Here is a 45,275-nt window from a genome sequence, read left to right as displayed (position 1 = left end):
GTGTTAGACATGTATCCAAGCCTATCTCTTAAGTTAAGAGACTTCTACTGTCTGGTTTCGCAGGGGGCCTACTCATCGAATACAAACGCGCATTACGCGAAATGAAAACGAAGTCATACATGGATTATTTGAAAGGCGTTTGCGAGCAAGCCCAAGCGCTAAATATACCAGACAAAAAAATAGCAGATGAGAGGCGCTCGGAGGCATTTATCAAAGTTGCTGATGCAAAAGCCCGGATCTGCCTCTACGGTTCTAAGCGAGTGATTGAAGCCTTTGCAGAATTTGAAAAACTGGGGGCTTCAATGGCCACTAAACCTCAAAGAGATGCATTCATATCAATGACCTTGGAGATGAGAAAAGATGCAGGGTTAACATCAATACCAAGCAATGAAGATCTGTCTTTACTTTTACTCGGAAAAAAAAGAGTAACTGCTTGATTAAAAAGAACACGAGTTCCCTATAGATATTATATTTTTTTAACATTAGATTAAATGCATAAATTAATCTGCATCTTTTATTCTAATGTTAATAATAAAAAATCATATCCATTCTAAAATAGCTTTTCTTAAAAAACGTATATGGTATTCTCTCAACGACATTTATCACATACGGTAAACCGGTCCGGATAAATGGAGCTTTACCGCGTATAGCGCAAAACGTCAGGACGGGGACTCTGCAAAAACGTTGATTGTGGTAGGTAGGGCGCGCAAGCGTTTGATGCAGCCAGGCAGAGGGTGAAAGTAGTTATCGGCGGATTCTTGAGTAACTACTTTTGCGCATAATGCATCTTTCAAGAAAGGTTGTCACACCAAGAGAAAGATTAGTTCTCTTAATATGGGGAAACCGAGCAAACCTACAGGCCATCTTCTTAGATGGCCTTGGGGTTGGTATGTCCGGCTTCCCCCAGAGAAAGGGTTAACATCTTAAAGAACTAAAAAAACTAAAGAACAATTTGTGTTTTAACATTTTTTTACAATCATACTTTTCTCTTGTTTGTTGCTTCAAACCTTCCGTAAAAAACCTTCTGTGTTCTCACCTACGCAACACACAATCTTGAACAGATGATGTTTAACCAGTAACGGGTTCACGGTTTAAATGCAGCCGGGTAAGCTGGGCGCGAAAAAGTGGATCTCCTAGGTTTAGAAGCGCCCCTCTATGGCATTGCGTTCAAAAACTTCGGCGGTGGCAGGCCTATCCTTATAGAGGCAAACAGCCTCCAAAGTTATGCGGCGCAGTAAAGCTTAAAGCTCGCCCAAATTTCTCATTGATTGCTCGAACTCCGCTACGCTTGTTTCTACTGGGTTTCGTCAGCCACTCTATGAGAGCGCCGCAAATCCTGCACCATGATTTCGACTACCTTCTTTAAAAAACTCGCCAGAGAGCTTCCCAGCGCGTCTGAGGGGGCTTGCTGCTCCGACTTACGGATGACTGACTGATTAGTAGTAGCTTCATGGCCCAGTCCGGTTTACTTTATTGCTATCAACTAAGAGCCTCCCAAGGGCGACACGGAGATAACGTTTGAGAACCGTCGAAATACTGCAATACACCTTACGAAAAGGCAGCGGTGCCGCTTTTCACGCCATCATGCAGGAAATCAGTGTTCCCCCCCTACACCAAGGACACGGGATCGATGTTGTTTCGTTTGGTAACTCGTTACATGACTCGGATTGCTACTATCTGATTCGCGCCTTTGATAGTGCTGAAAGCATGGCTACGGTTCTTGATGCTTTTTACGCAAGCGATGACTGGCGCAGCGGCCCACGCGAAGACATTATTCGCAGCATCGAAACCAGCATAAAAACAGTGATAAGTCTGCCGCAGGAAAGCGTGAACGGGCTGCGTATTTAAGCCATAGCTCGGTCAGTAGCGACATATGATCAGATCTGAAAAGTATCAAACTCATCTGAACCCACGACACAGAGTATGAGGTTAAGAATGCACACAGGAAAGCGGATTGCGGTTGTAACAGGCGGTTCCAGCGGAATTGGTTTCGGCATTGCCAATGCACTAATCAAAAGTAGTTATGAAGTTGTGATTATCGGTCGAGATGAAAAACGTCTTATCGACGCAACATTAAAACTTGGGTCTTCGTCTCGTTGGAGAACAGCTGATGTAAGCCATTGGGATGAAGTATCAGAAGCAGTTAGTGTTCTTGATCGTGTTGATGTTCTTGTTAATGCTGCTGGATTCATTAAACCAGTGTCACTGGCAACGCCGATTCAGGAAGCCGAAGCTGATTGGGACGCAGTTATTAATGCTAACCTTAAAGGCAGCTTTCTCATGGCAAAGGCAGTTGCGCCTTTGTTGAGTAGTCCTGGAGGGCGCATTATCAATATCAGTTCTATTGGTGCCCAAACAGGTGGAAGTAAACCGGGAGGTTTAGCTTATGCTTCGGCTAAAGCTGGGCTGCACGGCCTGACATTTGCCCTTGCCCGCGAATTGTCGCCAAAAGGTATAACCGCGAACGCTATCGCACCCGGTTTTATCGCTGATACGGGATTCACCGGCTCGTGGCCTACTGAAAGAATCGCTGGAATTGTTGCGGAAACCCCGGCAGGAAGAGCTGGCACCCCTGATGATATCGCAGGTGCTATTCTCTGGTTAGCTTCCGAAGCTGGAGCATTTGTTACTGGCACCATCATCCCGATCAATGGTGGATGGCGAATGGGATAATCAACGAGCGCAAGAAATAAAGATCGGATTGGCTTCACCAGACGAACCATAAGCACGCCGCAAATTTAGCGCCATGATTTTCCACACTCCTTAATAAAAAACGCGCCACAGAGCTTCCTGGCGCGTTTGGCACATCCTATGATTTATGTCTGCGCCGTGCGTAGATGACCGCTTTGATACCCGCTTGCGAGTCGAACTGCGCAATATCAGGCAAATTGTAGCGAAGCTGCGAAATCACGCTCAACTGCTCTTCCACATCAGCATCCTTACGATAGGTTGTCATCGCGGTGGTGCTGCCGCGAACATGGCCGACAAGCTGCGCAATCGTGCGCTCGTTGCTTTCAAAAGCATCTACTGCGTTAATGAACGTATGACGCAGGGAGTGGAATGTTTTTTTATTGTCACGGGGAAAACCGAGGACTCTGCCAAAGTAGTTTTCGTTAAACCATTTTGAGGCGCCGGCACGATATCCTTTGATTTTGTTGTGCTTCAACTCAGGGAAAAGACGATCATATCCGGCAGCTTTCAATGCATCTACATACTTCAGCAGCCCTAGTTTGATAAGTCGCGGATGAATTGGAACCTGACGGATCGCATTCACCGTCTTTAACGATTTATCGCCACCAGCCTGCGCTTCTTTATCCATCACCTTATCCGGCGCATCAAGGTTAAAATCAATATAGGCAATCCCGTTTTTATCTTCTCGAATATCCGTCAGATAAAGCTGGCAAAGCTCATTGATGCGCCCGCCCACATATAATGCCAGCAGAGGCAACCAGTAGTGAAACGGGCGGAAGCTGGTATAAATGCCGTTTTGATTGGGCGTTCCCGAGCCTTTCTTAAACCAGTCAGCCGAGAAAATTTGCTCTAGCTCCCCGTCGGTGAAGAGGTCGCGTCGATCCTGCTCACGCACCATCACGCGGCGCTGAGCCAGCACATTCTCAGCAGGGTTATCAAAAAGGTAACGTTCGCTTTTAGCCCATTTGAGCATAGAACCCAATGACTCGATATGCCTGCCAATGGCATCTCGACTCATAACTGGCTGGCCATCAGCTAACGCTATTTCAATAAGCTTTTGCGTATCTGAAATCTTGTATTTTCGCCGCATCAAATACAGATTACTGGGCATATTCTGCATTTTGGTGACGTAATTTTTCACTATGTCACGATTCAGTTCACCTAGAGTTAAATCGCCCATTATCTCCACGAAATGTTCAATTCTGGAACGAATTTTCTCCTCGCTGGCTAGCTTAATATCACCCGTATTTTTATAGACCAAAAACGCTTTCAGCAATGCTGAAACCGTCATGCTCGCATATGTCGGGTTGCAATACGGATTGATGGTAGCGGCCATAGGAATCGCTGGTGTTACTCCTACCGGAGCACATGGTGTTGGCTCCAATTTCGTAAGCGCTTTATCCCATATGCTACGCAAATTCTCAGCCTGAACGTTGGTGATATACAGAGAACTGGCATCCAACCTTACGCCCGGAAAATTCATCAACCAGATAGAAAACTGGTTGTTGCCATTCATTCTAAATACTGCTGCTTCGGTATATCCTTGCTCCAAAAGATCCTTAAGCGCATAGCCAGGCTTGAACAATAGAACATAGCCACGCATAACATTTTCTATACCTTTCTGTTCAAGGTCATTAAGCACAAACTCGCCAGTATCCTCCCGTTCAACTTCAGAATAGTCTTCAATTTGAAAAGCAATCAGCCCTTCCGCAAAACAATAGACCGGAACGTTGTTCTCCAAAAGATAATTAACAACCGTCTCAAGCTCTACTCCAAATGACTTGCAAAACAACGCCAGGCTGATTTTTCCAGCGCCAGTCAACAATGGGGCATTGCCCCTGATCTTCTCTTTATCCACTTGCCTGAACTCTTCCAGAGACGCATACCACTTCCCCAGCAAACGCGCGGCAATAGCTCTGGCATTTGCAAGGTGGGTAGTGCGGGTAGATGCATGAATTTCGCGCTGCCCTATCAGGGCACGATAACGAACCGGAACGGTGATCCGCAGAACGTAGATCCCACTGGAACGTCTATAAAGATTATCACGCTGAGCCATCGGCTGTATCACTCCGTTGTAGGAGGATCACGAGCGCCGTCACGTATGATTTATAAAAACGTAGAGGAATTAATACATTAGGGTATTTCTGGAGCGGGCGAAGGGAATCGAACCCTCGTATAGAGCTTGGGAAGCTCTCGTTCTACCATTGAACTACGCCCGCAAAAATCATGCCCGCAAAAATCATGCCCGCAAAAATCATGCCCGCAAAATCATGCTTGCAAAATCATGCCCGCGAAAATTGCGCCCACGTGGAAGCGGGTTTGCGCTTTACCCCTCCGCGAAAACGAGCAATGTATTCGCAGGAAGCCGCCGCGCACAGCATTATAACCTTATGTCGTCGGCTGGCAAGCCATGGGCTGTTTAACTGCGTGAGTTTTAAGCGATTATCCTCATACTGTCGGGGTGGGATAACCGGCCGCGCCCATGCCGACGCGGCGAGGCCGATAGGCGGAGGATTATTTCTGCGGCCGCATGGCCGGGAACAAAATGACGTCGCGAATGGTATGGCTGTTGGTAAACAACATAATCATCCGGTCAATGCCAATCCCCAGGCCGGCGGTAGGCGGCAAACCGTGCTCCAGCGCCGTGACATAGTCTTCGTCGTAGAACATGGCCTCGTCGTCGCCGGCATCCTTGGCACGGACCTGCTCGGCAAAACGCTCTGCCTGATCCTCGGCGTCATTCAGCTCCGAGAAACCGTTGCCTATCTCGCGGCCGCCGATAAAGAATTCGAAGCGGTCGGTGAAGAACGGATTTTCATCGTTACGGCGCGCCAGAGGCGACACCTCGGCCGGGTATTGCGTGATAAAAGTTGGCTGGATAAGCTGGCTTTCGGCGGTTTCCTCGAAGATTTCCGTTTGCAGACGGCCCAATCCCCATCCTTTTTCCACTTGTATACCCAGCGATTCAGCCAGAGCGACGGCTTTGTCCCTATCGTCCAGGCTGGCCGGGCTGATTTCCGGGCGATAATGGCAAATGGCTTCCCGCATGGTCATCTTAACGAAGGGCTGGCCAAAATCGAACGTCTGGTCGCCATATTCCACCTTTGTGTCGCCCAATACCCGTTCAGCCAGGGTACGGAACAAATCCTCGGTAAGCGCGATCAGGTCCCGGTAGTCCGCATAGGCCATATAGAGTTCCATCATGGTGAACTCCGGATTATGGCGCGGCGAAATGCCCTCATTGCGGAAGTTGCGGTTGATTTCAAACACCCGCTCAAAACCGCCCACCACCAGCCGTTTCAAGTAAAGTTCCGGGGCAATACGCAGATACATATCGATATCCAGCGCATTGTGATGGGTGATGAAAGGACGAGCGGAAGCGCCGCCGGGGATGCTTTGCATCATCGGGGTTTCCACTTCCATAAAACCTTTCTCCACCATGAACCGGCGGACTTCCACCATGATCTTCGAGCGGATCTTGAAGGTACGGCGCGAATCGCTATTGGCGATCAGATCCAGATAGCGCTGGCGATAACGGGTTTCCTGATCGGCCAGACCGTGAAATTTGTCCGGCAACGGCCGTAACGCCTTGGTCAGCAGGCGGATCTCAGAGCAATGGATGGACAGCTCGCCGGTGCGGGTCTTGAATACCCGGCCGCGGGCGCCGATGATGTCGCCCAAATCCCATTTTTTGAATTGTTCGTTGTATACGCCTTCGGGCAACTCATCGCGAGCCACGTACAATTGAATCGTACCGCCGACATCCTGCAAGGTCGCGAAGGACGCCTTGCCCATGATTCGCCGGGTCATCATACGGCCGGCCACACTGACTTCCCGTCCCAGGCTTTCCAGTTCTTCCGGCGCCGTACCGTCATAAGCGGCATGAAGCAGATCGGAGGTGGCATCCCGACGAAAATCGTTTGGGAAAGCAATCCCCTGCTCGCGCAATTGCACCAGCTTTTCACGGCGGGCGGCCAGTTCGTTATTCAAATCCGGCGCCTGGGGGGCACCGTCCTGTGCTTGTGATTCAGACATCTTGGTTCCTCATAACCCGGCTTTTAGACTTGCTTCAATAAATTTATCCAGATCGCCATCCAGCACCGACTGCGTATTGCGCGTTTCCACGCCGGTCCGCAAGTCTTTGATACGGGAATCGTCCAGCACGTAAGAACGGATCTGGCTGCCCCAGCCGATGTCTGACTTGGTGTCCTCCAGCGCCTGTTTTTCCGCGTTTTTCTTTTGCAACTCGTATTCGTACAGTTTGGCCTTAAGTTGCCTCATGGCCTGGTCTTTGTTTTTATGCTGCGAACGATCATTTTGGCACTGGGTCACAATTCCGGTGGGCAAGTGAGTGATTCGCACCGCCGACTCGGTCCGGTTGACGTGCTGGCCCCCGGCCCCCGATGCGCGATAGACGTCAATGCGCAAATCCACCGGGTTGATCTCGATATCGATATCGTCATTCACTTCCGGGTAGACGAACGCGGAGCTGAAAGACGTGTGACGGCGGCCGCCGGAATCGAACGGGCTTTTGCGCACCAGGCGATGCACGCCGGTTTCGGTGCGCAGCCAGCCGTAAGCGTAATCGCCCATGACTTTAATGGTCGCGGACTTGATGCCGGCCACTTCGCCGGCCGATTCTTCGATGATTTCGGTTTTGAAGCCGCGGGCTTCCGCCCAACGCAGGTACATGCGCAGCAGCATGCTGGCCCAATCCTGCGCTTCGGTGCCGCCGGATCCGGACTGAATATCCAGATAGCAATCGGCGGCGTCGTATTCGCCGGAAAACATGCGGCGGAACTCTAGCTGCCCCAGCTTGTCTTCCAGTTGATCCAGCTCAGCCTGGGTTTCATTGAACGTGTCTTCGTCGTCCTCTTCCACCGCCAGTTCCAGCAACCCGGCGACGTCGTCCAGTCCCCGGGTCATTTGATCGATGGTGTCGACGATGGCTTCCAGTGAAGAGCGTTCCTTGCCTAGCGCCTGGGCGCGTTCGGGGTCGTTCCAGACATCGGGTTGTTCCAGCTCGGCGGTGACTTCCTCAAGACGTTCTTTCTTGAGATCGTAGTCAAAGATACCCCCTGAGCACTTCCGTGCGTTCCGAGAGGTCCTGGATGCGGTTTTTTACCGGATTGATTTCAAACATGGGTCTTAATGGCTCGTCATGAGATGATATAAACAATAACCGGCAATTGTAGCGGATCCGCGGCGATGTTTGTAGCATCTTACGCTAAAGCGGCCATAGATGCTGAATGAGCAGTTGTACATTGCGCTGACCGCGATAGTCATTGACATCCAGCCGATAAGCCAGCTCGACCGCCCGCACGCTATTGTCGGGCCAGCGGCGATTGTCGATGTTAAAGGCGATACCATCCAGTAACGGCCCGCCGGACAGCGGCTCCACCATCATTTTCAGGTGCCGTTCGCCCACCAGCCGCTGTTGCAGCACACGAAACCGGCCGTCGAATTGCGGTTCCGGGAAGGCTTGCCCCCAGGGGCCGCCATCGCGCAGCAATTCAGCGGTGGCCAAGGTCAGTTCGGCCCCCGACAGCTCGCCGTCCGACCAAATCGCGCCATCCAGCAGCGCCGGATCGAGCCATTCGTCCACCAGGGCGGCGAAACGCCGCTGGAACGCGTCGAATTGCGCCAGCTCCAGGGAGAGTCCCGCCGCCATGGCATGGCCGCCGAATTTCAGCATCATGCCGGGATAAAGCGTATCCAGCCGCTCCAGCAGATCACGCAGGTGCAATCCGGCCACTGAACGGCCGGACCCCTTAAGCAAACCCTCCCCGGCAGGCGCGAAGGCGATGACCGGACGATGGAAACGCTCTTTGATGCGCGACGCCAGAATGCCCACCACTCCCTGATGCCATTCGGCGTGGTAAATGGCCAGCCCGTTGGGTAAGGCATTGCGGTTGCGCTCCATTTGGTCGCACAGCGCCAGCGCCTCCACTTCCATACCCTGTTCGATTTCCCGCCGGGTTTGGTTCAGAGCGTCCAGTTCGGCGGCCAGCATCCGGGCCTGGGCCATATCATCGGTCAGCAGCAGACCGACCCCCACCGACATATCATCCAGCCGTCCGGCGGCATTCAGGCGCGGGCCCAGGGCGAAACCGAGATCGGCGGCGCCCAGCCGGGCCGGTTCGCGGCCGGATACCTCGGCCAAAGCGCGTATCCCCGGACGGCAACGCCCGGCCCGAATCCGGTTGATGCCCTGATACACCAGGATACGGTTATTGGTATCCAGCGGCACCACATCGGCCACCGTGCCCAGCGCCACCAGATCCAGCAGTTCCGCCAGCTTGGGCGCGGGCAGACCGTTTTGCGCAAACCAACCGTCGCGGTTCAGTTTGGCGCGCAGCGCCAGCATCAGGTAAAAGGCCACGCCGACCCCGGCCAGGGATTTGGACGGGAAGGCGCAGCCGGCAAGATTGGGATTGACGATGGCATCGGCCGCGGGCAGCGTTTCGCCCGGCAGGTGATGGTCGGTAACCAACACGGGGATGCCGTAATGATGGGCCAGATCCACGCCCGCATGGGAGGAAATGCCGTTGTCCACCGTGACGATAAGTTCGGCGCCGCGCGCCCTGGCCTGTTCCACCACCTCGGGGCTTAAGCCGTAGCCGTCCTCGAACCGGCTCGGCACCAGGAAATCGACCTGTCGGCCGCCCATCTGCCGCAGCGCCAGCACCATCAGGGCGGTGCTGGTGGCGCCATCGGCATCGAAATCGCCAACCACGGTCAACCGGCGGTTATCCGCCAGCGCGCCCGCCAGCAACGTTACCGCCTCGCCGATACCGTCCAACTGCCGGTAATCCAGCAGTCCCGCGACACTCCTTTCCAGTTCGGCGCTGTGCTTAACGCCCCGCAGCGCATACAAGCGCCTGAGCAGCGGCGGAATATCGGCATTCAGCAAACCCTCGGCATCGTTCGCCGAACGGCGCCGCAATACCTTGTTTATTTCGTCCACGCCGTCAACCGCCCGTCCGGCCGGCGGATGCCTGGCTGTCAAGCATGTCCGCCATTTCCTGCGGCCCCTGGTAGCCTGGCACCACGGTGCCGTTTTCCAGCAGGATCGCCGGCGTGCCCTGAATACCGTATTGGACGCCCAGTTGATAATGCCGGCCGATATCGATGGCGCAATGAGCGGGCGTGACGCCGCCGCCGTTCATGGCGCGATCGAAGGCGGTGTTGGGGTCGGCATTACACCAGACGGACGCCATGTCTTTCTCGGCCTGGGAACTTAGCCCCTGGCGAGGAAAGGCCAGATAACGGACGGTAATGCCCCGCGCGGTGTATTCCTTCATGTTCTCATGCAGCTTATGGCAATAGCCGCAAGTGATGTCGGTAAATACGGTGATGACATGTTTCTGCTGGGGCGCCTGGTAGATAATCATTTCATTTTGCAAGGCGTTCAGCCGCTTGCCCAGCAATTGATTGGTCACATTCACCGGCTGGTTGCCGCCCACATCGAACATCGGCCCCTGTATGACATGCCGGCCATCATCGGATACATACAGGACGCCGCTTTCCGTCAGCACGGTCTTCATGCCCGCCACCGGCGAGGGCTGAATCTCGGCGTTATGCACGCCCAGTCGCTCAAGAGAATGGGTAATGGCGGCATCGTCGGCATACGCCGGGGGCAATACCGCCAGTGCCAGGTAAGAGAGCGTCAGCAGGCTTTTTTTCATTATCGAGTCCTTATCATTCGATCCGCAAAGGTAGTCGCCCGTTCCCCGGCGGCCAGCGGACAATCCATTCGCTGAGCCGACGCCGGCGGGCGGCCCGCGCCTGTTCAGGCGCGGGGATGGTGCTGCCGGTGCAGCGATTTTAAACGTTCGGTGGCCACATGGGTATAAATCTGGGTGGTCGACAAATCGCTATGGCCCAGCAACAGTTGCACGACGCGCAGATCCGCGCCGTGATTCAATAAATGGGTGGCGAACGCGTGCCGCAGCACATGGGGCGAGAGCCGTTCGCCGTCAATTCCCGCCAGGATGGCATAATGCTTGATTCGATGCCAGAATGTCTGCCGGGTCATTTTCCGGCTGCGGTTGCTGGGAAACAGGATATCGGAACTGAGTTCGTTCAGCAGCCACGGCCGGCCATGCTCAAGGTAATATTCCACCCAATACACCGCTTCTTCTCCCAGCGGCACCAGCCGTTCTTTATCGCCTTTGCCCGTGACTCTCACCACCCCCTGCCGCAAGCTGATATCGCTCATGGTCAGCCCCACCAGTTCCGAAACGCGCAACCCGGTGGCGTACAGAACCTCCAGCATGGCCTTGTCGCGAATTTCAATCGGCTGCTCCAGCACCGGTGCGGCAAGTAATGCCTCAACCTGCGCCTCGCTGAGGTCTTTGGGCAGGCGCTGCGGCAGCTTGGGCGCCGCCAGAATGGCGCTGGGATCGTCGGCGCGCAGTTTTTCCCGGTACAAATACTGGAAAAAGCGTCGCAAGGCGCTCAGTAGCCGCGCCGAACTGGTGGCTTTATACCCTTTGGCCAGACGGTCGGCCAGATAGGATTGCATATCTTCCGCACCCACGGTCAGTAAAGAGCTGCGACGTTTATCGAGCCAGTCGGCGAACTGTTGCAGGTCAAGACGATAAGCCGACAGGGTATTTTCCGCCAGATTCCGTTCCAGCCAGAGGGCATCGAGGAATTGTTCAATCCATGGGTTATTCTGCTGTCGCATTTGCGTCCCCGGCGGTTTTCGACTGGCTACATTATGCCTGATGCGGGGACAAATCTGGTACACTTGTTGTCATCCGGTTGTCGGGAAGAGTACTTAGCAAGATGAAAATCGGTTTGTTCTATGGTTCCAGTACCTGTTATACCGAGATGGCCGCCGAAAAAATCCGCGATATACTCGGCGCGGATCAGGTGGACCTGCACAATATTAAAGACGTGCCGCCGCAGCGCATGGAAGATTACCCCGCATTGATCCTGGGCATCCCCACCTGGGATTTTGGCGAGATCCAGGAGGATTGGGACAATATCTGGCCGCAACTGGCTGGATTGAAGCTGGCGGGCAAGCCCGTCGCCCTGTACGGCATGGGCGATCAGTTGGGTTATGGCGAGTGGTTCCTCGATGCGCTGGGCGACCTGCATGACGAGCTGGCGCCCACCGGCGTGCGTTTTATCGGCCGATGGCCCACGGCGGGCTATGACTTCACCAGTCAAAAGGCGGTAACCGCCGACGGAGAGCATTTTGTCGGCCTGGCGCTGGACGAAGTCAATCAATACGATTTGAGCGATAAACGGTTGCGGCGGTGGTGCGAACAGATTCAGGCTGAAATGAATAACCTGCCGCGGGCGCCGGATAGCGAGCAGGACTAGGGGCGATGGGTTGGCCTATGTCAGGCGCGCCGGTCGGGCTGGGATGAGCCGGATTGCAGCAGGGCGTTGCGCAAAGTGCGCCATTCCCGCTGTTCCATGCAGTCCGACGCCAGCCAGAGTTTACGGCGTTTTTTGCCGTTTACCTGGCGCAGAGAGAGCAGGATGCCGCTTTTGAGCATCCAGGGCGTGCCGTTGATAAGCCAGTCCTGCTGGTGCCAGCGGAGATGCTGGCGGCTTTGCAGCACCAGCTCGCCCCGGCAAGCCATGATATTCCGCTGACTGCGGATGCATTCGAATACCACCAGCGTGACCAGCGTGAGCCACACCAGGCCATAATTCTCCGGCCAGGGCGACAGCAGTACCAACAGGGTGAGAATGCCATGAACTGTCAGAGAGAAAATTTGCGTGCGCCATGACACGCGGATATCACAGCGCCAGAGGGCCACGGGCTTTATTTCGAGTCTGGATGAGACGAATCATTTTCTGTAATCCGCTGTCCTGGGGTTCGCCATGATTCATCAGCCAGTTGAACAGATCAGGATCGTCGCATTGCAGCAATCGGACGAACAAGGCTTTGTCCTCGCCGTCCAGGGAATCGAAGTCATGTTCGAAAAAAGGCATCAATGCGATATCCAGTTCACGCATACCGCGGCGACAGGCCCAGTGAACTCGCGCCTTGTTATCGATATCCATTGCCCTTTACCTCCTATCCGTTATACCGAAGCCGAAAGCCTATCCCATCAGGCTATTCCACCTGTCATTCTGAACCTGCCGGATGGGATAGCCTTCTAGTTTAACCTGTTTTGTCTGATTGCATTACATAAACCGATACACTTTGACACGTTTAGCTAATTTTCCTGAACGCTTATCGCACATACGGGTAAAGCTTCATCCAAAGATCCGCTTGCAAAGCCCCCCGTCTATCTTACCATTGAGCCATGATACGCAAGATTATTCAGGAGTGTTCCATGTCGTTTGATGCGCCGTTTCCCCCGAAGCCGCTTTTGCCCTCCGGCCGGTTGCCCCTGACGCTTATCTCACTGGAAGAGTGGGCGCTGGTTGGCGTTACCGGACCGGATACGTTGAAATATTTGCAGGGACAGCTCACCACCGATGTCGCCGCGATGGCCGGCGACGGGCATATTCTCGGCGGCCATTGCGATGCCAAAGGCAAAATGTGGAGCAATTTACGGATTTTCCATCGCGGCGGGGGCATGGCCTACATTGAACGCCGCAGCATCCGCGATGCGCAAATCGGCGAATTGAAAAAATACGCGGTCTTTTCCAAGGTCGTCATTGCCGCCGACGACGATGCCGTGTTGCTGGGCGTGGCCGGTACGCAAGCCCGTGAGGCATTGGGCGGCTTGTTCGCCGCTTTGCCCGATACCCGGCATGGCGTTATCCAGGAGGGGGAAACCACCCTTTTGCATTTCAGTCTGCCAACAGAACGTTTCTTGCTGGTCACCAGCCGGACCGCGGCATCGGCGCTGGCGGAAAAACTGAACGGCCGGGCGCATCTCAACGACAGCCGACAATGGCTGGCGCTGAATATCGAGGCCGGCTTGCCTGTTATCGACAGCGTCAATAGCGGGCAATTTATCCCTCAGGCCGTGAACCTGCAAGCCCTGGGCGGGATCAGTTTCGACAAAGGCTGCTACGCCGGCCAGGAAATGGTGGCGCGCGCCAAGTACCGCGGCGCCAATAAACGCGCGCTCTACTGGCTGGCCGGTAAAGCCGGACAGGTGCCGGCGGCCGGCGGGGATTTGGAATTACGGCTTGGCGATAACTGGCGGCGTACCGGTACGATACTGGCGGCCTGCCGGCTGGATAACGGCGAGCTCTGGGTGCAGGCGGTGCTGAATAACGACCTGCCGCCCGACAGCCTGTTACGGGTGAAGGACGATGCCGACGGCGCGCTGGCGGTCCGGCCGCTGCCTTATCCGGTCACGGATTGACCGGCGAGAAAGCCGGGGCGCAGAACGCGCCCCCAATCTCCCGCCAGGGAATGACGGTCAGATATAGAAATAGATCGCCAGAAAATGGCACAAACTGCCGCCCAGTACAAAACCATGCCAGATGGCATGGTTGAACGGGATGCGTTTGCAGGCGTAAAAAACCACGCCCACGGTATAAATAACGCCGCCAAGCGCCAGCAAGGCCAATCCGCCGGTCGGCAGCCGCTGCGACAATTGATAAATCACCACCAGCGACAACCAACCCATGCCGAGATAAGTCATAAGCGACATGATGGCAAAACGGTGGGCGAACGCCAACTTGAAAATCACCCCCAGCAGCGCCATGCTCCAGATAACGATCATCAAGCCTTTCGCCAGCGGCGATGCCAGCCCCACCAGCAAAAACGGCGTATAGGTGCCGGCTATCAAGAGGTATATAGCGCAATGATCGATTTTCTTAAGCCATTTTTTGGCCGGCGGATGGGGTATGGCGTGATAAAGCGTGGACGCGGTAAACAACAGGATCATACTGCCGCCGTAGAGACTGTAACTGGCGATGGCCGTCGTGCCGGCGCCCACATCCCCCGCCTGAACCAACAACAGCACGAGTCCGATAATGCCGAGAATCAATCCGATGCCATGACTGACGCTGTTGGCGATCTCTTCCGCCAACGTATAACCTTGAGCTAATAATTTATTAGCCATTTACTTCTTTCCTCGAACGACTTCTTAAGATCACGTTTCCGGCTCAAAGGATAATTGAGAATAATTCCAGTGTACACGTGTAAGCTTAACAAAATATGACACCATGATCTTTGTTTGCCGATAACATTGCCGCTGCACCCAATGTCAGATAAACCGACGGTCGTATCCGCCGTTTTTTTGCCTTATCATGGTGCGCTAACGATGTGTTTTTGGGAGTGACAAGATTGAAAGCTGTCCCTGAATTGGCGTTCGGCGAATTAACCGATGTCATCGGCTTCTTGATGGAAATCGACAAACTCAAAGGCGTACAACGCCGTACCAAGGTGCTCGGTACGCAGCGCCAGGAGAATACCGCCGAGCACAGTTGGCATTTCGCCGTGGCGGCCATGGCGCTCGCGCCCTATGCCGGGGATGATGTCGATATTAATCGTGTCATACGCATGGCCTTGGTGCATGACATTGTCGAGATCGATGCCGGCGATGTACTGGTCTACGATTTGGCCGGCCGTCATGCGGTTCATGCCCTGGAGGAAGCGGCAGCCGAACGGCTGTTCGGATTGTTGCCGGAACCCCAGCGCCGGCAATTCCATCAGTTGTGGCGGGAATACGAAGCGGCTGAAACCGCTGATGCGCGCTTCGCGTTGTTACTCGATCGCCTCATGCCGATGCTGATGAATTTGCACAACTTCGGCCAGAGCTGGGTGGAAAATGGTATCCGTTTGGAGCAGGTGCTGGCCCGTAATGCCTTTATCGGCGAAGTTTATCCGGATTTATGGGAACACTTGCAAGGGCATTTATATCAGGCCAGGGAAAATGGCTGGCTCAAGTAATTGCGAAGTCACGGCAAACCCGTCATGGCTTATGCGGACGATTCCCCTTACGCCTTAACGTCGCCGCCACCTGCGGCCGGCCGCCGTTTTCGGTATGCTTGGTGAATGCCGGCCGGGTATTGCGCTGCATGCGCCGCTGCTCGCGTATTTCGCCGATGCCCGGCGCCGGCACCAGGCATTCCCGGCGATTGCCGATAAGGTGTTTTAGGCCCATTTGCTCCAGCGCGGCGCGGATCAAGGGGAAATTGGCCGGATCATGATAACGCAGCAGTGCCTTGTGCAGCCGGCGCTGGCGTTCTCCTTTGGGCACCACGACCTCTTCACTGCGGTAGTCCACTTTGCCCAGCGGGTTTTTGCCGGTGTAGTACATGGTGGTGGAATTGCTGAGCGGCGATGGGTAAAAATTCTGCACCTGATCGAGACGAAAACGGTGCTTTTTCAGCCAAAGCGCCAGGTTGACCATATCCTCGTCACGGGTACCGGGATGGGCCGAGATGAAATACGGGATCAAATACTGCTCCTTGCCGGCCTGCTTGGAATACATATCAAACAGTTCCTTGAAGCGCTGATAACTGCCCATACCGGGTTTCATCATTTTCGACAAGGGTCCCTGTTCGGTATGCTCGGGGGCGATTTTCAAATAGCCCCCGACATGGTGCGTCGCCAGTTCCTTGATATAGGCCGGATCCTCCACCGCCAGATCATAGCGCACCCCGGAAGCGATGAGAATTTTCCGGATGCCGGGTAGCGCGCGGGCGCGGCGATACAAGTCGATGGTCGGCGTATGATCGGTGTCCATATGCCCGCAGATATCCGGGTAAACACAGGACGCCCGGCGACATGTCTGCTCGGCGCGGGGAGACTTGCAGCGCAGCATGTACATATTGGCGGTCGGCCCGCCCAAATCGGAGATGATCCCGGTAAACCCCGGCGCTTTGTCGCGGATATCTTCGATTTCGCGGATAATCGAGGCTTGCGAACGGCTTTGGATGATCCGACCTTCATGCTCGGTGATGGAACAAAACGCGCAACCGCCGAAACAGCCGCGCATGATATTCACCGAGGTGTAAATCATCTGATAGGCGGGAATGGTTTCACCGCCGTAGGACGGATGAGGCACCCGCTGGAAAGGCAGCCCGAACACGCCGTCCATCTCCGGGGTGGTCAGGGGTATGGCCGGCGGATTGATCCAGACATAGCGATCACCGTGCTGCTGCATCAGCGCCCGGGCGCAGCCCGGATTGGTTTCATGATGCATGATGCGCGATGCATGGGCATACATGATTTTGTCGTTTTTAACCTTGTCGAACGACGGCAGCAGCACATAGGTCTTTTCCCAAGGCTTGGGTTTGGCCGCCCGAACCGTTACGGGTTTGGCCGCAACGGCCGGCTGCTTGCCTTCGGCGCAGGGCAAATCGTCGCCATAGGGATTGAGTATCGGCTCGATGCGACCGGGTGTGTCGAGCCGTGTGGAATCCACGCCTTGCCAGCCAGGCAGGGGACCTTTGCGGATGACCGCGGTATTGCGGATATTCTGGATGGCGCCGACAGGTTCCCCCGCCGCCAGCCGGTGCGCCAGTTCCACCAGCGGCCGCTCGCCGTTGCCGTATATCAGCATGTCGGCCTTGGCGTCCACCAGCACGGAACGCCGGACGGTATCAGACCAGTAATCATAATGGGCGATGCGCCGCAGGCTGGCCTCAATGCCGCCGAGTATCACCGGCACATCGCTATAAGCCTCCTTGCAGCGCTGACTGTAGACCAGCGTGGCCCGATCGGGCCGCTTGCCGCCGACATTGCCCGGCGTATAGGCGTCATCATGGCGTAACTTGCGATCGGCGGTATAGCGGTTGATCATGGAATCCATGTTGCCGGCGGTAACGCCAAAGAACAGATTGGGTTTCCCCAGCCGCATGAAGTCCTGTTTATCGGTCCATGTGGGCTGGGCGATGATGCCGACCCGAAATCCCTGGGACTCCAGCATACGACCGACGATAGCCATGCCGAAGCTTGGATGGTCCACATAGGCGTCGCCGGTGACGATGACGACATCGCAGCTATCCCAGCCCAATTGGTCCATTTCCTCGCGCGACATGGGCAAGAACGGCGCGGTGCCATAGCACTCCGCCCAATAGCGGGGATAGGAAAACAGATCGCGTTCGGGTTGGATCAAGCTGACGGAGGCCATAGGGTTACTCATGCGGGTGACAGTTGCGCCGGGTGGGGATTATACGTGGCTGTCCGGAAAAGTCGCGGTTTTTTTACCGTTATCGGCTATTTTTTAATCGGCGCCGCGCCCCGGCGGGCCTGCTCGGTAAAACGGCGGAAGACGGTCAGCGTTTCCTCGCTGACATGGTGTTCCAATCCCTCGGCGTCCCGGCGGGCGGTCTCGGCGCTGATGCCCAGCGCAAGCAGAAAAGATTCCACAATCCGGTGCCGACGGCGGCTGACGGCGGCCAACGCCTGCCCTTCGGCGGTGAGAAAAACGCCCCGGTACGGCAACTGTCGGATTAACCCGGCGGAGGACAGTCTTTTTAGCATTTTGGCCACCGTGGGTTGGGCCACGCCCAGGCGGGCCGCCATTTCCACCTGCCTGGCTTCGCCCCGTTCGGTAATCAGGTCGTCGATCAGTTCCACGTAGTCATCAAACAGCTCGGAACGGTGGGCCTGTCTGACCTGCTGAAAGCCCTCGGCATGTTCCTTCGCGGTGATCCACTGGCCTAAGGCCGTGTCGCTCCCCTTTTTTTGATGGCTGTCCATGATGTCTCCTCAGCAAAACCCCGGACGAAACACATATTTCGGCACGCGCGACATTGAAGCTTAGCATTGTAATGGTCAGCAGAGGTTAGACAACCGGCAAGCAATGGATGACACAAAACAATAAAGTGATTTTTGCCTTTGCTATGTAGTATAGCACATGCTATAAATGGGCATAATTTAGCCATGTGTTAATTATTATGTTTTTATCCATTTACCTAGGCGAGTTCGACACGGTATTACACTCCCCCGCCCGGCGCAGCGGTCGCCTGTGCCGGTTGGGCATCGCTTGCCTGTTGTTGCTGACCGCCGGCATCGCCCAAGCAGACAAAAAACTGCGCGTCGTTACCACGTTTACGGTCATTCAGGATATGGCGCGGAATATCGCCGGCGATGCGGCCGAAGTCCATTCTATCACCAAGCCGGGGGCGGAGATTCATGGTTACCAACCCACTCCGCGCGACATCGCCAGGAGCCGGTCGGCGGATCTGATCCTGTGGAACGGCCTGCATCTGGAAAGGTGGTTTAAGCGTTTCTTCGAACACCTGCCGGGGGTGCCCGCCGCGGTCGTCAGCGAAGGCATCGATCCGCTGCCGATCCGGCAAGGTCCGTATCACGGCAATCCCAATCCCCATGCCTGGATGTCGCCGGGCAACGCGCTTATTTACGTGGAAAATATCCGCAAGGCCCTGGTCGCCCGCGACCCTGCCCATGCCGGGATATATAACCGCAACGCGCGGGAATACGCGGCGAAAATCACCGCCCTCGACACAGCCCTGCGAAGCAGGCTGGACGGGATCCCCGCATCGCAACGTTGGCTGGTGAGCAGTGAAGGCGCTTTCAGTTATCTGGCGAGGGATTACGGATTGAGCGAACTTTATCTGTGGCCCATCAATGCCGAGGAACAAGGCACGCCAAGCCAGATACGTCGGGTGATCGATGAAGTTCGCCGTCGGCGGATCCCGGTCGTGTTTAGCGAAAGCACCGTATCGGACAAACCCGCCCGGCAGGTGGCCAAAGAAACCGGCGCGCATTATGGCGGCGTGCTGTATGTGGATTCCCTTTCCGCAACCGACGGTCCGGTCCCCACCTATCTCGAGTTGCTGGCGCGAACGACCGATACCATCGCGCGAGGATTCGGATTATGACGCCTATGGCTTATCCGCCCGATTTGCGGGTGGAAAACCTGACGGTTATCTACGGTAACGGTCACAAGGCGCTGGATAATGTGGGTTTCCGGCTTCGCGGAGGGACATTATGCGCGCTCATCGGGGTAAACGGCGGCGGCAAATCCACACTGTTCAAAAGCCTCTTGGGCATGATCGCCCCGGCCGCCGGCCGGGTCACCCTCAATGACCTGCCTATCGGCCGAGCATTGCGCCAAAACCGGGTGGCGTATGTACCACAGGCCGAGGAGGTGGATTGGGACTTCCCGGTATTGGCGACCGATGTGGTGATGATGGGCCGTTACGGACGGATGTCGTTTTTACGTATCCCGTCCGCCCATGACAAACAACGGGTCGATCAGGCCCTTGCGCGTGTCGGCATGGGGGAATTGCGTCACCGGCAAATAGGCCAGCTCTCGGGCGGCCAGCGCAAACGGGTATTTCTGGCCCGCGCGCTGGCGCAAGAGGGGTCGGTGATTCTGCTGGATGAGCCTTTCACCGGCGTTGATGCGCAAACCGAAAACGCCCTTATCGCGCTGCTGCGCTCGCTGCGCGACGAGGGGCATCTTATCCTGCTGTCGACTCATGATTTGGCCGGCATACCCGCTTTCTGCGATGAGGTCATCATGATCAACCGGACGCTCACCGCCGCGGGTCCCGTGAGCCGCGTATTCACCGAGTCGAATCTGAACAAGACCTTTGGCGGCGCCATCACCGTCGCGGGGACGGTCTCGCCATGATGGCCGCGCTGCTGGAACCCTGGCAATACGACTATATGGCGAAAGCGATTTGGGTCAGCGCGCTGGCGGGTTGCGTTTGCGCGTTTCTTTCCGCTTACCTGATACTCAAGGGCTGGTCGCTGATAGGCGATGCCTTGTCCCATTCGGTGGTTCCCGGGGTGGCGGGCGCTTACGCGCTGGGACTGCCCCTGGCCTTCGGCGCTTTTTTCACCGGAATGCTGGCGGCATTGCTGATGGTACTGGCCCGCCACTACACCCGGCTGCGCGAAGACGCCATTATCGGTCTGGTATTTTCCGCGTTTTTCGCCGCCGGGCTGTTGATGCTATCCCTGCGTCCGGCCGCCATTAATGTGCAATCGATCATCTTCGGCAATATATTGGGCATCGATGATGCGGATGCCCGGCAGATGTTGTTCGTCCTGGCGATCTCGCTCGCCTTGCTGATGATGTTCCGCAAGGATTTGCTGGCGGTGTTTTTCGACGAAGGCCATGCCCTTACCCTTGGCCTGTCGCCGCTAAGGCTGAAAATCCTGTTCTTCGCCTTGCTGAGCGCCAGCACGGTGGCGGCGTTGCAAACCGTGGGCGCCATTTTGGTTATCGCCATGGTGATCACGCCCGGCGCTACCGCTTATCTCCTGACCGACCGCTTTTCGCGCCTTGCCGGGGTCTCCATGCTGATCGGCGGGCTGACCGCCGGCGGCGGCGCCTGGCTCAGCTACTATCTCGACGGCGCCACCGGCGGAGTCATCGTCTTGCTGCAAACCCTGATCTTTCTGCTGGCGTTTTTCCGGACGCTGTGGCGGGCCAAGTTCGCCGCGCGCCGGCGACCGAATCGGCGGAGCGCGCCATGACCGACTGGCTGAATCTGATAGCGGAGCCTCTGGCCTTACCCTTTATGCGCCAGGCATTGCTGGCATCCGTCGCAACCGGTCTGGCCTGCTCGGCGCTATCTTGTTTTCTGGTGCTTAAAGGCTGGGCGCTGATGGGCGACGCCATATCCCACGCGGTATTGCCCGGCATCGTCCTGGCCTGGCTGGCCGGCCTGCCGTTGGGCGTCGGCGCATTCGGCGCGGGGGTCTTTTGCGCCGCCGCCGCCGGTTTTATCAAAAACCATTGCCGTCTGAAAGAAGATACCGTACTGGGCATTGTCTATTCCGGCATGTTTGCGCTGGGGCTGGTATTGTTTTCCCGTCTGGATACCGACCAGCATCTCGGCCATATTCTGTTTGGCAACCTTCTTGGCATCACCGCCGGCGAACTGCGGCAAACACTGACGCTGGCCGGCGCGGTGCTGACTATCGTGCTGGTTAAACGCCGCGATCTGATGCTGTATTGTTTCGATCCGGCGCAAACCCGCCTACAGGGCCTGTCGGTCGCCTGGCTGCGTTATGGCCTATTGTGCCTGCTGGCGCTGACCGTTGTGACGGCGTTGCAGGCGGTGGGGATCATTTTGGCGATCGCCATGCTGATTACGCCTGGGGTTACCGCGCTGACACTATGCCGGCGTTTCGATTGCCTGCTCTTGACGGCAATGGGCGGCGCGGTTTTCGCCAGTGTCGCCGGCACCCTGGTCAGCTACCATATCGACGGGGCGACCGGACCTTGTATCGTGCTGATGCAGGTGGCGCTGTTCACGCTCGCGCAGATTTACAGCGCCGGTATCGGGAAAAGACGTCGCCGAGCCCGCTGAGCGCGAGTACATGACGCAAAAGCCGCCGCCGCGCCCTGAGCCACATTACCCGGATGCCCCATTTCCGGACACGGGCGGGCGCTGGGCGCGCAGCGGCAGCAGGCAGGCGGCCAGGCAAGTCAGCGCATGCAATCCCAGGAGCAGCGTGAAGATCGGCAGGAATGGCGACGGCCCGATGTCGGCGGCGCCATGCATCGTCAAACGGATAGCCAGGGCCAGCAGCGTGGTCGCCACCGGGCCGCCCACCCGCTGCGCGATATTCAAGGCGGTATTGGCCACAGCGAGTCTTGCCATCGGTATCATCGAATAGGCCGCCGTTATGGACGGAATACTGATGGTGCCCTGGCCCGCCCCGGCCAGGAACAGGCTTACCGCCGCCCATCCCGACGAAAACCGATGTTCAATCATCCACAGGAACGCCAGCGTACTGAGCAGCGCCAGTAAGGCGCCGCCCGCCGAGACCAGGCGGCAGCCGTACCGGTCGGTTAACCCGCCCAGCAGGGGAAACGAGCACATCATGCCAAGGCCGACGAAGGCGATAAGCTCGCCCGCGCGGGCGGTGGATAATCCGCAGCCGGCTATCAAATACAAAGGCACCACAAGCTGCCGGCCGAACATGATGCCATTGGCGAAAAATTGCGTGGCGGCGGCCACTGAAAATGTGCGATTGGCGAAAAGCCGTACATCGATGAGCGCCGCATCGTCCCTGCGTAGCGCGTGCCGCAAGAATCCGCCGAGAAACACGGCGCCGGCCGTTAATACCCCCAGCCCCACCGGATGCGGGACATTTTGCAGACCGTAAATAACGGCGACAAGGCCGGGGGAAACCAGCGCGAAACCGACATAATCAAACGGACGTTTTTGCAATGAACCCGTATCCGCCGGCAGCATCCATGCCGCCAACCCAACGCCGAGAACCCCCGTAGGCACATTGAGGTAAAATAGCCAGGGCCAGTGGGCGTGCGCCAGGATAAATCCGGCCAATACCGGGCCAAGTACCGGCGCCAGCAAAATCGGGATGGTAACGTACCCCATGATGCGCGACATGTTCTTTCCCGCCACGCGGGCAATCATCATTTGCGCCATGGGCGCCAGCACGCCTCCCGCCAGCCCTTGGAACAGCCGGGCGCCAATCAGCGCGTCCATCGTCCGGGAAGCGCCGCAGAGCGCCGAGGCCAACGTAAAGGCCGTGAAACAACCAAGATAAAGCCGCTTGGCGCCGACGCGATCCACCAGCCAGCCGTTGAGCGGCAACATCAACGCCATCGCCAGCAGATAGCCGCTGACGATCCATTGCGCCGAGGCGATGGGCGAGCCGAGATCGCGACTGACCGCCGATAGCGATACGTTAACCACGGTGGCGTCAAGCTGTGTCATAAAGGATCCGATCAGCACGACGGCGGCCACCCTCCAGACCACCGGATCCACGCTGTCTGTCGTCTTTGCGCCTGATCTCATTCTGTGGTCTGCTCCGCCAGACGCTGAATGATCCCGGCGGATGTGAATAACGTGTCGCGTTCCTGCGGCGAAAGCCCGGCGATAGCCCGGGACAACCAAAGCTGTTTTGCCTCGCGGTTTCGCTGGCGCAATGCCGTGCCTTCCGTCGTCAATGCCACAAGTCTCAGCCGGCCGTCGGTGGCATGAGGGGTACGTTGGACGTAGCCCGATTTTTCAAGAGAAGCAATGATCGCGCCCATTGATTGCGGTTTTATCCCCTCGGCGCGCGCCAGCGCCGCGGTCGTGGCCGGTCCGTCATTGGCCAGCCGCGACATCACCATGGATTCCGTCATACTCAGTCCCCCCGCATGGGATTCATTGCGCGCCCGCCGCACCAGTAAGCCAATGGCGTGCATGAGCTCGGTAACATCGTGTTGCAAAGATTTATCCTGCATGATCTGGCCTGTATTCTTGAGATAAACAGAAAGAAAGCATGAAGACGATCAGGAAAACTTGCAAGATAAACTTGCAAGTTTTCCTGAACAGTGACAATCTCGATCCTGTCGCCGGCAGGGTAAACGGCCTGTAATACGACGGTCTCCGAAAGTCGAGCGCGTTTGATATGAGCGGCGTCACCCGCCGCAATGAAAAGGGAGCACCTCAAGATGCCATGGTATCAATTACTTGCTTACTTCCTGGGTGGAATGTGCGTTTCCAACGCCATTCCGCATTGGGTGAGCGGCGTGCTTGGCCGGCCTTTCCAGAGTCCGTTCGCCTCGCCGCCGGGCAAAGGGCTATCGTCGTCCGTTGTGAATGTATTGTGGGGGGCATTTAATTTTGCGGTGGGTTATCTGCTTATCTGCCGGGTCGGCCAGTTCGAGATCCGCGTTACCGCGGATGCCGCAACCGCCGGTCTCGGCGCATTGCTGATGGCCGTTGTGGCGGCCAGATCGTTCGGGCGGTTCCACGGGGGCGTCTTGCCCGCCAAATAACCGGACCCGCGCCCGGCTTTAAGCGAGGACGCGGGCAGGCGGCGCCAGTTGCCGGGAGGTCATCCCGCACATGGCGGCGACGCGGTGAAAATCACGGCGCGACACCGTGGCCGGCCCGGCAAGTCATCCGCCGAACCGACCCCCGGCGCCGGTATTATTGATAATCGCCGATGGGCACGCAGGAACAAAACAGGTTGCGATCGCCATAAACATCGTCCAGCCGTTTCACGCTCGGCCAGTATTTCCGGCCGAAACCCGCCGGGAACGCCGCGACCTCGCGGCTGTAGGCGTGCCGCCATTCGCCCGCCAGTTCGCGCTCGGTGTGGGGCGCGTTGACCAGCGGGTTATCTTCCAGCGGCCATTCGCCCCGGGCGACCCGATCGATTTCCGCGCGAATAGCCAACATGGCATCGATAAAGCGATCCAGTTCCGCCTGGCTTTCCGACTCGGTCGGTTCCACCATGAGCGTGCCGGCCACCGGGAAGGACATGGTCGGCGCGTGGAAACCGTAGTCGATGAGCCGTTTGGCAATGTCCATTTCACTGATGCCGGTAGCGTCTTTCAGCGGGCGGATATCCAGGATGCATTCATGGGCTACCCGGCCGTCGCGGCCGCTATACAGCACGGGAAAAGCCGAGCGCAGCCGGCTGGCGATATAATTGGCGTTCAGAATCGCCATCTGGCTGGCCTGCTTGAGACCCTGGGCGCCCATCATCCGGATATACATCCAGCTTATGGGCAAAATCGACGCGCTGCCGAACGGTGCGGCGGCCACCGCGCCCTGCCGGGTCAGAACGCCGTCGATATGCACCACCGAATGACCGGGCACAAAGGGCGCCAAATGGGCTTTCACGGCGATGGGGCCCATACCCGGCCCGCCGCCGCCATGGGGAATGCAGAAGGTTTTGTGCAAGTTCAGGTGCGACACATCGGCGCCGATATATCCCGGCGAGGTGATGCCCACCTGGGCATTCATATTGGCGCCGTCCAGGTACACCTGACCGCCGTATTGATGGACGATTTGGCAAACTTCGCGGATGGTTTCTTCATAGACGCCGTGCGTGGACGGATAGGTCACCATGATGCACGACAAGGCATTGCCGGCCTGCTGGGCTTTCTGCCGCAGATCGTGCAAATCAATGTTACCCTGCTTATCGCAGGCCACCACCGTGACCGTCATACCCGCCATTTGCGCGGACGCCGGATTGGTGCCGTGGGCGGAGCTGGGGATAAGGCAGATGCGACGCCCGCCGTCATGCCGGCTTTCATGGTAGCGGCGAATGGCCAGCATACCGGCGTATTCTCCCTGGGCGCCGGAATTAGGCTGCATGCATAAGGCGTCGTACCCGGTCAGTTGCACCAGCCAGCGGGACAACTGGCCGATCATTTGCTGATAGCCGATCGCCTGCTCCGGCGGACAAAACGGATGCAATTCGGCGAATTCCGGCCAGGTGATGGGGATCATTTCCGCGGCGGCGTTCAGCTTCATGGTGCATGATCCCAGCGGGATCATGGCTTGATTCAACGCCAGATCCTTGTTTTCCAGCCGATGCATATAGCGCATCATCTCGGTTTCGCTGTGGTACGAATTGAAAACCGGATGGGTCAGGAACGGCCCGCTCCTCAGCAGAACTTCGGGAATCGCCTCGCCAAGTCCGGCGTCCAGGGCATCAATGTCCGGCATCGCGTCGCGGCCGGTCACGATGGCGTACAACGCCGTGATGTCATCCCGGTCAGTGGTCTCATCAAGAGTGATACCCACCGCGCCGTCCACATCGCCGCGCAAATTGATACCCCGGGCCAGAGCGCGTTGCATGACCGCGTCTTTGTCCGCCACATCCAGAGTGAGTGTGTCGAACCAGCGATCGAAACGCGGTTTGATACCGGCCTGGGCCAGGGCGGCCGCCAGAATGCCGGTCAGGCGATGGATTCGGGCGGCGATGCGCCTGAGCCCTTCCGGACCATGATACACCGCGTAAAAACCGGCGATATTGGCCAGCAGCACTTGTGAGGTACAGATATTCGAGTTGGCTTTCTCCCGTCGAATATGTTGCTCGCGGGTTTGCATCGCCATGCGCAAGGCGCTATGGCCGGCCGCGTCGCGGGATACGCCGATGATGCGGCCCGGCATGGCGCGCTTAACCTCATCGCGGGCGGCGAAAAAGGCCGCATGGGGCCCGCCGTAGCCCATGGGCACGCCGAAACGCTGGGAAGAGCCGAATACCACATCGGCGCCCTGGGGGCCTGGCGCCGCCAGCAGCACCAGCGACATCATGTCCGCCGCCACGCAACTGATAACGCCGCGGGTTTTCGCCGCCGACAGCAATTCGCGGTAATCGTGCAGCTCGCCGGTGGTGCCGGTCAGTTGCAACAATATGCCGAAGACGCCGGCGTGTTCCAGCGCGGTATCGGGTTTGCCGACGATGAGCTCGAAACCGAAGGCTCCCGCCCGGGTGCGCACCACATCCAGCGTCTGCGGATGCACGTCGTCGGCCACAAAAAAGCGATTGGCCTGTTTCAGTTTGCTGGCGCGCTTGGCGAGCGCCATGGCCTCGGCGGCGGCGGTGGCTTCATCCAGTAAAGAGGCCGACGCGATGTCCAGGCCGGTCAGATCCAGTGTCAGTTGCTGGAAATTGAGCAGGGCCTCCAACCGGCCTTGGGACACTTCCGGCTGATAAGGAGTATAAGCGGTGTACCAGCCCGGATTTTCCAAAAGATTGCGCAGGATGACCGGCGGCGTCACCACTGCGCTATAGCCCATGCCGATAAAGGTTTTAAAACGCAGGTTACGACCGGCGATAGCCTTGAGCTCCGCCAGGGCCTGGGCTTCGGTCGCCGGTCCCCCCACCGCCGGCGGCGAAGGAAGTTGAATGTCCGCCGGCACGATTTGGCCTATCAGCGCATCAAGGGTAGCGGCGCCGACCGCGCTAAGCATATGCGCCTGTTCGGCGGCGGAGGGACCGATATGACGCGAGATAAACGCGTCATGGTGTTCAAGCTGGCTAAGAGTCTGGGTCATATACAACATTTCCTGCATCGGGCATAGGAAGGGGGAATACACCTGCGGCGAAGGTCCCGGCGCAACGCCGGGACCCCATGATTATTCGTCGTCGTCTTCGTCGTCTTCTTCGAGTGTCGCCTCGTAGGCATTGGCATCAAGCAGACCGGCCAGTTCACTTTCATCGGCGGCCTTGATCTGAAACAGCCAGCCTTCGGCGTAAGGCGCGCTGTTCACCAGTTCGGGCGATGCGTCCAGATCTTCGTTGATGGCCACGATCTCACCGCTGATGGGAGCATAGATATCCGAAGCGGCCTTGACCGATTCGGCGACGGCGCAATCATCGCTGGCGGCGAATTCGGCGCCGATTTCCGGCAGATCGACAAAAACCATGTCGCCCAACAGTTCCTGGGCGTGTTCGGTGATACCGACGGTATAAATGCCGTCGCCCTCGTTACGCACCCATTCATGCGAACTTGTATATTTCAATTCTGTCGGCACAGTGCTCATCGCCTTCCTCATTCTGACAAAGTTAATTATTGGACGACCGATTTACCGGCGCGTACAAAACCCGGTTTGGTCACCTTAACCGGCATTTCGCGGTTACGAATTAATACTATAGCCTGCTGGCCGATACCGGCCGGCACTCGCGCCAGGGCAATGCTGCATCCCAGGGTCGGGGAAAATGAGCCGCTGGTGACAATGCCCTGCCGCCCATTGCCGTCGGCATCGACGAACTGCACAGTCTGGCCGCCGCGCAACACGCCTTTTTCCGTCATCACCAGTCCCACCAGTTGCTCGGTGCCGGCGCGACGCTGCGCTTCCAGAGCGGCGCGGCCGATAAAATCGCGGTCTTCGGGTTGCCAGGCGATGGTCCAGCCCATATTGGCCGCCAACGGTGAAACCCCTTCGTCCATTTCCTGACCGTAGAGATTCATGCCGGCTTCCAAGCGCAAGGTATCCCGGGCGCCAAGCCCGCAAGGTTTGACGCCGGCGGCCAGCAGTTGTTGCCAGAACGCCGCGGCCCGCTCATTGGGCAGCGCGATTTCATAGCCCGCCTCGCCGGTATAACCGGTTGTGGCAATAAACAACTCATCGCATTGCGCGCCGAAAAAGGGCTTCATGCCATCAACCGCCGTCCGCTGTCCGGCGGTGAACACTGTGGCGGCCTTGGCCTGCGCCTGCGGCCCCTGCACGGCAATCAGCGACAAATCATCGCGCACGGTAATAGCGATATTGTAAGGCGCCGCGTGCTCGGTCACCCAGGCGACATCTTTTTCGCGGGTAGCGGAATTCACCACCAGGCGGAAATCGCTTTCGCTTAGGAAATAGACTATCAGATCGTCAATCACCCCGCCGGAGGCGTTCAGCATGCCGGTATACAGGGCCTTGCCGGGCCGGGTCAGCTTGGCGACATCGTTCGCCAGCAGGTAACGCAGGAATTCGCGGGTACGGGGGCCGTGCAAATCAACGATGGTCATATGAGACACATCGAACATGCCGGCATCGCGCCGGACTTGATGGTGCTCTTCAAGCTGCGAACCATAGTGCAGCGGCATCATCCAGCCATGGAAATCCACCATTTTTGCGCCGCATGCGATGTGCTGTTCATACAGCGGTGTCTGCTGGGCCATCTTTTTCCTCTCATTATTCGAATCGGCGGCATCGCCATACCCGCGCCGACGCGCAAACGATACCCTTTGCGAGAAGGTACCACCGAATTCCAGGCGAAACCATAAAATAAATTATGGGGTGATTTGGGCGGCAACGGGAAATCCGGCGGGCAGCATCAGAATAATATGCTAACTCAGAGTTTAAAACGGCGCATAAAATGGAAATGCGGCTGGCTGAACACAAAATTTGATAACAAAAGGCCTCGGCAATTCACCAAGGCAACGGCGGGACCACGGGCTTCGGATTAGAAATAATAATGGAAAAAAACCACGGAATTAGATTTTTTCAGTCGAATCGGTTTCCCGCGCCAGCCACTCAGGCAAATCATTTAATCCCATGGCTTGCCGGATCAGGCGAGGCTTGAGGCCCGGCAGGGCGTCGGCCAACTGCAGACCCGCATCGCGCAGCCATTTCTTCACGGGATTATCGCCGTCGAACAGTTGGCGGAATCCCTGCATACCAGCCAGCATCAGCGCGGCACTGTGCTTGCGACGGCGTTCATAGCGACGCAGATAGGGATAATGGCCGATATCTTTTCCGGCGGCCTGCAAGCGGCGTATCTCCGAAACCAGATCGGCGGCGTCCATGAAGCCCAGATTGACGCCCTGCCCCGCCAAGGGATGAACGGTGTGGGCGGCATCCCCCGCCAGCGCCAGCCGGTGGGCGGCGAAATCACGGGCATAACGCGCGGTGAGAGGAAAGGTCAGCCGCTCGCTTTGCACATCGCAAATGCCCAGGGCCAAGTTGAAATGCCGCGCCAGCCCGGCGTTGAATTGCGCCGCGGGCTGCAAACGCCGGCGCTCGGCTTCCTGCGGCGGCAGCGACCAGACAATGGAACATAAGTCCGGCCGGTACAGCGGCAAAAACGCCAGAATGCCGTCGCCATGAAACGCCTGCCGGGCTATCCCCTCATGGGGTCGTTCGGTGCGCACCACGGCCACCAAAGCGTGATGCCGATAATCCCAGAAAGTGACGGGTATCGCGGCATAGCGGCGCAACCAGGATTCGGCGCCGTCGGCGCCCACCACCAGTCGGGCGGTCAGCATCCTGCCGTCGTCAAGGGTGATGAAAGCCTCGTTTTCGCCCCAGGCGATATCCCTCGGCGAAGCCGGACAATAAAGCGAGGTGTTCGCCAGTCCGTCGGCCCGGCGCCAGAGCGCCTGGTGTATGACCGGATTTTCAACGATGTGCCCCAGCTCGCCGCAACCCAGCATCCGGCCGTCGAAGGCGATTTTGCCGCCGCTATCGTTTTCCCAGACTTCCATACCCCGGTAAGGGGCCGCTCGCAGCCCCGAGATATCGTCCCAGACCCCCAATCGCTCGAACAAGCGCCGGCTGGCGGCGTTGATGGCGGAAACCCGCAACGCCGGTCCGTCCGCGGCGCAAATGGCTTCCGGCGGCCGCGACTCCAGCACGGCGACGCGCAGACCGCTGTCCTGCAATCCGCAGGCCACGGCCAACCCCACCATACCCCCGCCGTTAATCACCACATCGAATGCTTGCATAACCGAAATCCTGTAATCAAGGGGGCAATCTCAGCGCTCAACCCAGCCCAGGGTGCGCCGCGCCAAGACGTTTCGCAGCAGGGGCCAGCGCGCCATGGTTTGCAGCCCCCAATTGCGGGCCAATACCAGCGCGGGATAGTCGTTGGCGAACACATGGATAAGACCGTCGGTCATCTTCACGGCATTAGTCTGATCGGGCCCACGGCGCCGGCTATACTGCCGCAGTGTCGGGTAATCGCCGGGATCGTCGCCGCGGCCATGCGCCTCAGCCAGCGTTTCCGCCAAGGTCATCACATCGCGCAAACCGAGATTAAATCCCTGTCCGGCGATGGGATGCAGAGTTTGCGCCGCGTTACCCACCAGCGCCAGGCGATGGCCGATATGTCCCGCGGCGGTTAAAAGACGCAGCGGATAGATCTGCCGCCGGCCCACTTTCCGAATACGCCCCAGCGACCAGCCGAATACCCGCTGCAGCGCGTCTCGGAAAGCGGCGTCATCCCAGCCCGCCACCTCATCGCGCCGCTCCTCGGGCAAACACCAGACCACGGCGGCGCGACCGGCGGACAACGGCAGCAACGCCAGCGGTCCGTGTTCGGTAAACCGCTCATAAGCCGTTTTATCCAGCGCCCGGGCGGTGGTGATATTGGCTATCACCGCCAGTTGCCGGTAATCCGATTGCCGCCATGTTATGCCGCATTGCTCCGCTGTGGGGGAGCGGGAGCCGTCGGCGGCCACCAGCAGTCGGCCGGTCAGATGCTCGCCATTGTCCAGGGCGACATCCACAGCGTCCGAGCGCCGGGCGACGGACGCCACCGAGGCCGGACAATGCAACCTGACCCCCGGCGCCCGGCGAAGCAATTCATACAACCGTTGACCGGCCTCATGCAGTTCCACCACATAACCCAAGGCGTCCAGGCCGTAATCCCGGGCATCCAGCCAAACTTTGCCGAAATGGCCGCGATCGCTGACCTGCACCCGCGCCATAGGCGAAGCGCCGGGCCGCAGCGCCGGCCAGACGCCGATGGCGGTCAATTGCCGGCATGTGCCGTCGGCCAAAGCCAGCGCCCGTCCGTCGTAACCGGGATGGGGACGGCCATCGGGCGTTCGGGCCTCCACCAAATCGACGGCAAGCCGTCCTGCGGTCATACGGGACAATGCCAGCGCCAGCGTGGCGCCGGCCATGCCGCCGCCCACAATGATGATCGCCATGGTTTAACGCGCCGCCGCCATCAGGGCCTCGATGGCGTCGGGATCTTTGACGACCGAGTCGGTCAGGTTTTCGTTGCCCTGCTCGGTAATCACGATGTTGTCCTCAATCCGGATGCCGATACCCTGATAAGCGGCCGGCACATCGGCGTCCTGGGCAATATACAGGCCCGGCTCGATGGTCAGGACCATGCCCGGCTCCAATACCCTGCCGCGCTCGGGGGAACCGTAATCGCCCACGTCATGAACATCCAGCCCCAGCCAATGGCTCAGACCGTGCATGAAAAACCGGCGATGGGCCTGTTCGGCGATCAGTTTTTCCACATTGCCCTTCACCACGCCAAGCCCGATCAGACCGGAGACCATGATCCGCACCACTTCTTCCGTGACCTCGCGGATACTGGTGCCAGGCCGAAACAGCGCCAGCGAACGGTTTAACGACGCCAGAACGATATCGTAGACCGCGCGCTGCTCGGCCGTGAATGTCCCCCCCACCGGAAAGGTCCGGGTGATATCGCCGGCATAGCCCAGGTATTCGCAGCCGGCATCGATCAGCACCAGATCGCCGTCCCGCATTGCCGCTTCATTTTCGGTATAGTGCAAAATACAGCCGTTGATGCCGCTGCCCACGATGGTGTTATAGGAAGGATAACGAGCGCCATGACGATTGAATTCATGCAGGATTTCCCCTTCCAGCTGATATTCATACATGCCCGGCCGGCAGGCCCGCATCGCGCGGGTATGACCCTGGGCGGTGATTTCGCCGGCTCGGCGCATAACGGCGATTTCCTCCGCCGATTTGAACAGGCGCAGTTCATGCACCCAGGGACGCCAATCCGTAAGCGTGGTCGGCGCGCTCAGCTGCTGGCGAAATCCCCGCCGCAACCTGTCGAGGGCGGCGAAAACCAGTTCGTCGGCAAAGGCATACTCGCCTTGGGCGTGATACACCACATCAAGGCCGTTAAGCAACAGGTGCAATTGATTTTTAATTTCGTCCCAGGGCAGGGCGCGATCCACGCCCAATCGGGTTGGCGCCGCCTCCTGTCCCAGTCGGCGGCCGAACCAGATTTCCGCGGTCTCATCCCTGACCCGGTTGAACAGCACGCTATGGTGGTGAGTCTCGTCGCTTTTTATCATAACCAGCGCGGCTTCGGGTTCGTTGAAGCCGGTGAAATACCAGAAATCGCTGTTTTGACGGTAAGGATATTCACTGTCGGCGTTACGGGTCGCCTCCGGCGCGGCGAAAATCACGGCGGCGCTGGCCGGGGCCATTTTCGCCAGCAAGGCCTGACGACGGCGTAAATATTCTTGTGGTGTCATCACTTTCTCCTGCCTCCTCCTGCCTCGTGAGAGTCATGGCAAACCCCTGCCGTCGCCTACCCCTTGGCATGCGCGGACGGGCTTAACCATTCCGTATTATTGATGTTCGCGGCCCGCCGGCAACGTGCGGTGGCCGCCGCCGGCCAGGTCTTAGTGCAATGTCGGCCCGGACGCTTCCCGCCCGTTCGCCGCCGGACGAGTGAATTCATTATGACAAAGAATCGCCGCCATACGGACGTATTCGACCACTTCCTCCAGCGATTGCGCCAGTGACTGCTGGTCTTCATCCTCATCGTAGCCGAGCTGGGCGATATTGCGCAGATCGTCGACGGCTTCGCGCACATCGCCGCGGATCCCATCAAGCTTGGGTTGAGCCACGCCCAACCCCAACAGGAAATGATTCACCCAACCCGCCAACGCGTCCGCCCGGTCGAATACCGAACCGCGCGCCTCATCGGGCAGAAAAAGCTGGAAGGCGTAATCGTCGCTGTCCAACGCCTGGGCGGTGGCCTCATGCAGTTGGCGCAACGGTTCGGCCAGCGTCCGCGGGAAAGCCGTTCCCTCGTTGGTCAGCTCATGCATCAGGTTTTGCCAGCTCTCGCCGCGGCTGCCGCCGCACAGCATGCCGCTTAGCAAACCATGCATTTCCGCCGACGTCAGCGCCAGTTCCTGCTGGTCGAGCAATCGATTCAGGTTCTCGTAATCGGGAAAGGTAAATTGTCTGGACATGCGCATTCATCGTCGTTGGCAGGATAACTTCGTGTTATGCTACCACCAAGGTCCATGGCTATACCAGAAAGGGCTTGTAACTTCTGTTTTATATCGATTATAGTTGCGTCCGCCTAAGCCCCCGCAACAGCCAAACGATAACGGTCGGGGGTTGACGCGGTCGCACAATGCAGGAAGGTGGTATGTCCGCACAACCGGTAGATATTCAAATTTTTGGCCGTACGTTACGGGTGAACTGCCCGCCGGAACAACAAGAAGCGTTGAACCAGGCGGCGGACGATCTTAATCAGCGGTTGCAAGATCTCAAAGTTAGAACTAGAGTCACCAATACAGAACAACTGGTTTTCATCGCGGCGTTGAACGTGTGTCACGAACTGGCGCAGGAAAGATTGAAAACCCGTGATTATGCGGCCAATATGGAACAACGGATCCGGTTATTGCAGCAAACCATCGAGCAGGCATTAGTGGAGCAAGGCCGGATTACCGAGCGTCCGGGTACGCAGTTCGAATGATCACGACGGCCGCCGGCCGGTTAGGTGCGGCGGGTCGTAAAAATAAAATTTCTCTGAGGTGTTCGTCAGCGGGCCAGTCCCCTGAGCCGATATTTGATACCACAAGAATGTGGCGCTTGTTAATTGGTGAGCATGCTCGGTTTGTCCGAGAAGCCTTAAGATTACGACGCTGCGTTCACCTTGAACCATGGGTTCAAGGGTTACAGCTTGCGACGGCATCTCGGAGATCCCCCTTCTTGGTTGTACGTATTTCCTATCAATGATGATCCCATCGCCGGACATTTCATTGCGGCGCCAGAGTTTGCGCAACCAGATCCGCAAAGCGCGACGCGAGCTGACCGCGCAACAACAGGCCGCCGCCGCACAGGCTGTCGCCGAACGGGCCATGGCGCATCCGCGGGTCGCTGCCGCCGGCGCGCTGGCGCTGTTTTTGTCCTTTGACGGGGAACTGGATACCCAGCCGCTGATTGAGGCCCTATGGCGGCGCGGCCGGCATGTTTTCCTGCCGGTACTGCATCCGTTCAGCCCAGGGCATCTGCTGTTTTTACGCTATGAGCCCGACACCGAACTGGTGGTAAACCGGCTACGCATCAGCGAACCCCGACTGGACGTCACCCGGCTTCTGCCGCCGGACCAACTGGATGTGCTCTTTACGCCTTTGGTGGCTTTCGACGCCACGGGACAGCGTCTTGGCATGGGCGGCGGTTTTTACGACCGCACGCTGCGCGATTGGCGACAAAAAGCGGGGTTTTATCCCATCGGCTTGGCCCACGACTGTCAGCAGGCGGCGGAGATACCCGCCGAGGACTGGGACGTTCCCTTACCGGAAATCATCACGCCCTCACGCCGTTGGCAATGGTCCTAGCCGTCGGCCGTTCCTCCCGGGAGTCGCGGCCGGCGAAGGGCTTTTAGTACAACAGGCGGGCGCGGATGGTGCCGGGGATCGCCTTGAGCAATTGCAAGGCGGTGTTCTCGGCATCGGTTTCCACATCGATCACCACATAACCGATTTCCGGCGTGGTTTGCAGATATTGCGCGGCGATATTGATGCTTTGCTCGGCGAAGATCTGGTTGATACGGGTCAGGATGCCCGGACGGTTTTCGTGGATATGCAGCAGGCGGCTGACATTGACGCCATGCTCGGGCAGCGAAACCTCGGGGAAGTTCACTGCCGACAAGGTCGAGCCGTTATCGGAATATTTCGCCAGTTTGCCGGCCACTTCCACGCCGATATTTTCCTGCGCTTCCTCGGTCGAACCGCCGATATGCGGCGTTAGGATCACGTTGTCGAACTCGCACAGCGGCGAATGGAACGGATCGCTGTTCGTGGCCGGTTCCTCCGGAAACACATCAATGGCGGCGCCGGCCAAATGTTTGGCGGACAATGCGTCGCACAACGCCGGTATGTCCACCACCGTCCCACGCGAGGCATTGATGAACAGCGCGCCGTCCTTCATTTGGGCGAATTCATTTTTGCCCACCATATTACGAGTGGAGGGGGTATCCGGCACGTGCAGGGAAACCACATCGCTCAGCCCCAGCAGCGCAGGCAGGGATTCCACCTGTTGGGCATTGCCGAGCGGCAATTTGCTCTCGATATCATAGAAATACACCTGCATGCCCAGGCCTTCCGCCAGAATGCCCAGTTGGGTGCCGATATGACCGTAACCGATAATGCCGAGCTTTTTGCCGCGGGCTTCAAAACTGCCGCGCGCCTGTTTGTTCCATTGGCCGCGATGGGCCTTGGCATTGGCTTCCGGCACGCCGCGAATCATCAGCAACATTTCGCCGATCACCAATTCCGCCACAGAACGGGTATTGGAAAAAGGCGCATTGAATACCGGAACGCCCCGTTTTTGCGCGGCTTTCAAATTCACCTGGTTGGTACCGATGCAAAAACAGCCCACCGCCACCAATTTTTCCGCGGCGGCGAAGACCTCTTCCGTCAAATGGGTACGGGATCGGATACCGACGAAATGGGCATCGCGGATGGATGCCTTGAGCGCCTCGGTATCCAATGCGCCTTTATGGTATTCGATATTGGTATATCCGGCGTGCCGCAACGTATCCAGCGCGGTTTGGTGCACACCCTCCACCAGCAGAAACTTAATCTTGTCTTTTTCCAACGATACTTTTGCCATTTCCCGACCCTTTATCAACCCTCAGAAGCGACTGTCACGACAGCGCATGGACAACATAACAAATATTGCCGCATCGGCAAGCAACCTGAGCGCCGTATAAATAGCATAAGAAAGAGTCATAAGCGATGGCTATGGAGGGATCCGCTGGCATGGCGGGGAAATATCCCATTTATGTCAGGAATAGGCCGTAATTGTGATATTAATCACTGTATTATTATACACGGATTAAAAAATGCTATGTAAACGGATTTAACAAACGCCGGCGGCGGCACGCGCCAAACCGCCGCAACGGCGCGGCTTATGCAACCGATTAGGCCTCGATGATTTTGACGCCTTGCGGGGTGCCGATCAGCGCCACATCGGCGCCGCGCCGGGCGAACAAGCCCACCGTCACCACACCGGGCAGCGCATTGATCTGGTCCTCAAGCTTCACCGGATCCAGTATGCGCAGATTATGGACATCCAGGATCACGTTGCCATTATCGGTGACCACGCCTTGCCGGTATTCCGGCAGCCCCCCCAGTTTTACCAGTTCGCGGGCCACATACGAGCGGGCCATGGGGATTACTTCCACCGGCAAGGGGAAATCGCCCAGCACGTCCACTTGCTTGGACGCATCGGCGATACAGATAAACCGGCGCGCCACGGCGGCGATAATCTTCTCCCGGGTCAGCGCCGCGCCGCCGCCTTTGATCATCTGCATCCGGCCATTTATTTCGTCGGCGCCGTCCACATAAATATCCAGACTATCGATCGTGTTCAAATCGAACAGCGGCACGCCCAGGCTTTGCAATTTGGCCGATGAGGCTTCGGAGCTGGATACCGCGCCTTCAATTTGATGCTTGACGGTGTCCAGGGCGTCGATGAAATGCGCGGCGGTGGTGCCCGTGCCCACGCCGACGATGGTTCCGGGCCTGACATATTTCAAGGCCGCCCAGCCGACCGCTTTTTTGAGTTCATCCTGCGTCATGATATGTTTCACCTTTGGAAAGCTCACTAACCCGCATTATATACTCAATTGGCGGCAAACGCGGAAGTCTCGAAGACAGAGAGTATCCGGCGGCCGGTAAACGGCGGCGTGGGGGATGGCCGGTAAACATCTTCTCCGCCGGCATTGGCGGAGTGCATATCGGGTCGCGCAAAACCGAAGGGTGCGATTTTAAACCGCTGCGCGGGAAACTATGGCATAGTGAGGGACATAACGCCGTTAGGGGATTAATTGATGAAACGCCCGGACTATCGAACGCTGCAAGCGCTCGACGCCGTGATACGGGAGCGCGGTTTTGAACGCGCCGCGCAAAAGCTGTGTATAACGCAATCGGCGGTATCGCAACGCATCAAGCAATTGGAAAACCTGTTTGGCCAACCGTTGCTGGTGCGTACCGTTCCGCCTCGTCCTACCGAACAGGGTCAGAAGCTGTTGGCGTTATTGCATCAGGTCGAATTGCTGGAAGATGAGTGGCTGGGTACCGACAACGGCAACGACACGCCGCTGCTGCTGTCGCTGGCGGTCAATGCCGACAGTTTGGCGACCTGGCTGTTGCCGGCATTAAAACCGGTATTGGCCAATTCGCCGATACGGCTTAATTTGCAAGTGGAAGATGAAACCCGCACCCAGGAGCGTTTGCGGCGCGGAGAAGTGGTGGGCGCGGTGAGTATTCAGCCGCAGCCGCTGCCCAGTTGCCTGGTGGATCAATTGGGCGCGCTTGATTACCTGTTCGTGTCGTCTCCCGATTTTGCCGCGCGTTATTTCCCGCACGGCGTGACCCGCAGCGCCTTGCTTAAGGCACCGGCCGTGGCCTTCGATCATCTGGACGATATGCATCAGGCTTTTTTGCAGCAAAATTTTGATTTGTCGCCGGGCAGCGTCCCCTGCCATATCGTTAACTCATCGGAAGCCTTTGTGCAATTGGCCCGTCAAGGCACGACCTGCTGCATGATCCCGCACCTGCAGATCGAAAAGGAACTGGCCGGGGGCGAGCTTATTGACCTCACCCCCGGCCTGCTTCAGCGCCGGATGTTATTCTGGCATCGTTTCGCGCCGGAAAGCCGGATGATGCGCAAAGTGACCGACGCGCTGCTGTCTTACGGCCGCGAGGCGCTGCGGCAGGTATAGCGGCGCGCCGGTTCGCACGCTCAGGGCTGCGGCCGCAACTCGAAAACCACATCCACCTGGTCGTCGAAATGGATGGTTTGTTGCGAGTAGGTTTGGGCGGCGTCGGTCTGAGCCACGGTGTCGGCGGTTTTGAACATCCGCGTTACCGGCATCGGTTGATAATTCGCCACGAGATAACGGATACTGTAAATCGGCCCCAATTGCGCGTTAAACCCCTCGGCCAGCGCTTTGGCCTGTGCCGTGGCGTTTTTAATGGCCAGGTTGCGCGCCTGAACGCGATAACTGTCGGGGTTGGCCACGCCCAGATCCACTGACCGAATCTCATTCAGTCCGGCTTTGAGCGCGCCGTCCAGCAATCCATTAAGCTTGTCCAACTGCCGCAAGGTGACCTGCACCTGGCGAACGGCGCGATACCCTTTCAGTACCGCTTCGCCGTTTTTCAGATAATCGTATTCCGGCTGGGTGCGTATATTCGCCGCGGCGATGTCCTTTCTGGCCACGCCATTTTTATCCAGAAAAGCAAAGTACTGCGCCACGCGCGCGTCCGCCTGCTTTTTGGCATCGGCGGCCTCTTTCGAGGAAATGGCGACCTCAATGGACAATGTGGCGATGTCGGGCGCCACGTCCACGCTGGATGTGCCCGATGTGATGACATGCGGCCCGGCGGGAAGCTCCGCCGCGGGGGACTGCGCGACCAAGCTTCCCCACCCCATTATGGCGGCCAATGCCATTGCCCTGACCTTCATGACGCCTCCTTAAGATTGAACAGGTTGAACGGCCGCCTGTGTTCTGCTTTACCAATACCGCCGGCGGCCCCGTGAAGAATTGCAAAGCGCGGCCTGGTAGGAAATGACAGCCTATCATTACCTGTTTTCTCTTGATAACCAAGCCATTTGCCGTTCTTTACGCTTTGGTCGCCATGGACTGGCGGCGTAACGCGGCGCTGATGGGTTAACACACCGGGGCGTCATTTATCAAGGCCGCCGGCTAACGAAACAGCGTGGCGAGACCGAGCATGGGCCAGGCCTGGCATGCCAGTTTCCACGCCACCGACCACATCACCACGCCAACGAACAAGTGAATCAGCCGCTGCGCCGCCGGACGATTAAGTAAAGGCGATAAGCGCGCCGACAATATCGCCAGGCCATAGAACCATACCAACGACGCGCTGATGGCCCCGGCGGCGAAAAACCGCCGCGCCGTGGGTTCGAACTGACCGCCAAGACTACCCAAAATCACCAGGGTATCCAGATACACATGCGGATTAAGCCAGGTCACCGCCAGCATGGTCAAAACGACCCGCGGTAAATCGGTGGCGCGCCCGGCGTTTTGCGTCCTCAACGTCTCGCCCCGCCAAGCCTGCCTGACGGCGTTGAAACCGTAAAAGGCCAGAAACGCCACCCCCGCCAGGGTCACCAACCGCAGCAACGCCGTGGAGCGCATCAACAGCGCGCCGCCGCCAAAGACGCCCGCGGAAATCAGGACCATGTCGCTAAACAGGCATAACGTCGCCACCAGCAACGGATATTGCCGCCGAATGCCCTGATTCATCACCAGGATATTCTGCGGCCCCAGCGGCATAATTGTCGCCATACCCAGGGCGAACCCTTGAAAACCTATCATCCACACGCTGTTTTCCTGTATTTATCCGGGAGAAATCAGCGGCAGTGTAGTGAAAACGCGCCATCAGTTGAAATGGAAAAATTTAATTGCCGATTAGCCGGGCTAATGTTCTCACGCCGACCCTGGTTTTGATTATCAGCTTTGGGGCGTTTCCTGTGCCGGAGTGCTGTCTTGCGGTTGGCGGCCGCCCTCTTTGGGACGCGGCGGACGGATGACATGCACATCCATCTGCGGATAAGGAATGCCGATACCGTGCTCGTCCAACGCCTGTTTAAAGGTTTCCAGAAAATCGAGCTTTGTGGCGAACCAATCACCGCGCGGCACCCAGGCCCGTACCAGAAAATCCAGCGACGATGCCCCCATGGCGTTAAGCCGCACCATGATGCCCATATCTTTCAATACCCGGCTGTCCGCCTCGATAATCCCCGTCAGCAATGATTTAACCGTATTGATATCGGCGTCATAACTGACGCTCACTGTCAGATCAATCAACCGGTTGGGCTCACGGGCATAATTGGTGATATTACCCGCCAGGATCTTGCTGTTAGGCACCACAATCATAATGCCGTCGTAAGTCCGAAGCGTGGTGGAAAAGATTTGCACCACCACCACCGTACCGGCCGTACCGCCGAAATCCACATATTCACCGGCGCGAAACGGTCTGAATGTCACTAATAGCACGCCGGCGGCAAAATTCGCCAGCGAACCTTGCAACGCCAAACCAATGGCCAAACCGGCGGCGCCGATGACCGCGATAACCGACGCGGTCTGTACGCCGATTCGCCCCAAAGCGGCGATCACGGTGAAAATGATGACGCCGTAACGAACAATGGCGGAAAGGAAATCAGCCACGGTGATATCAATATGCCGCGCTCTCATCACTTTGTTCAGCGTGCCGGCTATCACTTTGGCGGCAAACAAGCCGATGATCAGGATGATAATGGCGGCGACGATATTCACCGCATAACTTAGCAAGAGTTGTTCGTTATTAACCAACCAGTTGCCGGCGTGGTTGATGCTATCGACGACGTTCAGATCTTCCATTTGTTTTATCCCGTTCTGGTGTACCGCAATAATTTTGCCGGACCTTCCCCCGGCAACAGCGAAGCCTCTTAAGCGTAACCAAAAAACGTGTCCCGCGCCAACCGGTAACGAGAGAAAAATCAGGAAAATTCCACGAATTCATTATGTTAAAGGCCTCCATTTAGGAGGCCTTTCTCAGTGACAGACTGTCTTGGACGTCTTTACAACACGTCAATGGCATTCAGTTCATGGAACGCCAGTTCCAGACGGGTGACCATCGAAACCTGGCCGGCGCGCAGCCAGGCGCGCGGATCATAGAACTTCTTGTTCGGTTTATCATCGCCTTCGGGATTCCCCAGTTGCGTTTCCAGATAACCGGCGTTTTTATGATAATACTTGAGGATACCTTCCCAGGTTGCCCATTGGGTATCGGTATCAATATTCATCTTCACCACGCCATAGCCGACCGCTTCTTTGATTTCTTCCGGGGAAGAGCCCGAACCGCCATGGAATACCAGGTTCAGCGGACGTTCCGGCAGATGGTATTTCTCGGCGACGTATTTCTGCGAGTTATCAAGAATCTTCGGCGTCAACTTGACGTTACCCGGCTTGTACACGCCATGCACGTTGCCGAACGAAGCGGCGATGGTGAAACGCGGGCTGATGGCGTTCAGTTTTTCATAGGCATAGGCCACATCCTCCGGCTGGGTATACAACGCGGAGTTGTCCATATGGCTGTTGTCCACGCCGTCCTCTTCCCCGCCGGTACAACCCAGTTCGATTTCCAGGGTCATGTTCATCTTCGCCATACGGGCCAGGTACCGGCTGCAGATTTCCACGTTTTCTTCCAGCGACTCTTCGGACAGGTCAATCATATGGGAGGAGAACAGCGGCTTGCCGGTGGCGGCAAAATGCTTTTCGCCCGCATCAAGCAGGCCATCGAGCCAGGGCAGCAGCTTTTTGGCGCAATGGTCGGTGTGCAAAATGACCGGAATGCCGTAATGTTCCGCCATATGATGGACATGCAGCGCGCCGGCGATGGCGCCCAGCACGGAGGGCGTCTGGCCGTCGGCCTTGAAGCCCTTGCCGGCGATAAAGGCGGCGCCGCCGTTGGAGAACTGGACGATAACCGGCGAACGGGCTTTGGCGGCCGCTTCCAGTACCGCGTTGATTGAATCGCTGCCGACACAGTTGACCGCGGGCAGAGCGAAGTGATTTTCCTTCGCTACAGCGAACACTTTCTGTACGTCATCACCGGTGATAACGCCTGGTTTAACAAAATCGAAAATCTTAGACATATTGCTTGTCCTGTTTTGTAGGCCATTGAGAGAGAATTTCGCGCCATCATCCCGGCAGCCCGGACGACAGCGGAAACGGGCGTCGTTACGGGACGCCCGGCTTACGGGTCTTACTGTTTAGCGCGTTCTTCAAGCATCGCCACGGCCGGCAGGACTTTGCCTTCGACAAACTCCAGGAAAGCGCCGCCGCCGGTGGAAATGTAGGAAATCTGATCGGCGATGCCGAACAGATCGATTGCCGCCAGGGTATCGCCGCCGCCAGCGATGGAAAACGCGTCGCTTTCCGCGATGGCCTTGGCCACGACCTCGGTGCCTTTACGGAAATTCGGGAATTCGAACACGCCCACCGGACCGTTCCACAAAATCGTTTTGGCCTTTTTCAGAATGTCGGCCAATTTTTCGGCGGACACATCGCCCAAATCCAGCACCTGTTCGCCGTCCTGGATATCGTTGACCGACTTCAGGGTCGCTTGGGCGGTTTCGGAGAACTCGGTGGCCACACGGACATCGGTCGGTACCGGGATATCGCATTTTTGCAACAACCGTTTGGCTTCCGGGATCAGGTCGGCTTCGTACAGGGATTTGCCCACATTGTGGCCCTGGGCGGCAATGAAGGTATTGGCGATGCCGCCGCCGACAATCAGTTGATCGGCAATTTTGGACAGCGAGTCAAGCACGGTGAGCTTGGTGGATACTTTAGAGCCGCCGACGATCGCCACCATCGGACGAGCCGGGTTGCCCAGCGCTTTGCCCAGGGCTTCAAGCTCGGCGGACAACAGCGGACCGGCGCAAGCGACTGGGGCGAATTTGCCCGCGCCGTGTGTCGACGCCTGGGCGCGATGGGCGGTACCAAAGGCATCCATAACATAAACATCGCACAGGGCGGCGTATTTTTTGGACAGGGCCTCGTCGTCTTTCTTCTCGCCTTTATTGAAGCGGACGTTTTCCAGCACCACCAGTTCGCCGGCGGCGACATCCACGCCGTCCAGGTAGTCCTTCGCCAGACGCACCGGCGAGGACAGCTTGTCTTTCAGATAATTGACCACCGGCAGCAGGGAATACTCTTCGTTATATTCCCCTTCGGTCGGACGCCCCAAATGGGATGTCACCATAACATGCGCGCCTTGTTTTAACGCGGCTTCGATGGTGGGCAGTGAAGCGCGTATGCGCGCATCCGATGTTACTTTGCCGTCCTTAACCGGAACGTTCAGATCCGAACGGATAAGCACGCGTTTACCAGCCAGATCCAGATCAGTCATCTTAATTACAGCCATGGTGAACCCTCTTGTTGATTCTTGTAAAAGTGCCCGACCGGTGGAAAACAGGGTTTCCCCCACCGGACTAAAATCCGTTACGCCGCCGTCGCGCCCTGGGGCCGCGCGGCCTGCCGTATTAACATACCCACCGCCGTGGAATCGTTGCCGGGAATGCTTCGCCCGCCCCATCGCCCCGCCCGACGGCCTGGCGATGGTGGAAACCATTCGAATCCCTTAACGCTTTATACAGTCAACTATACCTTAAATAACCTGAGTTGCATCGCGGTGGCATGGCATCCCGCGATGCGACCGGGGAGAACGGATGCAACCGGCCAACGGGCGGCTCGGAGTATGACGAGTATATACCACGAATGTTGTCCGTCGCCGTTTTTTGCACTGACGCCGGGCCGCGGCGCCGGGTCATTCAACCCCATGGGCGTGTCGGCGGCGCCCTTGAATGACGCCATTCTTTCAAGCGCGCCAACACCGGTATTTATCGGGCATCACCGGAAAAGAAAGGAACGGGCAAAGACCCTTGAGGCATGGGCTTACGCTGACTGAAACGCTTCAGCTAGGATAATCAAAAAAAGATAGCAACGGAATAATTTTGCTGTTTTTGTGATGAAGATCCGCCTGATTGCGCTAAAAAGCAGCAATTTTTGCGAATCAGGACGCGTTTTTTCCGACTTTACTCAGAATAGGCCGGTGGCGGCCATCGGGTATCATAACAACGCGGCCCCGGCCGGAGCCGCGTTAATGACATCAAGCCAGCAGCGCGCGGGCCTTATCAAGTACATTTTCCTCGGTAAAACCAAACAACGTAAACAGCGCTTCGGCCGGCGCCGATTCGCCGAAAGTGGTCATACCGACCACCGCGCCGTCCAGTCCCACATACTTGAACCAGTAGTCAGCAATGCCGGCCTCAATAGCCAGACGCGCGGTCACTGACTTCGGCAATACCGCTTCACGGTATCGCGCATCCTGGGCATCGAACACTTCAGGCGAAGGCAGCGACACCACCCGGACCCGCCGCCCCTGCGCGCCGAGTTTTTCCCAGGCGGCCACCGCCAGCGCCACTTCCGAGCCGGTGGCGATAATGATCAGCTCCGGCTGGCCGTCGGCGTCTTTGAGGATATAGCCGCCGCGGGCAATATCCGCCAATTGCTGCGCCGTGCGCTCTTGCTGCGCCAGATTCTGGCGGGAAAGGATGAGCGCGCTGGGGCCATGAGCATGTTCAATCGCTTGTTGCCAGGCCACCGCGGATTCCACCTGATCGCAGGGCCGCCAGGTACGCATATTCGGCGTCAGGCGCAAACTGGCCAACTGTTCCACCGGCTGGTGGGTCGGTCCGTCCTCTCCCAGGCCGATGGAATCATGGGTATAAACATAGATGCTGCGCAGTTTCATCAACGCCGCCATACGCACGGCGTTGCGGGCGTATTCCACGAACATCAGGAAGGTGGCGGTATAAGGCACAAAACCGCCGTGAGCGGCAATGCCATTGGCGATGGCGGTCATGCCGAACTCGCGCACCCCGTAATGGATATAGTTGCCCGCCGGATCGTCGGCGATGGA

The 45,275-nt window shown here is 57.5% G+C and carries 42 protein-coding genes, 1 tRNA gene and 1 other RNA gene; 15 read left to right on the top strand and 29 right to left on the bottom strand.

All coding sequences use genetic code 11. The annotated features are described in order from the left end of the window. Nucleotides 1–119 precede the first annotated feature (119 nt). The 3 genes from FCN80_RS20525 to FCN80_RS20515 all read left to right on the top strand — a co-directional run bounded on the left by FCN80_RS20525 (nt 120) and on the right by FCN80_RS20515 (nt 2,673). Nucleotides 120–437, top strand: a complete 318-nt coding sequence (locus FCN80_RS20525) for a hypothetical protein (protein ID WP_136992213.1) — start codon at nt 120–122, stop codon at nt 435–437. Between the two features lie 1,081 nt (nt 438–1,518). After that, the gene (locus tag FCN80_RS20520) at nt 1,519–1,848 is read left to right on the top strand and encodes an NIPSNAP family protein (RefSeq protein WP_136992212.1); all 330 of its coding nucleotides are present in this window, start codon (nt 1,519–1,521) and stop codon (nt 1,846–1,848) included. An 87-nt stretch (nt 1,849–1,935) separates the two neighbouring features. Then, on the top strand, nt 1,936–2,673 hold the full coding sequence (locus FCN80_RS20515) for an SDR family NAD(P)-dependent oxidoreductase (protein ID WP_136992211.1): 738 nt from the start codon (nt 1,936–1,938) through the stop codon (nt 2,671–2,673). Nucleotides 2,674–2,809: 136 nt separating this feature from the next. Here FCN80_RS20515 and FCN80_RS20510 read toward each other — a convergent pair whose 3' ends face one another. The 7 genes from FCN80_RS20510 to xerD all read right to left on the bottom strand — a co-directional run bounded on the left by FCN80_RS20510 (nt 2,810) and on the right by xerD (nt 11,383). Beyond that, entirely contained in the window at nt 2,810–4,747 is a 1,938-nt protein-coding gene (locus FCN80_RS20510) for a site-specific integrase (RefSeq protein ID WP_136992210.1), read from the bottom strand. Nucleotides 4,748–4,836: 89 nt separating this feature from the next. Beyond that, nucleotides 4,837–4,910: transfer RNA gene (locus FCN80_RS20505), tRNA-Gly, on the bottom strand. A gap of 295 nt (nt 4,911–5,205) precedes the next feature. Further along, the gene (lysS, locus tag FCN80_RS20500) at nt 5,206–6,726 is read right to left on the bottom strand and encodes a lysine--tRNA ligase (RefSeq protein ID WP_136992209.1); all 1,521 of its coding nucleotides are present in this window, start codon (nt 6,724–6,726) and stop codon (nt 5,206–5,208) included. Between the two features lie 9 nt (nt 6,727–6,735). Beyond that, a protein-coding gene (gene prfB, locus FCN80_RS20495; RefSeq protein ID WP_136992208.1) for a peptide chain release factor 2 occupies nt 6,736–7,834 on the bottom strand; the annotation gives its coding sequence in 2 pieces (ribosomal slippage) (nt 6,736–7,758 and nt 7,760–7,834; 1,098 coding nt in all). An 84-nt stretch (nt 7,835–7,918) separates the two neighbouring features. Continuing rightward, on the bottom strand, nt 7,919–9,700 hold the full coding sequence (gene recJ, locus FCN80_RS20490) for a single-stranded-DNA-specific exonuclease RecJ (RefSeq protein WP_230492817.1): 1,782 nt from the start codon (nt 9,698–9,700) through the stop codon (nt 7,919–7,921). Beyond that, entirely contained in the window at nt 9,663–10,379 is a 717-nt protein-coding gene (gene dsbC, locus FCN80_RS20485) for a bifunctional protein-disulfide isomerase/oxidoreductase DsbC (RefSeq protein ID WP_136992207.1), read from the bottom strand. The genes recJ and dsbC overlap by 38 nt, the downstream gene beginning before the upstream one ends. A 104-nt stretch (nt 10,380–10,483) precedes the next feature. Then, nucleotides 10,484–11,383: a site-specific tyrosine recombinase XerD gene (xerD, locus tag FCN80_RS20480; protein WP_136992206.1), complete on the bottom strand. Its 900-nt coding sequence runs from the start codon at nt 11,381–11,383 to the stop codon at nt 10,484–10,486. 101 nt (nt 11,384–11,484) lie between these two features. Between xerD and fldB the strand changes: the two genes are divergently transcribed. Next, nucleotides 11,485–12,027, top strand: a complete 543-nt coding sequence (gene fldB / locus FCN80_RS20475) for a flavodoxin FldB (RefSeq protein WP_136992205.1) — start codon at nt 11,485–11,487, stop codon at nt 12,025–12,027. Between the two features lie 20 nt (nt 12,028–12,047). On the opposite strand, the gene FCN80_RS20470 is transcribed toward fldB, so the two are convergent. Both FCN80_RS20470 and sdhE read right to left on the bottom strand, forming a co-directional pair. Continuing rightward, entirely contained in the window at nt 12,048–12,446 is a 399-nt protein-coding gene (locus FCN80_RS20470) for a protein YgfX (RefSeq protein WP_230492816.1), read from the bottom strand. A gap of 7 nt (nt 12,447–12,453) precedes the next feature. Next, nucleotides 12,454–12,720, bottom strand: coding sequence for an FAD assembly factor SdhE (gene sdhE / locus FCN80_RS20465; RefSeq protein WP_136992203.1), 267 nt, complete (start codon nt 12,718–12,720; stop codon nt 12,454–12,456). A gap of 275 nt (nt 12,721–12,995) precedes the next feature. Here sdhE and ygfZ point away from each other — a divergent pair, with 275 nt between their 5' ends. Beyond that, on the top strand, nt 12,996–13,982 hold the full coding sequence (gene ygfZ / locus FCN80_RS20460; RefSeq protein WP_136992202.1) for a tRNA-modifying protein YgfZ: 987 nt from the start codon (nt 12,996–12,998) through the stop codon (nt 13,980–13,982). 57 nt (nt 13,983–14,039) lie between these two features. Here ygfZ and trhA read toward each other — a convergent pair whose 3' ends face one another. Then, nucleotides 14,040–14,687, bottom strand: coding sequence for a PAQR family membrane homeostasis protein TrhA (gene trhA / locus FCN80_RS20455; protein ID WP_136992201.1), 648 nt, complete (start codon nt 14,685–14,687; stop codon nt 14,040–14,042). Between the two features lie 224 nt (nt 14,688–14,911). Here trhA and FCN80_RS20450 point away from each other — a divergent pair, with 224 nt between their 5' ends. Beyond that, nucleotides 14,912–15,517, top strand: a complete 606-nt coding sequence (locus tag FCN80_RS20450; RefSeq protein WP_230492815.1) for an HD domain-containing protein — start codon at nt 14,912–14,914, stop codon at nt 15,515–15,517. A 22-nt stretch (nt 15,518–15,539) separates the two neighbouring features. Here the strand turns inward: FCN80_RS20450 and FCN80_RS20445 are convergent, their stop codons facing one another. Both FCN80_RS20445 and mntR read right to left on the bottom strand, forming a co-directional pair. Continuing rightward, a complete protein-coding gene (locus tag FCN80_RS20445; protein ID WP_136992200.1) occupies nt 15,540–17,705 on the bottom strand; it encodes a YgiQ family radical SAM protein in 2,166 nt (721 codons plus the stop codon). Nucleotides 17,706–17,791: 86 nt separating this feature from the next. Continuing rightward, nucleotides 17,792–18,277, bottom strand: coding sequence for a manganese-binding transcriptional regulator MntR (gene mntR / locus FCN80_RS20440; RefSeq protein ID WP_136992199.1), 486 nt, complete (start codon nt 18,275–18,277; stop codon nt 17,792–17,794). Nucleotides 18,278–18,474: 197 nt separating this feature from the next. On the opposite strand from mntR, the gene FCN80_RS20435 reads away from it, so the two are divergent. The 4 genes from FCN80_RS20435 to FCN80_RS20420 are packed head-to-tail and all read left to right on the top strand — an operon-like array spanning nt 18,475 to nt 21,870. Further along, on the top strand, nt 18,475–19,422 hold the full coding sequence (locus FCN80_RS20435) for a metal ABC transporter substrate-binding protein (protein ID WP_136992198.1): 948 nt from the start codon (nt 18,475–18,477) through the stop codon (nt 19,420–19,422). After that, the gene (locus FCN80_RS20430) at nt 19,419–20,180 is read left to right on the top strand and encodes a metal ABC transporter ATP-binding protein (protein WP_170975470.1); all 762 of its coding nucleotides are present in this window, start codon (nt 19,419–19,421) and stop codon (nt 20,178–20,180) included. Before FCN80_RS20435 ends, FCN80_RS20430 begins: the two co-directional genes overlap by 4 nt. After that, nucleotides 20,177–21,031: a metal ABC transporter permease gene (locus FCN80_RS20425; RefSeq protein WP_170975469.1), complete on the top strand. Its 855-nt coding sequence runs from the start codon at nt 20,177–20,179 to the stop codon at nt 21,029–21,031. Before FCN80_RS20430 ends, FCN80_RS20425 begins: the two co-directional genes overlap by 4 nt. Beyond that, nucleotides 21,028–21,870 carry a metal ABC transporter permease gene (locus FCN80_RS20420; protein WP_136992197.1) on the top strand — a complete coding sequence of 281 codons (843 nt, stop codon included), beginning with the start codon at nt 21,028–21,030 and terminating at the stop codon, nt 21,868–21,870. Before FCN80_RS20425 ends, FCN80_RS20420 begins: the two co-directional genes overlap by 4 nt. 45 nt (nt 21,871–21,915) lie before the next feature. Here the strand turns inward: FCN80_RS20420 and FCN80_RS20415 are convergent, their stop codons facing one another. Then, nucleotides 21,916–23,328 (bottom strand): DHA2 family efflux MFS transporter permease subunit, encoded by a 1,413-nt coding sequence (locus FCN80_RS20415; RefSeq protein ID WP_136992196.1) that lies wholly within the window; start codon nt 23,326–23,328, stop codon nt 21,916–21,918. Beyond that, a complete protein-coding gene (locus FCN80_RS20410; RefSeq protein WP_136992195.1) occupies nt 23,325–23,762 on the bottom strand; it encodes a MarR family winged helix-turn-helix transcriptional regulator in 438 nt (145 codons plus the stop codon). The genes FCN80_RS20415 and FCN80_RS20410 overlap by 4 nt, the downstream gene beginning before the upstream one ends. A 210-nt stretch (nt 23,763–23,972) precedes the next feature. Between FCN80_RS20410 and FCN80_RS20405 the strand changes: the two genes are divergently transcribed. Further along, nucleotides 23,973–24,299 (top strand): hypothetical protein, encoded by a 327-nt coding sequence (locus FCN80_RS20405; RefSeq protein WP_136992194.1) that lies wholly within the window; start codon nt 23,973–23,975, stop codon nt 24,297–24,299. Between the two features lie 154 nt (nt 24,300–24,453). Here FCN80_RS20405 and gcvP read toward each other — a convergent pair whose 3' ends face one another. The 7 genes from gcvP to FCN80_RS20370 form a co-directional block, all read right to left on the bottom strand. Further along, nucleotides 24,454–27,318 (bottom strand): aminomethyl-transferring glycine dehydrogenase, encoded by a 2,865-nt coding sequence (gene gcvP, locus FCN80_RS20400; RefSeq protein WP_136992193.1) that lies wholly within the window; start codon nt 27,316–27,318, stop codon nt 24,454–24,456. A gap of 81 nt (nt 27,319–27,399) precedes the next feature. Next, the gene (gene gcvH, locus FCN80_RS20395; RefSeq protein WP_136992192.1) at nt 27,400–27,807 is read right to left on the bottom strand and encodes a glycine cleavage system protein GcvH; all 408 of its coding nucleotides are present in this window, start codon (nt 27,805–27,807) and stop codon (nt 27,400–27,402) included. A gap of 26 nt (nt 27,808–27,833) precedes the next feature. Further along, entirely contained in the window at nt 27,834–28,931 is a 1,098-nt protein-coding gene (gene gcvT / locus FCN80_RS20390) for a glycine cleavage system aminomethyltransferase GcvT (protein WP_136992191.1), read from the bottom strand. A 315-nt stretch (nt 28,932–29,246) separates the two neighbouring features. Continuing rightward, a complete protein-coding gene (gene ubiI, locus FCN80_RS20385) occupies nt 29,247–30,476 on the bottom strand; it encodes an FAD-dependent 2-octaprenylphenol hydroxylase (protein WP_136992190.1) in 1,230 nt (409 codons plus the stop codon). 30 nt (nt 30,477–30,506) lie between these two features. Continuing rightward, the gene (ubiH, locus tag FCN80_RS20380) at nt 30,507–31,685 is read right to left on the bottom strand and encodes a 2-octaprenyl-6-methoxyphenyl hydroxylase (RefSeq protein ID WP_136992189.1); all 1,179 of its coding nucleotides are present in this window, start codon (nt 31,683–31,685) and stop codon (nt 30,507–30,509) included. A gap of 3 nt (nt 31,686–31,688) precedes the next feature. Beyond that, nucleotides 31,689–33,002 carry a Xaa-Pro aminopeptidase gene (gene pepP, locus FCN80_RS20375; RefSeq protein ID WP_136992188.1) on the bottom strand — a complete coding sequence of 438 codons (1,314 nt, stop codon included), beginning with the start codon at nt 33,000–33,002 and terminating at the stop codon, nt 31,689–31,691. Between the two features lie 150 nt (nt 33,003–33,152). Further along, nucleotides 33,153–33,731 (bottom strand): YecA/YgfB family protein, encoded by a 579-nt coding sequence (locus tag FCN80_RS20370; protein ID WP_136992187.1) that lies wholly within the window; start codon nt 33,729–33,731, stop codon nt 33,153–33,155. A 182-nt stretch (nt 33,732–33,913) separates the two neighbouring features. Between FCN80_RS20370 and zapA the strand changes: the two genes are divergently transcribed. From zapA to FCN80_RS20355, 3 genes are all read left to right on the top strand, one after another. Then, on the top strand, nt 33,914–34,243 hold the full coding sequence (gene zapA, locus FCN80_RS20365) for a cell division protein ZapA (protein ID WP_136992186.1): 330 nt from the start codon (nt 33,914–33,916) through the stop codon (nt 34,241–34,243). 47 nt (nt 34,244–34,290) lie between these two features. Further along, nucleotides 34,291–34,474, top strand: a non-coding RNA gene (ssrS, locus tag FCN80_RS20360) — 6S RNA. Between the two features lie 28 nt (nt 34,475–34,502). Next, entirely contained in the window at nt 34,503–35,108 is a 606-nt protein-coding gene (locus FCN80_RS20355) for a 5-formyltetrahydrofolate cyclo-ligase (RefSeq protein WP_230492814.1), read from the top strand. Nucleotides 35,109–35,151: 43 nt separating this feature from the next. On the opposite strand, the gene serA is transcribed toward FCN80_RS20355, so the two are convergent. Both serA and rpiA read right to left on the bottom strand, forming a co-directional pair. Then, the gene (gene serA / locus FCN80_RS20350; RefSeq protein ID WP_136992185.1) at nt 35,152–36,384 is read right to left on the bottom strand and encodes a phosphoglycerate dehydrogenase; all 1,233 of its coding nucleotides are present in this window, start codon (nt 36,382–36,384) and stop codon (nt 35,152–35,154) included. Between the two features lie 310 nt (nt 36,385–36,694). Next, nucleotides 36,695–37,354, bottom strand: a complete 660-nt coding sequence (rpiA, locus tag FCN80_RS20345; RefSeq protein WP_136992184.1) for a ribose-5-phosphate isomerase RpiA — start codon at nt 37,352–37,354, stop codon at nt 36,695–36,697. Nucleotides 37,355–37,606: 252 nt separating this feature from the next. Between rpiA and FCN80_RS20340 the strand changes: the two genes are divergently transcribed. Beyond that, nucleotides 37,607–38,500, top strand: a complete 894-nt coding sequence (locus tag FCN80_RS20340) for a LysR family transcriptional regulator ArgP (RefSeq protein WP_136992183.1) — start codon at nt 37,607–37,609, stop codon at nt 38,498–38,500. Between the two features lie 20 nt (nt 38,501–38,520). On the opposite strand, the gene FCN80_RS20335 is transcribed toward FCN80_RS20340, so the two are convergent. The 6 genes from FCN80_RS20335 to FCN80_RS20310 form a co-directional block, all read right to left on the bottom strand. Beyond that, on the bottom strand, nt 38,521–39,246 hold the full coding sequence (locus FCN80_RS20335) for an oxidative stress defense protein (protein ID WP_136992182.1): 726 nt from the start codon (nt 39,244–39,246) through the stop codon (nt 38,521–38,523). 241 nt (nt 39,247–39,487) lie between these two features. Beyond that, a complete protein-coding gene (locus FCN80_RS20330) occupies nt 39,488–40,123 on the bottom strand; it encodes a LysE family transporter (RefSeq protein WP_230492818.1) in 636 nt (211 codons plus the stop codon). Between the two features lie 135 nt (nt 40,124–40,258). After that, on the bottom strand, nt 40,259–41,167 hold the full coding sequence (mscS, locus tag FCN80_RS20325; RefSeq protein WP_136992180.1) for a small-conductance mechanosensitive channel MscS: 909 nt from the start codon (nt 41,165–41,167) through the stop codon (nt 40,259–40,261). A gap of 200 nt (nt 41,168–41,367) precedes the next feature. Then, entirely contained in the window at nt 41,368–42,444 is a 1,077-nt protein-coding gene (gene fbaA, locus FCN80_RS20320; RefSeq protein WP_136992179.1) for a class II fructose-bisphosphate aldolase, read from the bottom strand. Between the two features lie 110 nt (nt 42,445–42,554). Beyond that, nucleotides 42,555–43,718, bottom strand: coding sequence for a phosphoglycerate kinase (gene pgk, locus FCN80_RS20315; RefSeq protein WP_136992177.1), 1,164 nt, complete (start codon nt 43,716–43,718; stop codon nt 42,555–42,557). Between the two features lie 744 nt (nt 43,719–44,462). Then, nucleotides 44,463–45,275 (bottom strand): transketolase-like TK C-terminal-containing protein (locus FCN80_RS20310; RefSeq protein WP_306767906.1); only part of this gene is annotated, 813 nt, incomplete at its 5' end.

The organism is Martelella alba (genome assembly GCF_005217455.1).
In the GTDB taxonomy this organism is placed as follows: domain Bacteria; phylum Pseudomonadota; class Gammaproteobacteria; order Enterobacterales; family Enterobacteriaceae; genus Acerihabitans.
Note: the sequence above shows the minus strand (reverse complement) of the source record. Positions and strands in the feature narration are given on the sequence as shown.

Excerpts from the sequence above, each read along its gene's own strand:
- FCN80_RS20525 (WP_136992213.1), top strand. The coding sequence starts at position 120 with ATGGATTATTTGAAAGGCGTTTGCGAGCAAGCCCAAGCGCTAAATATA.
- FCN80_RS20515 (WP_136992211.1), top strand. The coding sequence starts at position 1,936 with ATGCACACAGGAAAGCGGATTGCGGTTGTAACAGGCGGTTCCAGCGGA.
- FCN80_RS20510 (WP_136992210.1), bottom strand. The coding sequence starts at position 4,747 with ATGGCTCAGCGTGATAATCTTTATAGACGTTCCAGTGGGATCTACGTT.
- lysS (WP_136992209.1), bottom strand. The coding sequence starts at position 6,726 with ATGTCTGAATCACAAGCACAGGACGGTGCCCCCCAGGCGCCGGATTTG.
- dsbC (WP_136992207.1), bottom strand. The coding sequence starts at position 10,379 with ATGAAAAAAAGCCTGCTGACGCTCTCTTACCTGGCACTGGCGGTATTG.
- xerD (WP_136992206.1), bottom strand. The coding sequence starts at position 11,383 with ATGCGACAGCAGAATAACCCATGGATTGAACAATTCCTCGATGCCCTC.
- fldB (WP_136992205.1), top strand. The coding sequence starts at position 11,485 with ATGAAAATCGGTTTGTTCTATGGTTCCAGTACCTGTTATACCGAGATG.
- sdhE (WP_136992203.1), bottom strand. The coding sequence starts at position 12,720 with ATGGATATCGATAACAAGGCGCGAGTTCACTGGGCCTGTCGCCGCGGT.
- ygfZ (WP_136992202.1), top strand. The coding sequence starts at position 12,996 with ATGTCGTTTGATGCGCCGTTTCCCCCGAAGCCGCTTTTGCCCTCCGGC.
- trhA (WP_136992201.1), bottom strand. The coding sequence starts at position 14,687 with ATGGCTAATAAATTATTAGCTCAAGGTTATACGTTGGCGGAAGAGATC.
- FCN80_RS20445 (WP_136992200.1), bottom strand. The coding sequence starts at position 17,705 with ATGGCCTCCGTCAGCTTGATCCAACCCGAACGCGATCTGTTTTCCTAT.
- mntR (WP_136992199.1), bottom strand. The coding sequence starts at position 18,277 with ATGGACAGCCATCAAAAAAAGGGGAGCGACACGGCCTTAGGCCAGTGG.
- FCN80_RS20435 (WP_136992198.1), top strand. The coding sequence starts at position 18,475 with ATGTTTTTATCCATTTACCTAGGCGAGTTCGACACGGTATTACACTCC.
- FCN80_RS20430 (WP_170975470.1), top strand. The coding sequence starts at position 19,419 with ATGACGCCTATGGCTTATCCGCCCGATTTGCGGGTGGAAAACCTGACG.
- FCN80_RS20425 (WP_170975469.1), top strand. The coding sequence starts at position 20,177 with ATGATGGCCGCGCTGCTGGAACCCTGGCAATACGACTATATGGCGAAA.
- FCN80_RS20420 (WP_136992197.1), top strand. The coding sequence starts at position 21,028 with ATGACCGACTGGCTGAATCTGATAGCGGAGCCTCTGGCCTTACCCTTT.
- FCN80_RS20415 (WP_136992196.1), bottom strand. The coding sequence starts at position 23,328 with ATGAGATCAGGCGCAAAGACGACAGACAGCGTGGATCCGGTGGTCTGG.
- FCN80_RS20410 (WP_136992195.1), bottom strand. The coding sequence starts at position 23,762 with ATGCAGGATAAATCTTTGCAACACGATGTTACCGAGCTCATGCACGCC.
- FCN80_RS20405 (WP_136992194.1), top strand. The coding sequence starts at position 23,973 with ATGCCATGGTATCAATTACTTGCTTACTTCCTGGGTGGAATGTGCGTT.
- gcvP (WP_136992193.1), bottom strand. The coding sequence starts at position 27,318 with ATGACCCAGACTCTTAGCCAGCTTGAACACCATGACGCGTTTATCTCG.
- gcvH (WP_136992192.1), bottom strand. The coding sequence starts at position 27,807 with ATGAGCACTGTGCCGACAGAATTGAAATATACAAGTTCGCATGAATGG.
- gcvT (WP_136992191.1), bottom strand. The coding sequence starts at position 28,931 with ATGGCCCAGCAGACACCGCTGTATGAACAGCACATCGCATGCGGCGCA.
- ubiI (WP_136992190.1), bottom strand. The coding sequence starts at position 30,476 with ATGCAAGCATTCGATGTGGTGATTAACGGCGGGGGTATGGTGGGGTTG.
- ubiH (WP_136992189.1), bottom strand. The coding sequence starts at position 31,685 with ATGGCGATCATCATTGTGGGCGGCGGCATGGCCGGCGCCACGCTGGCG.
- pepP (WP_136992188.1), bottom strand. The coding sequence starts at position 33,002 with ATGACACCACAAGAATATTTACGCCGTCGTCAGGCCTTGCTGGCGAAA.
- FCN80_RS20370 (WP_136992187.1), bottom strand. The coding sequence starts at position 33,731 with ATGTCCAGACAATTTACCTTTCCCGATTACGAGAACCTGAATCGATTG.
- zapA (WP_136992186.1), top strand. The coding sequence starts at position 33,914 with ATGTCCGCACAACCGGTAGATATTCAAATTTTTGGCCGTACGTTACGG.
- FCN80_RS20355 (WP_230492814.1), top strand. The coding sequence starts at position 34,503 with ATGATGATCCCATCGCCGGACATTTCATTGCGGCGCCAGAGTTTGCGC.
- serA (WP_136992185.1), bottom strand. The coding sequence starts at position 36,384 with ATGGCAAAAGTATCGTTGGAAAAAGACAAGATTAAGTTTCTGCTGGTG.
- rpiA (WP_136992184.1), bottom strand. The coding sequence starts at position 37,354 with ATGACGCAGGATGAACTCAAAAAAGCGGTCGGCTGGGCGGCCTTGAAA.
- FCN80_RS20340 (WP_136992183.1), top strand. The coding sequence starts at position 37,607 with ATGAAACGCCCGGACTATCGAACGCTGCAAGCGCTCGACGCCGTGATA.
- FCN80_RS20335 (WP_136992182.1), bottom strand. The coding sequence starts at position 39,246 with ATGAAGGTCAGGGCAATGGCATTGGCCGCCATAATGGGGTGGGGAAGC.
- FCN80_RS20330 (WP_230492818.1), bottom strand. The coding sequence starts at position 40,123 with ATGATAGGTTTTCAAGGGTTCGCCCTGGGTATGGCGACAATTATGCCG.
- mscS (WP_136992180.1), bottom strand. The coding sequence starts at position 41,167 with ATGGAAGATCTGAACGTCGTCGATAGCATCAACCACGCCGGCAACTGG.
- fbaA (WP_136992179.1), bottom strand. The coding sequence starts at position 42,444 with ATGTCTAAGATTTTCGATTTTGTTAAACCAGGCGTTATCACCGGTGAT.
- pgk (WP_136992177.1), bottom strand. The coding sequence starts at position 43,718 with ATGGCTGTAATTAAGATGACTGATCTGGATCTGGCTGGTAAACGCGTG.